General features: G+C 42.4%; 54 protein-coding genes (1 of these 54 only partly in view). 12 read left to right on the forward strand and 42 right to left on the reverse strand.

All coding sequences use genetic code 11. The features are described 5' to 3' along the window. Positions 1–206: 206 nt before the first annotated feature. On the reverse strand, positions 207–1,445 hold the full coding sequence (locus IFO66_RS11015) for a glycosyltransferase family 2 protein (RefSeq protein ID WP_192025189.1): 1,239 nt from the start codon (positions 1,443–1,445) through the stop codon (positions 207–209). A 741-nt stretch (positions 1,446–2,186) separates the two neighbouring features. Here IFO66_RS11015 and IFO66_RS11020 point away from each other — a divergent pair. Next, positions 2,187–2,741 (forward strand): phosphatase PAP2 family protein, encoded by a 555-nt coding sequence (locus IFO66_RS11020; protein ID WP_192025190.1) that lies wholly within the window; start codon positions 2,187–2,189, stop codon positions 2,739–2,741. 107 nt (positions 2,742–2,848) lie between these two features. Next, entirely contained in the window at positions 2,849–4,042 is a 1,194-nt protein-coding gene (locus IFO66_RS11025) for an MGDG synthase family glycosyltransferase (RefSeq protein ID WP_192025273.1), read from the forward strand. Positions 4,043–4,286: 244 nt separating this feature from the next. Here IFO66_RS11025 and trmB read toward each other — a convergent pair whose 3' ends face one another. Together trmB and IFO66_RS11035 are read right to left on the reverse strand one after the other, a co-directional pair. Next, positions 4,287–5,042 (reverse strand): tRNA (guanosine(46)-N7)-methyltransferase TrmB, encoded by a 756-nt coding sequence (gene trmB / locus IFO66_RS11030; protein ID WP_192025191.1) that lies wholly within the window; start codon positions 5,040–5,042, stop codon positions 4,287–4,289. Between the two features lie 311 nt (positions 5,043–5,353). Then, a complete protein-coding gene (locus IFO66_RS11035; RefSeq protein ID WP_186785881.1) occupies positions 5,354–5,530 on the reverse strand; it encodes a hypothetical protein in 177 nt (58 codons plus the stop codon). A 232-nt stretch (positions 5,531–5,762) separates the two neighbouring features. Between IFO66_RS11035 and mnmL the strand changes: the two genes are divergently transcribed. The 5 genes from mnmL to IFO66_RS11060 all read left to right on the forward strand — a co-directional run bounded on the left by mnmL (position 5,763) and on the right by IFO66_RS11060 (position 9,915). Next, entirely contained in the window at positions 5,763–6,743 is a 981-nt protein-coding gene (mnmL, locus tag IFO66_RS11040; RefSeq protein ID WP_192025192.1) for a tRNA modification radical SAM protein MnmL/YtqA, read from the forward strand. A gap of 1 nt (position 6,744) precedes the next feature. Next, the gene (gene mnmM / locus IFO66_RS11045) at positions 6,745–7,335 is read left to right on the forward strand and encodes a tRNA 5-(aminomethyl)-2-thiouridylate-methyltransferase MnmM (RefSeq protein WP_192025193.1); all 591 of its coding nucleotides are present in this window, start codon (positions 6,745–6,747) and stop codon (positions 7,333–7,335) included. 168 nt (positions 7,336–7,503) lie between these two features. Further along, the gene (locus IFO66_RS11050; protein ID WP_192025194.1) at positions 7,504–7,896 is read left to right on the forward strand and encodes a VOC family protein; all 393 of its coding nucleotides are present in this window, start codon (positions 7,504–7,506) and stop codon (positions 7,894–7,896) included. Positions 7,897–7,917: 21 nt separating this feature from the next. Continuing rightward, positions 7,918–8,886, forward strand: coding sequence for a type I phosphomannose isomerase catalytic subunit (locus IFO66_RS11055; protein WP_192025195.1), 969 nt, complete (start codon positions 7,918–7,920; stop codon positions 8,884–8,886). A 471-nt stretch (positions 8,887–9,357) separates the two neighbouring features. Beyond that, a complete protein-coding gene (locus IFO66_RS11060) occupies positions 9,358–9,915 on the forward strand; it encodes a hypothetical protein (RefSeq protein WP_192025196.1) in 558 nt (185 codons plus the stop codon). Positions 9,916–10,131: 216 nt separating this feature from the next. On the opposite strand, the gene IFO66_RS11065 is transcribed toward IFO66_RS11060, so the two are convergent. After that, entirely contained in the window at positions 10,132–12,009 is a 1,878-nt protein-coding gene (locus IFO66_RS11065; protein ID WP_192025197.1) for a B12-binding domain-containing radical SAM protein, read from the reverse strand. A gap of 248 nt (positions 12,010–12,257) precedes the next feature. After that, a complete protein-coding gene (recQ, locus tag IFO66_RS11070) occupies positions 12,258–14,108 on the reverse strand; it encodes a DNA helicase RecQ (protein WP_192025198.1) in 1,851 nt (616 codons plus the stop codon). 252 nt (positions 14,109–14,360) lie between these two features. Between recQ and IFO66_RS11075 the strand changes: the two genes are divergently transcribed. Continuing rightward, complete coding sequence (locus IFO66_RS11075; protein ID WP_192025199.1) at positions 14,361–15,428, forward strand: RluA family pseudouridine synthase; 1,068 nt, start codon at positions 14,361–14,363, stop codon at positions 15,426–15,428. 125 nt (positions 15,429–15,553) lie between these two features. Here IFO66_RS11075 and IFO66_RS11080 read toward each other — a convergent pair whose 3' ends face one another. Further along, a complete protein-coding gene (locus IFO66_RS11080) occupies positions 15,554–15,898 on the reverse strand; it encodes a GIY-YIG nuclease family protein (protein ID WP_192025200.1) in 345 nt (114 codons plus the stop codon). 52 nt (positions 15,899–15,950) lie between these two features. Further along, a complete protein-coding gene (locus tag IFO66_RS11085; protein ID WP_192025201.1) occupies positions 15,951–16,703 on the reverse strand; it encodes a DUF2087 domain-containing protein in 753 nt (250 codons plus the stop codon). Positions 16,704–16,901: 198 nt separating this feature from the next. Between IFO66_RS11085 and IFO66_RS11090 the strand changes: the two genes are divergently transcribed. The 3 genes from IFO66_RS11090 (at position 16,902) to IFO66_RS11100 (ending at position 19,694) form a co-directional block, all read left to right on the forward strand. Further along, the gene (locus tag IFO66_RS11090; RefSeq protein ID WP_192025202.1) at positions 16,902–17,159 is read left to right on the forward strand and encodes a YciI family protein; all 258 of its coding nucleotides are present in this window, start codon (positions 16,902–16,904) and stop codon (positions 17,157–17,159) included. Positions 17,160–17,375: 216 nt separating this feature from the next. Beyond that, positions 17,376–17,705, forward strand: a complete 330-nt coding sequence (locus IFO66_RS11095) for a YnfA family protein (protein ID WP_192025203.1) — start codon at positions 17,376–17,378, stop codon at positions 17,703–17,705. Positions 17,706–18,056: 351 nt separating this feature from the next. Continuing rightward, positions 18,057–19,694, forward strand: a complete 1,638-nt coding sequence (locus IFO66_RS11100) for an N-acetylmuramoyl-L-alanine amidase family protein (protein ID WP_192025204.1) — start codon at positions 18,057–18,059, stop codon at positions 19,692–19,694. A 140-nt stretch (positions 19,695–19,834) separates the two neighbouring features. On the opposite strand, the gene IFO66_RS11105 is transcribed toward IFO66_RS11100, so the two are convergent. The 5 genes from IFO66_RS11105 to IFO66_RS11125 all read right to left on the reverse strand — a co-directional run bounded on the left by IFO66_RS11105 (position 19,835) and on the right by IFO66_RS11125 (position 24,463). Beyond that, entirely contained in the window at positions 19,835–20,167 is a 333-nt protein-coding gene (locus IFO66_RS11105) for a hypothetical protein (protein ID WP_192025205.1), read from the reverse strand. A gap of 143 nt (positions 20,168–20,310) precedes the next feature. Further along, positions 20,311–21,183 carry a sugar phosphate isomerase/epimerase family protein gene (locus IFO66_RS11110; protein WP_192025206.1) on the reverse strand — a complete coding sequence of 291 codons (873 nt, stop codon included), beginning with the start codon at positions 21,181–21,183 and terminating at the stop codon, positions 20,311–20,313. Positions 21,184–21,240: 57 nt separating this feature from the next. After that, a complete protein-coding gene (locus IFO66_RS11115) occupies positions 21,241–22,320 on the reverse strand; it encodes a Gfo/Idh/MocA family protein (protein ID WP_192025207.1) in 1,080 nt (359 codons plus the stop codon). Positions 22,321–22,402: 82 nt separating this feature from the next. Further along, positions 22,403–23,275, reverse strand: a complete 873-nt coding sequence (locus IFO66_RS11120; protein WP_192025208.1) for a sugar phosphate isomerase/epimerase family protein — start codon at positions 23,273–23,275, stop codon at positions 22,403–22,405. Between the two features lie 207 nt (positions 23,276–23,482). Further along, complete coding sequence (locus IFO66_RS11125; RefSeq protein ID WP_192025209.1) at positions 23,483–24,463, reverse strand: helix-turn-helix domain-containing protein; 981 nt, start codon at positions 24,461–24,463, stop codon at positions 23,483–23,485. A gap of 88 nt (positions 24,464–24,551) precedes the next feature. On the opposite strand from IFO66_RS11125, the gene IFO66_RS11130 reads away from it, so the two are divergent. Then, entirely contained in the window at positions 24,552–25,232 is a 681-nt protein-coding gene (locus IFO66_RS11130) for an MOSC domain-containing protein (RefSeq protein WP_192025210.1), read from the forward strand. Positions 25,233–25,410: 178 nt separating this feature from the next. Here the strand turns inward: IFO66_RS11130 and IFO66_RS11135 are convergent, their stop codons facing one another. The 30 genes from IFO66_RS11135 to IFO66_RS11280 form a co-directional block, all read right to left on the reverse strand. Continuing rightward, positions 25,411–26,085 (reverse strand): ABC transporter permease, encoded by a 675-nt coding sequence (locus IFO66_RS11135; RefSeq protein ID WP_192025211.1) that lies wholly within the window; start codon positions 26,083–26,085, stop codon positions 25,411–25,413. A 15-nt stretch (positions 26,086–26,100) separates the two neighbouring features. Next, complete coding sequence (locus IFO66_RS11140; protein WP_192025212.1) at positions 26,101–27,030, reverse strand: glycine betaine ABC transporter substrate-binding protein; 930 nt, start codon at positions 27,028–27,030, stop codon at positions 26,101–26,103. A 46-nt stretch (positions 27,031–27,076) separates the two neighbouring features. Then, positions 27,077–27,736 carry an ABC transporter permease gene (locus IFO66_RS11145; protein ID WP_192025213.1) on the reverse strand — a complete coding sequence of 220 codons (660 nt, stop codon included), beginning with the start codon at positions 27,734–27,736 and terminating at the stop codon, positions 27,077–27,079. A 2-nt stretch (positions 27,737–27,738) separates the two neighbouring features. Beyond that, on the reverse strand, positions 27,739–28,935 hold the full coding sequence (locus IFO66_RS11150) for an ABC transporter ATP-binding protein (protein WP_192025214.1): 1,197 nt from the start codon (positions 28,933–28,935) through the stop codon (positions 27,739–27,741). Between the two features lie 233 nt (positions 28,936–29,168). Then, a complete protein-coding gene (locus IFO66_RS11155; RefSeq protein ID WP_192025215.1) occupies positions 29,169–31,121 on the reverse strand; it encodes an ATP-dependent DNA helicase in 1,953 nt (650 codons plus the stop codon). A 197-nt stretch (positions 31,122–31,318) separates the two neighbouring features. Continuing rightward, positions 31,319–31,594, reverse strand: coding sequence for a thioredoxin family protein (locus IFO66_RS24335; protein WP_192025216.1), 276 nt, complete (start codon positions 31,592–31,594; stop codon positions 31,319–31,321). Positions 31,595–31,687: 93 nt separating this feature from the next. Beyond that, entirely contained in the window at positions 31,688–32,653 is a 966-nt protein-coding gene (locus tag IFO66_RS11165; protein WP_337912903.1) for a sigma-70 family RNA polymerase sigma factor, read from the reverse strand. 173 nt (positions 32,654–32,826) lie between these two features. After that, positions 32,827–33,072, reverse strand: coding sequence for a hypothetical protein (locus IFO66_RS11170; RefSeq protein WP_192025218.1), 246 nt, complete (start codon positions 33,070–33,072; stop codon positions 32,827–32,829). Then, positions 33,069–33,365 carry a hypothetical protein gene (locus IFO66_RS11175; protein WP_192025219.1) on the reverse strand — a complete coding sequence of 99 codons (297 nt, stop codon included), beginning with the start codon at positions 33,363–33,365 and terminating at the stop codon, positions 33,069–33,071. Before IFO66_RS11175 ends, IFO66_RS11170 begins: the two co-directional genes overlap by 4 nt. A 53-nt stretch (positions 33,366–33,418) precedes the next feature. Then, entirely contained in the window at positions 33,419–33,922 is a 504-nt protein-coding gene (locus IFO66_RS11180) for a hypothetical protein (protein ID WP_192025220.1), read from the reverse strand. Positions 33,923–34,002: 80 nt separating this feature from the next. Continuing rightward, the gene (locus tag IFO66_RS11185) at positions 34,003–34,236 is read right to left on the reverse strand and encodes a hypothetical protein (RefSeq protein WP_192025221.1); all 234 of its coding nucleotides are present in this window, start codon (positions 34,234–34,236) and stop codon (positions 34,003–34,005) included. A gap of 46 nt (positions 34,237–34,282) precedes the next feature. Next, positions 34,283–34,462 (reverse strand): hypothetical protein, encoded by a 180-nt coding sequence (locus tag IFO66_RS11190; RefSeq protein ID WP_192025222.1) that lies wholly within the window; start codon positions 34,460–34,462, stop codon positions 34,283–34,285. Positions 34,463–34,477: 15 nt separating this feature from the next. Further along, positions 34,478–34,825 (reverse strand): hypothetical protein, encoded by a 348-nt coding sequence (locus IFO66_RS11195; protein WP_192025223.1) that lies wholly within the window; start codon positions 34,823–34,825, stop codon positions 34,478–34,480. Between the two features lie 16 nt (positions 34,826–34,841). After that, positions 34,842–35,057: a hypothetical protein gene (locus IFO66_RS11200; RefSeq protein WP_192025224.1), complete on the reverse strand. Its 216-nt coding sequence runs from the start codon at positions 35,055–35,057 to the stop codon at positions 34,842–34,844. 9 nt (positions 35,058–35,066) lie between these two features. Further along, entirely contained in the window at positions 35,067–36,188 is a 1,122-nt protein-coding gene (locus IFO66_RS11205; protein ID WP_192025225.1) for a hypothetical protein, read from the reverse strand. A gap of 153 nt (positions 36,189–36,341) precedes the next feature. After that, positions 36,342–36,716 (reverse strand): hypothetical protein, encoded by a 375-nt coding sequence (locus IFO66_RS11210; RefSeq protein ID WP_192025226.1) that lies wholly within the window; start codon positions 36,714–36,716, stop codon positions 36,342–36,344. Between the two features lie 554 nt (positions 36,717–37,270). Continuing rightward, on the reverse strand, positions 37,271–37,792 hold the full coding sequence (locus tag IFO66_RS11215; RefSeq protein WP_192025227.1) for a sigma-70 family RNA polymerase sigma factor: 522 nt from the start codon (positions 37,790–37,792) through the stop codon (positions 37,271–37,273). Between the two features lie 1,185 nt (positions 37,793–38,977). Continuing rightward, positions 38,978–39,283 carry a hypothetical protein gene (locus IFO66_RS11220; RefSeq protein ID WP_192025274.1) on the reverse strand — a complete coding sequence of 102 codons (306 nt, stop codon included), beginning with the start codon at positions 39,281–39,283 and terminating at the stop codon, positions 38,978–38,980. A gap of 159 nt (positions 39,284–39,442) precedes the next feature. After that, positions 39,443–44,968 carry a DNRLRE domain-containing protein gene (locus IFO66_RS11225; protein ID WP_192025228.1) on the reverse strand — a complete coding sequence of 1,842 codons (5,526 nt, stop codon included), beginning with the start codon at positions 44,966–44,968 and terminating at the stop codon, positions 39,443–39,445. A gap of 41 nt (positions 44,969–45,009) precedes the next feature. Then, positions 45,010–46,098 (reverse strand): discoidin/SUN/FTP domain-containing protein, encoded by a 1,089-nt coding sequence (locus IFO66_RS11230; protein WP_192025229.1) that lies wholly within the window; start codon positions 46,096–46,098, stop codon positions 45,010–45,012. A gap of 17 nt (positions 46,099–46,115) precedes the next feature. After that, the gene (locus IFO66_RS11235) at positions 46,116–46,910 is read right to left on the reverse strand and encodes a hypothetical protein (protein ID WP_192025230.1); all 795 of its coding nucleotides are present in this window, start codon (positions 46,908–46,910) and stop codon (positions 46,116–46,118) included. A gap of 18 nt (positions 46,911–46,928) precedes the next feature. Beyond that, complete coding sequence (locus IFO66_RS11240) at positions 46,929–47,732, reverse strand: hypothetical protein (protein ID WP_192025231.1); 804 nt, start codon at positions 47,730–47,732, stop codon at positions 46,929–46,931. 15 nt (positions 47,733–47,747) lie between these two features. Further along, positions 47,748–48,344: a hypothetical protein gene (locus IFO66_RS11245; RefSeq protein WP_192025232.1), complete on the reverse strand. Its 597-nt coding sequence runs from the start codon at positions 48,342–48,344 to the stop codon at positions 47,748–47,750. A 61-nt stretch (positions 48,345–48,405) separates the two neighbouring features. Then, the gene (locus IFO66_RS11250; RefSeq protein WP_192025233.1) at positions 48,406–48,858 is read right to left on the reverse strand and encodes a hypothetical protein; all 453 of its coding nucleotides are present in this window, start codon (positions 48,856–48,858) and stop codon (positions 48,406–48,408) included. Between the two features lie 104 nt (positions 48,859–48,962). Next, on the reverse strand, positions 48,963–50,069 hold the full coding sequence (locus tag IFO66_RS11255; protein ID WP_192025234.1) for a hypothetical protein: 1,107 nt from the start codon (positions 50,067–50,069) through the stop codon (positions 48,963–48,965). 79 nt (positions 50,070–50,148) lie between these two features. After that, positions 50,149–50,982, reverse strand: a complete 834-nt coding sequence (locus IFO66_RS11260) for a hypothetical protein (RefSeq protein WP_192025235.1) — start codon at positions 50,980–50,982, stop codon at positions 50,149–50,151. Between the two features lie 15 nt (positions 50,983–50,997). Beyond that, positions 50,998–52,125: a cell adhesion protein gene (locus tag IFO66_RS11265; protein ID WP_225445678.1), complete on the reverse strand. Its 1,128-nt coding sequence runs from the start codon at positions 52,123–52,125 to the stop codon at positions 50,998–51,000. Beyond that, complete coding sequence (locus tag IFO66_RS11270) at positions 52,092–54,857, reverse strand: hypothetical protein (RefSeq protein ID WP_192025236.1); 2,766 nt, start codon at positions 54,855–54,857, stop codon at positions 52,092–52,094. The genes IFO66_RS11265 and IFO66_RS11270 overlap by 34 nt, the downstream gene beginning before the upstream one ends. 32 nt (positions 54,858–54,889) lie before the next feature. Beyond that, positions 54,890–56,725 (reverse strand): hypothetical protein, encoded by a 1,836-nt coding sequence (locus tag IFO66_RS11275; RefSeq protein WP_192025237.1) that lies wholly within the window; start codon positions 56,723–56,725, stop codon positions 54,890–54,892. Positions 56,726–56,777: 52 nt separating this feature from the next. Beyond that, positions 56,778–57,671 carry the 3' portion of a hypothetical protein gene (locus IFO66_RS11280; RefSeq protein WP_192025238.1) on the reverse strand. Its footprint extends 537 nt past the window's final position, so 894 of the gene's 1,431 nt are visible here — the last part of the coding sequence; the start codon falls outside the window, past its right edge; its stop codon occupies positions 56,778–56,780.

Genomic DNA, 57,671 nt, shown 5'->3' on the forward strand with positions numbered 1-57,671 from the left:
AAGTTTCATAGACCAGCCAACTCTGAGTCGGTCAGGTGAGAAGCGGGCGCTCCTGCTTTCGTATTAGTCGTACTCAAGTAATATATCATATGCGATGTACAGAGTCAAGTGTACCAGAACGTAAATTTTTACATTAGCTGTTTAGCTGAGCTATGAAAAAGATGGGGAGCCTATAGACTCCCCATCGAACATGTAACATCTGTATATTAGGCTTGCTTGCCCTGCACATCTTCCAATCTTACAACACGTGTATGCTCTGTATGGCTCCATACTTTGTTGTTCTGCGTGAAGAACGCGTAGAACGTAATTGGCCACCAAGAAAGCAAGAAGATTGGGAATGTAAGCAAGGATGCATAGATACGCGGCGATCTAACACCTTCAAGTACTAGTGCAAGAATAAACGCTGCACATGTCATCACGATTGAGCCAACAAACAGCCATGGCGGCAATATTTCAGTTAGCGTCGGGAAGTTCGGGCCATTGAAGAACGCTGCATCTACCCAAATATAAGCAGTAAGCAAGAACGTAATCAATACCGTGTATACCGTCATGCTGTACAATGCTGTATCAAACTTCGCCAAGTTGCGCTCCTTAATACTTTGCCACATCAATGGGAAGAAATAACGACGTGCTACTGTAAAGTGACCTTGCATCCAACGCAAGCGCTGGCGTGCAGAAGCTTTGAACGTAAGCGGCTTCTCGTCAAATACGCGAGCCTTATAGTTAAATACGGGATTAACACCGTTCTTAACACAACGAACCGTAAACTCCAAGTCTTCGACCAAGCTTGTAGCTCCCCAGCCCATTTCTTGAAGCAATTTGCTCTCAAAGCACATACCCGTTCCACCCAAGAAGTTAGCCATCTTGAGGTTCGTACGGGACAACTGCCACAAGCGGTTGCAGTACCAGTAAGTTACACCGTAAGCGGCTGTGATCCAAGAATCATGTGGATTCTTCGTATCAATGTAACCTTGAATAACGCGTGCTCCAGAGCACAGGTCGTTGTTCATTTCAGTTAGGAAATCAGTGCTGACCAAGTTATCCGCATCAATCATGACAACGGCATCGAACTGGCGCTCCATTTCCCACAAATTCTTCAACATCCACTCAATCGCAAAGCCTTTACCGCGCTGCTGAGGATTGTGACGCTCGCAAGCTGTCCAGCCGTGCGCACGAACGATCTCTGCTGTATTGTCTGTACAATTGTCACAGATAACAAAAACATCATACATATCTTTCGGATAATCCAGCGTCTTCAAGTTCTCCATCAACGCATCGATAACCGTTGCTTCGTTATGTGCAGCTACGAGCACAGCGAATGTCTTCTTCGGCTCGTGTTGTATATGTTTCTTCTTACGATAAATTCCAAACAAAGAAAGTGTAAATTGATAAACCCCGATAGCTGCCAGCAAAAACTGCATAACAACTAACCAATTATCCACCATGCTAGGTGTCCCCCTTTAATCAAATACCCCTAATACATATCCTAATCTCTCTCTACAGGCTTACATACTACGTTTGCTCACTAACGAGCTGCATTCCATATTTCTCTCTTCGAATGTCATACGAATGTCATCCAAACGTAATAAAACGGTCGATCATGATTGTCTAATGTTTGCACCCTTTTGTCAAAACCTTTTATTGGCTTTCATTTGCTTCTGACTGCGCTATAAGCGGTTGGCGTGCAATTTATATGCAGCTGACGTCTATTCATGCTACTTTATACTCATTTTCAACCAAATCCAACGTTTTTGCAGCTAAAGTCCCTCTTTCTCTTGGTGTTATATCCTCTTTAAGGACTACAAAGATGCATGGACAAGCAAACGACAGAGTGAATGAAGCATAACGAAATGACAGACTCATTCGTTATGACGGGTTTGAACGATAAAAAGTTGCACAAACAAAAACTTTTTATATGTTGTTAAACCACACACAGCAAAATGAATCAAACATGAAAGCTCAACAATTCATGTGTTACTCATTGTAGCAAATCAACCAACCAAATTCTACTTCAGTATACCCAAACGATGGTTACTTGAATCTAAAGGATGTACAATGTTATACACGCTAATTTTACATCTTCATCATGAAAAATTCACAAAATGATTATCTTCTGTTAATGTTACCTTGTTAAGATGTGTTCAAACTTCAGTCCAACCATAACTTGCTACTACGGAGGGGATATTATGACCCGTCTGCTCTCATGGTTATTGCAATGCGAACGACAGCTGTTTTTCTGGATTAATCATCGGATGCATCATCGCATCACGAGCTTTGTCCTATATTCATTTACCCACTTAGGTGGAGCAACATTTACAATAGCATGTTCATCGCTTATTGCGCTGTTTAGCCCTGCACCTTGGAGTATGGCAGGCTGGCAAGCTCTACTTGCACTAGGCATTAGCCATATACCTGTTGTACTTATTAAAAAGGTATACCCGCGGCTTCGTCCGCATGTAGCTATGCCTGACATACGTACATTTCGGAAGCCGCTCGTCGATCATTCATTTCCTTCTGGACATTCAACAGCGGCATTTTCGATCATTGTACCCTTTATTGCGTTGATGCCGCAGCTAGCCTGGATTCTTGTTCCTGCAGCCAGCATTGTGGCATTGTCTCGCATGTATCTTGGTTTGCATTATCCTTCGGACTGCTTGGCAGGTGCTATACTCGGCGCAGGAACAGCAGCGCTAACCGTATCACTATGGCCGAGCAACTTAATGGATTACTCATTCGTTTAATGTGGTAAGAGAAGTTGAAGGGATAACCTACTTGCAATCCGTCAGATTCAAAGTGTTTAAAATTCAATCGAGGAAAGGTGACAGGTATGGAACAACAAGCCTTGTCCATGTTCAACGATACAGAAGCACAATGGTTCGGCAGCATAACGGGTGAAAAGAAACGCATTTTGCTTTTATCCGAACGCTTCGGGGCAGGTCATACACAAGCTGCACATGCATTATCCGTTAGCTTGCGTAGAACTTCTCCTCATGTCCAAACACGTGTTATGGAGCTTGGAAAGTTCTTGAACCCAATAATGGCACCGCTCATCATCGAAGCTTATCGCCATACCGTAACAATACAGCCAAAGCTTGTCGGCTACATGTACAAAAAACAATATCGTCGTTCTTTAAATCGTCTTACGACACTTGCCCTGCATCGTCTATTTTACACGCATGCCATGTCGGTATTTCGACAGTTAAAGCCAGATATGATCGTATGTACGCATCCGATCCCGAACGCCGTCGTCTCTCGACTTCGCCGTCAAGGTCTGAACGTACCCTTATATACATTAATTACCGATTATGATGCACATGCTGCATGGGTGTCACCTATGGTCGATCGCTATTTGGTATCTACAGATGAAGTGAAAAAGAAACTAGTAGAGCACGGTGTCCATCCTGGGCGCATTGAAATTACTGGGATACCGGTTCATCCAAAGTTCTGTGAGCAGCATGACCGCAACATGAAAGCAGACATTCGCAAACAGTTAGGACTTAAAGAAATGCCAACGGTTATGGTCATGGGTGGCGGTTGGGGACTTATGGACCCCAATGATACGAACGAGTTGCTGACACGTTGGACCAATCATATTCAATTCGTATTTTGTGTTGGCAACAATGACAAGCTGCGTGAGAAGCTACTTAAAAACCCACGCTTCCAGCATGAGAATGTGCATATGATTGGCTATACGAATGAAGTGGATAAGCTGATGGATGTATCAGACCTGCTCGTAACGAAGCCCGGCGGCATGACATGCACAGAAGCACTAGCTAAGGGCATTCCTATGCTGTTCTACAGTCCACTGCCTGGACAAGAGGAAGAGAACTGCCAATATTTCACAGCCAAAGGGTATGGTGAACCGATTGATTGCCCGAAAGCGGTGGCCAAATGGATGAGCAAGCTAGCCTATGAGTACGAAGAAGTATCTGCGAGAAGGATGGCCTATGTACAAAATGCATCACGCTATCACCCGCAAGCATGTGCGGAGTCATTACTGCATGATTTATTAGGCGAAAAGCAAATGCTTAGTCGTTTGTAAAATAGTCTGTCCGTTATCGACAACATTCGGCAATTGCAAATAAAAGAACGGATCGTAGTACATTGGGTAGATAAGAAAGTCGTATTAGCAAAGCAAGTAATGAACTATATCGAAATTCATGTTTATATAACAAAAAAATCCCCTTCGTATCCGAATCGAATTACGGATCTGAAGGGGATTTTTTTGTTATAAGCTAGTTGGCAAATGTAACTCAAATCGCCAAATTTAATAGAGCCTAGTCCGTCTAGTTCTCTTCTTGGTCGTCTTTTTCTTCCGCAACAGCACGACGCTTCTCCTGCTGTTTCTCTTCTCGATATTTCCGAATCGCCTCTTCACCTACAACAACTTCGATACGATGAATGTTCATTCCTTTGCCCATGAACTTTTGCTCGTATTCTGTCATCACATGCTCTTCATTAATTCCATCGCGATGAAGGTTCAATGAAATACGACGCGTAATAAGCTCCATATCTGCAAAGCTGTTCAGGGAAGATTCGAATAAAGTCTCTGAATCTGTCTTGAAGTGAATCTCTCCCAGCTCGTTCATAATATGAATATATTTCTCAACGAAGCGGTAATGTGTCAAACGGCGACGAGCGTGACGCTTCTTCGGCCATGGATCACTGAAATTCAAGTACACGCGCTCCAACTCATTTTCCGCAAAAACATTTTCAATAAATTCAACGTTCGTGCGAACGAGCTTCAAGTTGGCTGGATGAGGCAGCTCTGTCTCAAGGCCTTCCACTGCTTTCATCGCCTTTTCGCTTGCACGTGCAAGCAGTTCGTCGTACATATCGATACCGATAAAGTTAATATGCGGGTACTTCAAGCTCATTTGTGTAACGAACTGGCCTTTCCCCATACCGAACTCTACCCAGATCGGGTTATCATTTCCAAATAAACTGCTCCATTTCCCTTTATGGGCTTCTGGCTCCAAAACAACAAGTGAAGTCATATGCTCCAGTTGTGAGAGAGCACCTTTTTTACCACGCAAACGCATAAATATAGGCCTCCATATCATGTTGGTCGTATTTGTAATCCATTCAATCAAAATAAACGGAACAACCGCAGCAGCAACGTTCTGCACGAATTGAGCAGAGTACGCATGTTGTGAAGTGGTCCCAGTAAATGAATTCGTAGTGTACAGTAATCCTCACATTATACAGAACGATGACGTGATAACAAGACAACTGTTCCGATTGTTAATTGTGCCAAAAAGACCATCCCCCTGTAAAGCACGAAAAAAAGGAATGCCGCGAAAGGCATCCCTTCTCCATAACTATCTTCCTTAAGTATCATCATAATCGTGCATTAATTGCTGACAATCTCGTATTGACGCTCTACAGCTTGACGTACCTTTTGCTGAGCAGCTGCCTTTACTTCAGACCCGTATGGGAATTGCTGCCCCATTAATGCCATCGCTTCCTTAATCGTCAACTCTACTGCAATCTTCTTTTCCCCTTGCGGAATCGTAAATAGATCGCCCATCGTTGTTCACCTCACCTTATTTCGATGTCTTTACATTTGTAAGCATCGTCTGGATCAGTCCGACTTATTCTATACTATTCTATCAGTAAGCGCTTTCTTCCTCCTTGAAAATGTAACATTTTGTGTAAGTTTTATTGAAGCTCAACTTCGCATTTGTACCCTATTTCTGTTACAATAAGTAGTGCATCTTCATGATGCTTATGGACGATTGGAAAGGGTTTAACATATACCTATGACACATACAGAACAACTTATTACTGAAGTCGAGTTCAGCGATGAACAACCCATGCTATGGGCAGACAAACGGTTTCATACATGGAATTATGAGATGCGCGAACAGTTCGGAGAAAAAGTATTCAAAGTGATGCTCGATGCTGGCTTTACTTGTCCGAATCGGGACGGAAATATTGCAATTGGCGGCTGCACCTTTTGCAGCGCACGCGGTTCCGGCGACTTCGCTGGACGCCGTCGTGACGATCTCGTCTCTCAGTTCAATACGATTCGCGATCGCCAACATACGAAGTGGCCTAATGCCAAATATATTGGCTACTTCCAAGCTTATACGAACACCTATGCACCAGTAGAAACGCTGCGAGAGTATTTCGAGGTCATCCTTGAACAGCCGGGAGTCGTAGGGTTATCGATTGCCACACGACCAGACTGCCTACCTGACGATGTTGTCGAATATTTGGCAGAGTTGAATCAGCGAACGTATTTGTGGATTGAGATGGGATTGCAAACCGTGCATGAATCCACATCCAACTTAATTAACCGTGCACATGATACTGCCTGCTATATAGAAGCAGTGGAGAAGCTGCGCAAGCATGGCATTCGTGTGTGTACCCATATTATTTATGGCTTGCCGCAAGAGACACATGAAATGATGATGGAGACGCTGCGCCAAGTATCTCGTATGGATGTGCAAGGCATCAAGCTGCACCTGCTTCACCTCATGCGCAAGACACCGATGGTTAAGCAATACGAGGCTGGCTTGCTGCGCTTCTTGGAGCAGGATGAGTACATTAAGTTGATCGTAGACTCCTTGGAGCAATTGCCACCGGATATGATCGTTCATCGCGTTACTGGCGATGCGCCGCGCGATCTTCTTATTGGCCCGATGTGGAGCCAGAAGAAGTGGGAAGTGTTAAACGGCATCGACAGAGAGCTAAGATTACGCCATACATGGCAGGGCAAGTATTGGAGGGCGAAGTAAGATGGGATTCCTTTCTGTGCTGAGCTTTGCCCAGCAAATGGTGAAAGAACGCGTCCAACTAGGCGATCGCGTAGTAGACGCAACGATGGGTACGGGCGTGGACACGTTGTTCCTCGCCCAGCTTGTTGGAGAACGCGGACACGTAGCCGCGTTCGACATTCAGGCGCAAGCGCTGGAACTGACGCGTAAGCGCCTCGACAGCGGCCTAGGCCTGGACGCAGCAGCGCATGTGGACTTGCGGCTTGCAAGCCACGCCGACCTTGTCGGTGCGCTGCCCCCGGAGTGGCACGGGCAGACGGCTGCCGTCATGTTCAATCTTGGCTTCCTGCCAGCGGCAGAAGCCGACAAGGCTGTCATGACGGAGCCGTCTACGACGCTGGCTGCGCTAGAGGGGGCCTTGGCTCTGCTGCGCCCTGGCGGCGTGCTTAGCGTCGTGCTGTACCCGGGCCACGACGGGGGCGACCGCGAAGCGGACGCCGTCCAGGCTTGGGCCGCTGGCCTGCCCCAGGTGGTTGGGCAGGCGTTGATCTACCGCATACTGCAGCGCCCGCATGCACCTTACGCGATCGCCATCGAGAAGCGGCGGAGCTAGGTTAGCTGCATCAGCGAGCATCTGTTCTTTACAAAAATACGGAAAATCCACAACTCACCCGAATCAGTTGTATCCTTCCTATAGTCTACCTACTAGGCAGTGGAAGCTACATATAGATCAAGTCCAGATCGAACAAGACAAGACTACAGCTAAAAGGAGACGAAGAAGATGGCCGTACGCAAACTCGAACATACGGGGATTATGGTGCGCGATTTAGAGCAATCCATTGCCTTTTATACCGATATTATCGGCATGACGTTGAAAAGTAAGCTTCTTCATACGAATGGCATTATTGAATTAGCTTTTTTGGGCTTTCCGGATCAAGACAGCATTGAGCTTGAACTCATCCAAGGCTACAATGATAACTTGCCTGCTGAAGGAAAAGTGCATCATCTTGCCTTTACCGTCGATGACATCGAGTCTGAATTTGAACGCATTCAACAGCTTCAAGTTGAACTTATCGATCAGGGAATCGTGACATTGCCCAACGGCAGCCGCTATTTCTTCTTCAAAGGACCTGACGGCGAACATCTTGAGCTGTTCCAAACAACTAGAACTTAACTAACATGGGAGTGAAGAGACATGACAATACCATATCCACTAAAATTCCAACCCGAGTTCAAAGAACGTGTCTGGGGCGGACGTGCCTTGGAGCAATTCGGGCTTGAACTACCAGTAGGTCATATAGGCGAAGGCTGGATGATCGGTGACCATCCGAATGGCATTACACAAGTTGTGAATGGTGAGCTTGCTGGAAAAGGATTGGATGAAGTTCGTGAACAATTTGGACGCGAATGGTTCGGCACGAAAGGCTTCTCTGAAAAAAACGGACGCTTCCCGCTGCTTATTAAGCTGCTTGATTGCAACGATGACTTGTCCATTCAAGTTCATCCTACAGATGAATACGAAGGCTTACCTACAGGCGAGCTTGGAAAAACAGAAATGTGGTATGTACTCGATGCCAAACCAGGTGCTAAGATCATTTACGGCCTAAAAGAAAACGTCGATCGTGCTGCTCTAGCACAAGCTATTGAAGAAGGACGTATTATGGAGGCACTTCAAAAAGTTCCTGTTCAAGCGGGAGACTCCTTCTACATTCCTGCTGGTACCGTGCATGCTCTATGTGCTGGGGTTGTGGTAGCTGAAGTGCAGCAAAATTCCGATACCACTTACCGTCTGTATGATTACAACCGCCCTGGCCTTGATGGCCAGCCACGTGAGCTGCATATCGAGGATTCCTTGAATGTAATTGCTTACGAAGGCGCAGGAGCAACTCGCATGAAGACAGACGATGCGAAGCCTAATGAGTGGCTGCAGCTTGCACAATCACCGTACTTTATTGTGGAAAAAGGTATCGTAAGCACACCTTGGGCGTTGTCAACGACTGCTGAGAGCTTTGTTATTCTCGTTATTTGCGATGGTACAGGTACGCTTAGCTGGGAACAAGGCTCTATCGATTTCCGTTCTGGCGAATGTTTCTTAATACCAGCCAACTTGGGCAGCTATACACTTGAGGGCAACTGCACAGTCCTTCGTTCTGTTGCACCTTAATAGTTCTGAATGATCGTTGGAAAGTATTTTTAAGATAAATGAACACATCCGTTTGTGCACTCATTTTGATCTAAACCACATAGCTGCAACTTGTTAGTTAAGGTTAAGGGATCCGTTTCATTTAAGCGGATCTCTTTTCTTTATATTGATTTTTAAGCATTGATATTATATTCATACGATGTTTATTACGATACCTTTCGTAAGCTTCGATACGTCCCTCACGGAACTCAGCGCTTATCAATTCTTATTCATAGACAGTAAAAATCACAAATTGTTCATGGACTCGGATAATTTTGTGACTAATTTCACATGAATGAATGTTCAAACTATTTACGATGTAAGTAAGACCATTACATACCACTATTTACATCAGTACATGCAATTGCACAGAGTGAAAAAAGCTTATTGAACTGCATCACAATGTTAAGGTTGTAGTTCAACGATTTCAACTATAAAGAAAGGATGATCGTAATGAAACGAACAGCACTCGTCTTTATAGCCATTTTACTAACGATGGGCGTAGCATGGACGGCATATGGAGAAGAAGCACTGCCTCCGCCGAAACGATTGACAACAAAACATATGATGGCTGATCTCAAACATGCGTACACGATGCTGCTTCAACACCATCCGCATTTCAAAGAGATGGATATTCATATGAAATCGGACTGGATTGATAGATACAATAATTATTTACAACTAATTAAACAAGCCGAGGACGAAGAACAATTCAAACAAGTTATGCAAATCATGCTAAATGACTTCCGAGATGAGGATACGCGTTTATTAGCCAAGGATGAGTATGATGACTATTATGATCACTGTCAGAGTGTACAACAATCCGCTTTTAAGGATGAGCTAGAAAAAATGTCAGCAAAACGTCGATATGCCCACCAGTCAACGGACGAATCGAACCATCAGTATATGCATCGTAAACATCACCAAGAAAGCGATATGCACAGTGAAGAGATCGACCTGCAAATGTTCACACTGCCGAACAGCGGTTACGTTCTACGCCTCCCTAATTAAATGCAAGATCATTACAACTCTCTCAAACGTCACTTTGTAAAACTTGAGCTTTACGACGAACCTTACTATCAAAAACAGGACCTCAACTTCCACTAAAGTGGAGTGCGAGATCCTGTTTTTATTGTCATGCTGGGCGTCTACTATCGCGTGAACACGATTGAAACATCACAATTCTGACCATTTAGCGATTTCACGTATTTGTTTATCAGCCTACAGCTACGCTAGCAACACCTTATCGGACACGACGAAGACAAGTGGACGGCCATTTTCCTGCTGTTGGTATACAACAATTACAATGGATGACTCTATATCCGCTGAAGGTGCAGCGGTTAGTGTCTGAACCGACGTCGTCACTTCCATAGATTCATTCTGTACATCTTGATTAGAAGGGTCGTTGGAATTTCCATCATCCACCGAACCTTGCCCCGCTGTCTGACCTACAACCATCCAATAGGCAACATCGAACGGCATTCGCTCTACAACCGCATGCTTGTGCAGCTCACGCTCATTCAACCCAAGTGCCGCAAAGTCACTGCCCAATCGCTCAGGATGTTCCGCTGCTGCACGAAGAATACGCCCTACCCCATCTTTATCAAGTACGTCCTGCCACCATATTTTACGAGGCTTGTACTTGTGGTTCATAAAGTAGTCCAACTTCATTAGCCCTTGAGCGACCTCTGGATGCTTCAGTTCGCGCTCTCCCAAGAAGCTGCTAAGGCGGACGAATAGATCTTCCAACTGATGGCCAATCTTCTGCCATCCCTGGCCCTCCCAGTAGTCACCAAACGCTTGGAAGAAATCAAATGGGGAACCAAACTCACGCTCCATCAAATGCTCCATCGTCGTATCCAGACGATGCGAGTTCCAATATTTTTCCAACACATCTTCTAGACGCTTAAGACGGACAACATCATCAAATGGCAATATATCATTGCTGAGCATCTCGTACGGAGCATGATCCATATAGACATATCCGTACTTTGCAGCATCAATACGCAACCCCGTTCCACGCAGCAGCTTCAAGAAACCAAGCTGGATTTCTTCCGGACGCAGCGCAAACACATCATTAAACGTTGTACGGAATATCGCATAATCTTCCAATGGCAGGCCAGCAATTAAATCAAGATGCTGATCAATCTTCCCACTGTCTTTAACCTTAGTTACTGTACGCGTCAATTTCTTAAAGTTCTGGCGACGCTTCACAAGTTCGTTCGTTGGGTCATTCGTCGACTGCACACCAATTTCAAAGCGGAATATACCTGGAGGTGCGTGCTCAGCTAAGAAATCAAGCACTTCTGGACGCATAATATCTGCCGTAATTTCGAATTGGAACACGCAGCCGTTATGATTATCAATGAGGAACTGGAAAATTTCCATCGCGTAATCTCGCTTAATGTTGAAAGTCCGATCGACAAATTTAATCAATTTCGCACCATTGTTAATGAGATATAACAAATCTGACTTCGTACGCTCCATATCGAAATAACGAACGCCAACCTCAATACTAGAAAGACAAAATTGACAGCTGAACGGGCAGCCCCGGCTCGTTTCGAAATACACAACACGACGTCCCAAATCAGGCAAATCCTCCGCAAACCGATACGGAGTCGGAATTTGATTCAGGTCCAGCTTCGGACGCGGTGGATTAATGACAACCTCATTCGTTTTATTACGATATCCAAGCCCAAACACAAAGTGATATTTTTGATCCGTACTTATTTCTCGCAGCAAGTGAAGCAGTGTCTCCTCCCCTTCACCTACGATAATGAAATCAACATCAGGAAGACGCTCCATCCAATACGTCGTATCATAAGATACTTCAGGACCACCTAGCACTACTTTGACTTCCGGTAATACTTTTCTCAGCATGCTAATGACTTTTATCGTCTCTTCGATACTCCAAATATAACAAGAGAATCCAATCACATCAGGTTTGCGCTGATATAGATCAGATACGATGTTCATCACAGGGTCTTTAATCGTAAATTCTGCCAGCTCTATCGGAAATTCCGGTTCACAATGCGCTTTCAGGCATCGGATGGCGAGTGATGTGTGAATATATTTTGCATTTAACGTTGCTAGTACGACTTTCATAGTAGCTCCTTTCAACGGCTAACCAGCCAATCCTCTCATTATAACGATTTTTCGCCCATTATTCGAGATTCTATACGACATCTATTAAAATAAAAGGAAGGACCAACCTTGGTAAAGGAGCAGTCCTCTCCAATGTGTAGTCCCTCTAACATGTATCCTGTTAAAATGTACGAAAGTCATTTTAAGTTCTTTACAAAAAAAGAGACTTTTGTAACATTCTCTTTCTGTGCTGCTCACTTCGACAGCTCTTAATACCCTTCATCCTCATGCCAACCAGACGGCTCATCCTGTGCTGCCTCCTGCTGCTCCAAATTGCGGAACAATTCAAGGAATGGCTGTCCAAACTTCTGTACCTTCGCCTCACCAACACCTTTTACTTTCAGGAATGCATCCACTGTTGTTGGTCGCTTCTCCGTCATTTCGCGCAGCGTGCTGTCGTTGAATACGATATATGGTGGTACATTCGCTTTGTTAGCTATATCACGACGCAATAAACGAAGCTGCTCGAACAACGTCTCATCAACTGCCGCTTCCACCTTCGGCTTCAGCTCGTTCGCAACTTTCTGGAATACTTGCTGCTTGCCCTTCAACACATCTGCCGCTGTAGGCAGCAAACGAACAACAGGATATTGACCTTCACTCAGACTTAAGTATCCGTCAGCAATAAGCACGTAGATAAGATCGGAGATTGCCTTCTCTGTCAGATGACGCATCATGCCATGGGTTGGCAATATATCAAAACCATTTTGCACAACCTTTTTGTTTCGAGAACCTTTCAATACCGAGGCAACCATCGAAACACCCCAACGCTCTCTCATCCGATAAATGCAGGAAAAGATTTTTTGCGCATCCAACGTAATGTCGACTTGCTCACGCTCATCCTTACAATTGCCGCACATCCCACAAGGTTGTTGGTCGATCTCGCCAAAATAACGCTGCATATACGTAACAAGACACTCCGGCGTATAGCAGAAGTCAATCATGGACTGTAGTTTCTTATATTCATGGGCTTTGCGCTCTGGCAATGCTTCACTCTGCTCAATAAAGAACTTTTGCGTCAAAATATCCTGCGGGTGGAACAGCAGCACACATTCACTCGCTTCTCCATCTCGTCCCGCACGGCCTGCCTCCTGCACATACGCTTCCATATGCTTCGGCATGTTGTAATGCAGTACATATCTGACGTTAGACTTATCAATCCCCATACCAAATGCATTCGTCGCTACAATAACCCGAATGTCATCATATAGAAATGCTTCCTGCATGTGCGCGCGCTCATCATCCGACAATCCTGCATGATAGCGCCCTGCTGGAATGCCTGCCTTCACCAGCATGCTATGCAAATCTTCGACATCTTTACGAGTAGAAGCATAAATAATACCAACCATATTCGTACGCTGGCGCACATAGTTCAACGCGAAGTCTTTGCGAGTTTCACCGCGCAGCACCGTAAACGCAAGATTATCGCGCTTGAATCCAGTCACAATCAATTCGGGATCTTGCAGTTCCAACAGACGGATCATGTCCTCTGTTACCTCTGGCGTTGCGGTTGCCGTAAATGCTGCAAGCAGCGGGCGCTCACCATAGTTATGCGCAGCCAATTCACGTACAAATGGTGCAATCGCTCGGTAGCTCGTCCGGAAGTCATGCCCCCACTGCGACACACAGTGCGCTTCATCCACAGCAATAAAGGCAATGCGCAACTGCTTGGCGCGCTCACGGAACCATTCACTTTCCAATCGTTCGGGTGCAACATATAGCAACTTCAACTGTCCGCGCTCTGCTTCGTATAAAATTCGTCCTGCTTCAGAAGCATCCTGCGTACTATTTATATAGCCTGCTCTTACCCCTAAACTGTGAAGCGCATCAACTTGGTCTTTCATTAAAGAAATGAGCGGTGAAATGACTAATGTCAAACCATGCTGAAGCAGCGCTGGCACTTGATAACAGATCGATTTCCCTCCGCCAGTTGGCATAATGCCGACGGTATCTTTTCTTTGCAGCAAATGGTTAATAATTCGAGATTGTCCTTCCCGAAAATCATCATAGCCATAAACTTTTTGAAGCGTCGAACGCGCTTCACTCATCGTCAATGTCATGCGATCAGATGCTCCTAACTTTGATTAATAAATGACTCAGCTGCAAGGTCTATTCAAAATTACCTTGTGATTCCATCCGTCCATATGCGGAAACGCCTTATCATTAATTATAACATGACTATTCCCCTTCGTGCTTTCGATAGCGTGAGATAGCTCTTTTTGATATGATGGGAGTATTCAATCCGTAATGATGAACGGAATTCATGATCGGCTTGCACTTACGCTGCATGAAGAAACAGAAAGAGGTCAACGATGAAGAAACGAAACAGCTACGCATCACCTACTGGAAAGCCAACTCAACAAAGAAGCGGTGGCTCCAATAGAAACCATAGTAAAAATAGAAATCAAGGTCTGGAACATGCTACATCAAGACCACCCAAACCATCTAAGCATACAACTGCGAAAACATCACAACATACACCAGTAAAAGCACCTGCAAAGCCGCAAGCTAAATCTTATACGGTGGAACAATCGTCTGAACTGCTAAGCTTCTTGATTGCACATATAAACATGGGTCGCAATGCAGTAAAATCCGTACTAGCACGTGGACAAGTATCCGTAAATAGCAAAGCGACAACCATATATAACTTCCAACTAGAACCAGGCGATATTGTCACAGTGAGCAAAGAGAAAACGAGCGATGCACCTGCCTTCGTGGGATTGAGAATTATCCATGAAGATGATCATGTAATTGTAATCAACAAAGATGCTGGTTTGCTTTCCGTTGCTTCGCCACAAGAAAAAGAACTGACAGCTTACCGACAGCTTACAACACATGTGCGCCAAGCGCATCCAGCCAATCGCATTTTCGTCGTTCATCGTCTTGATCGCGATACATCTGGTGTTATGATGTTTGCGAAGAGTGAGCATGTCCAGCAGACGCTGCAAAATGCATGGAAGGAAAAAGTACAGGAACGCTTATATATCGCCCTTGTTGAAGGGACTGTTACTAAACCAGAAGGTACGATTTCCTCATGGTTAAAGGAGAGCAAGACGCTGAAGATGTACTCCAGCCCATATCCAAATGACGGTCAGCATGCGGTTACTCATTACAAAGTACTGCAGTCCAACCGCCAGTATTCCTTGCTGGAAGTACAGCTTGAAACAGGTCGCAAAAACCAAATTCGCGCGCATATGGAAGACATCGGACATCCAATTGTTGGCGATAAAAAATACGGTGCAAAAGTAAGAACGATAGGCCGCCTCGGCTTGCACGCTCGCGTTCTTTCCTTTACGCATCCGACAACAGGCAAAGTGCTTCGCTTCGAAACAGACATTCCGAAGAAATTCACGAATCTATTCACAACTGTGAATTCTTAGTCTCAGCTTCCTCTATATAAGCAAGCGAAAAGGGACGGTCATAATGACTCGTCCCTTTTCAGTCTATTGAATTGGCATATCTAAGCACCTGTTGTAGGTATTAATCTCGCAACACCACGTATAGCTTACTTGTTATACCCTGCCTCACCATATGGCTGCAGCTCATTCAGCCACTTCTCTTCCAGCTTTTTCAATTCTTCTTTCTCATCAAAATAACCATGTTCTTTCTTTTTCAAAATTTCCAATGTTTCAATTTCAAACGCCGCTTCTCCATACGTCTTCCATTCTGCTTGCAGCGCCTTATTCATATGTCCGCCCATATTAAGCTGAAATTTCTTGCCTTCAATCGTTCGCAAATTCGACGTGCTCACCACAAGCCGTTTATTATTCGTCGTATTGCGGATCTGATACACGCCCGCTTCCGTCTTTATTTCTTTGTATGCTGCTTTTAATTCTTCTCTGCGATTCACTTCTATCGCACTCCTTTCTACTCATAAAACCTCTAATTCATATGACTAGCTCTTACTTGAGCCAATATTCACTACCGTCTTCTTTACGATCAAGAAAGCCATATTCGATCAAATATCTGCGCAAAGTTACGTAATCATCGTAAACCGCTTTTAAAATCTGATTAACTTCTTTTTCACTATAAATCGTACCCATCTGGAAGCGCGTAGCAATCTCTCGCAACACGACTAACTTACTCTTCTCTTTCATCGAGAATGTCTTTAACTTGCCATCCGTCCCGTCCGGGAAATATTTGGCCAGAAGCTTATCATTCTCTTCTTGCGTCACGTTATATCGCTCATCTACCATCGTAGCCGTCTTATGATACTCTACAAAAGCAGGTGCGTGTTCATCCTTCTCCTTCAACAGCTCCATTAACGTTAAGAACACCTTTGCTTGACGTTCTTTCTCCTTCAATACAAAGCGGTGATTCCGAATCGTGGAGGCACTTCCGATGCCCATCTGCTGCTGAATTTCACGATCGCTTTTCCCCTCATAAAAACATTGCAGCAAGCCGTTCTGGTGTTCCGTCAAACCTGTCATCTTCTTATCCATCTGAATGAGATAATGGAACACGGATTGGTGCTCACGCTCAATATGGAGGCGCGTATATCGCTCAGCTTCATACAACGTATCGCCTTGCTTATAGATAATGCCTTTCTCCACCTTCTGACCGCACAACAAACAAACATATTGCTGTTCTTGCTCATGATATCCTTGCTTCAATTCATCTATAGAAGCATTCCAGAACATTTCTGATATATCCATACCTAAACACATCCTATTTTCGTTTGTCTTTATAATAGACATTATTACTCATCGTTTATATATTGTCAAATAAAAAGCAAACAATTGATTCATTTGTCTATGAATTTTCCTCTGAGATATCCTATTTACACTTTTCGGGCTATACTGAAGATAGCTCTGTATTTCCATTTTCCATATCATAAAAGGAGAGATCATCGTATGGCTTACTTTGCAGCTATTTTGAACATGAAAGATGTTTCTAAAAATGCTACTTATCGCCCTGACCATCTAACTTACCTTGAAAATCTGCACGCGCAGGGAAAAATCTTTGCTAGAGGGCCCTTCGCGGACGGCACAGGTGGTATGGTTGTTTATATCGCAGACTCCTTTGAAGAAGCGAAGCAGTTGGCAGAGCAAGATCCATACATTATTGAAGGTGTACGTCACTTGGAGTTAAGAGAATGGGGTCTTATGTAAGCGTCTGAATTTCGTTTCTCAACAGCTGCCTTTCAAGCTAAGTTTGTGCTTGGAGGCAGCTAATTATATATATCAGAATGATTGGGAGTGACATATTCATCTTGTTCCTTATCATCCTCATCCTATCTCTCCAAAGATTGTTTTTCCTATCCATGACATTTGTCGTTTATAATAAATAGATTGCACAATAAGATCGGTTATATAGGGAGGCTTCACATGTTTACCGCAGTATTGTTGTTTATTGTCGCTGGACTTGCCGAGATTGGCGGAGGATATCTTATTTGGCTGTGGTTAAGAGAGTCCAAGCCGCTTTCCTATGGCATTTGGGGAGGAATTATTCTTATCGCTTACGGAATTATCCCCACGCTACAATCATTCCCTTCTTTCGGAAAAGTGTATGCAGCTTACGGAGGCGCATTTGTTATGCTTGCTATCCTTTGGGGCTGGCTTGTAGATAAGCAAGCGCCTGATCGATACGATATCATCGGCGGATTAATATGCCTTATCGGCGCTGCTGTTATATTGTGGGCTCCACGCTCTGCATAAAGGTACTAAGGGGGAAGGATAACACCTTCCTTCTTCTCCATTGATTTTCCTTTTTCGCTACGATTATCCTTCATAGAATCTTGTACTTCCATCAATAATGTCCCCTCTATTTCGACACACACCTCATAATTAAGGCTCTTATTTTATAGTAGAAAGCCACTCTTCTTACATCTATATACAAATTAGTAGGAATAAAGTAACAAAAAAATTATAATCTCCCTTGTTGATTTGTGTTACATTTATTTGAGATCAACCCGCAACATTCGCCTATTATTTCGCGTCTATTGAGTATGGTAATTTTAAGTATTACATGTTTGAATTGGATGATTTACTAACGAGGGATGGAGGATTATGTCGACTACCATGAAAAAATACGGTCTCTTGCTAATGTTACTGACGTTATTGTTTACGCTTCCTACTATTGCTGCTGCTGAGCAAAGTGAAAAATCTACTAATCTCACACAATCTACTACAAAGAGCAAAAAATCTGCTAATGGAACTAAGGATACGAATACTACTGAATCTACACAACTTATTCAACCTACTCCTAGCACGAAGGATGCAAAGAGTACAAGCATTATAATAGACGACAAGAAACTTACGCTCCCTTCAAATGCTGAAGTAAAAAATATGAATCAATCTGTCATGATTCCGCTTCGAGTTGTCATTGAGCATCTTGGTTTCGCTGTCGATTGGCAGAAAGAGTCCAAACAGCTTCATATTTCTGATGGCACCAACAAAATAGAGTTAACGGTAGGAAGTAATACCTCTATCGTAAATGGAACTGAAACGACATTAAGCAGTCCACCTGTCGTTGAAGGTGGTACAGCGCTTGTACCTCTTCGATTTGTTGGAGAGCAATTCGGGTTAAAAGTTCGTTGGGATAATGCCAACAAGTCAGTCTTAATTCAAACACCTCCTCCTCCTAAAGAAGAGGTGAACCCAGATCCAAGCCAAAATGAAACGATACCTCCTGGAAATAAAGGCTCTAATAAGGGTTCTCATTCAGGTACAGCACAAATAAACAGTATCGACTATATGGATAATAAATTGATGGTCGAAGTGCAAGGAACGGTGCAGCCTAAAATATTTACAATGACTGAGCCCAATCGAATTGTTATGGATATTCCCGCAACAGCCTTCACCACCGATTTTATTAATGGACAACTTACGAATGGCAAAGCAGGATTTCATGGAAAACTCGACAATATTATAGATAACCCTCACATCGAGCAAGTCCGCTACTCTTTATTTGACGAAAAGTCTAGTACGATTCGTATCGTACTAGACACGAGAGCAGACATCGGCTACACCATTACCGACGGTGGCAGTGAATCAGGGTTACTTACGATGGAACTGCATACCGGAGATCAAGTAGTGCCCCCGGCAGTTACGGATCCTCCGACAACGACACCACCGATAACTACGCCGCCAACTACGATTGACGGCAAAAAAATTGTTGTAATCGATCCCGGTCATGGTGCGAGAGATTCAGGTGCTGTCGGCGTTTCAGGTAAATACGAGAAAGATTTTGTGCTCGCATTAGCACTAAAAGTGGAGCAATTACTGCTCCAAGAAGAGAATATCCAGGTTATGATGACACGAACAGATGATACATTCATAGAGGTCCCAGATCGGATAGAGGTGGCCAACCGTGTAAATGCAGCAGCATTCGTATCCATTCATGCGAATTCAGCAGCACCAAATCGTAAAGCTGGTGGAACTGAAACGTATTATTATCCGACGTCGCATGAAACATTTGCTGATATTATGCACAAGCACATATTAGGCGCAACGAAATTTACAGATCGCAAAGTAAAAAGGCACCCGTATACAGTACTAGCTAAAGCCAAAGTACCTGCCGTTCTATTAGAAATAGGGTTCCTATCGAATCCTCAAGAAGAACAACAAATGCTATCTGAACAATTTCAAAATCGTGTAGCTGTAAGTATTGTAAATGGAATTAAAGAATCCTTAGGCGTAAAATAAAAAACAGGCTTTATCATAACTCACCTCCATTCCCCACAACATTTGTGGCTTAATGGAGGTGAGTTTTCTCTTGCTTTATATGTAAAAAAAGTGCTTGCAGGACAAGCACTAGGCAGTACCCTGCAAGCACAAACTAGTTATTAATATTCGCCACCGTATACTTTATGGTGACAGTCGCTGCGGTGTTTTTTGTGTTTTTTCTTGTGTCCACCACCGTAGCTTTTTCCACCACCATAGCTTCCGCCGCCGTAGCTGCTTCCGCCGTGAGAGCGAGTACCCAAGTTTACTTTGAATTTCTTTACTTTCTTCACAGTGAAGACTTTCTTTTCGATAACTTTAATGATTTTTTTAGCGCTCTTCTTCACGCTAGTATCGATAAGTTTTTTACGGCCGTTACCGTTGCCATTGCCATGACCGTTGCCATGTTTACGTTTTTTGGATTTTTTATGGTGGTTCTCAAATTCTCTACCCATACGTAATCCCATCCTTCATATTAAATATTTTGTCTTGCACCACATTATATGAACAGCAAACAGCAGACTCCACGGCGTGAGCCTGCTGCTATGAAAGATGGTGAGAACATATATTTATATGAAAAATAGTATATTAGAGGGCTTTATTTGTAACGTTTAATAAACTGTACCGCTTTACGAATATCTTCTGCTGGGTCGGTTCCAACTTCACGTTCAATCGTCAGATAACCATTAAAGCCAATGTCTACTAGCGCTTGGAAATAGTTATCAAAGTCGACGTTCCCTTCCCCTAATGGAAGCTCCTTGAACGGACCATCCGTGGCCATTTCAGCCAGCTTCTCATGACTCATCGGCTCAAAACCCAACATGCCATACACTTCCCGCGGATCAACTTCACGCACGCGAGTGCCGTCCTTCACATGAGTGTGCACAATGTAATCTTTTAACGTATAAACACCTTGCACAGGATCATCACCTGTTACCATGACCATATTCGCTGGATCAAAGTTAACAGCCATCCCCCTGCCAGTTAATGAATCAAGGAACTGTTTTAAATGGGACGATGTTTCTGGTCCTGTCTCAATGGCAAAATGTCCACCTACACTGTTCGCATACTGACTGAGCTCCTCACAAGCATGCTGCATCGTCGCATAGATAGAATGGTCTTCATTAGGGACAATGCCAATGTGAGTCGTTACAATATTTGAACCCAAATCAAGAGCCAAATCTAGAATACGCTTTGACTTTTCAATCTTCCACGGATTTGCCTCTGGATCTTGGAATCCATGCCCTGCCAAGTCTCCTACTAACGCAGATACTTCTAATCCTAAATCTTTAATATAGGATTTCAATTCCTTGCGAGCAGTTGAAGATAGATTAGCAGGGTCCATGTCCCCTTCTACCGCATAAATCTGTACACCATTCGCGCCTACCTCTTGTGCCTTACGCAGCGCTTCTTTTAAGGGCAATTTGAAGCTATCTGTCATTACCCCAATCGGTTGATGAATCTTTACCATATTTACTCGCTCCCTTCCAATCACCTATAATTTCACAATTTCATTGTTATAAGTTGACTAGTTCAATACCTTCTCTACCTCATAGATAACTTCTTTTCCTGTGCGGCTTGATTCATAAATACCGGACAATATTTTCAGCATTTCAACGCCATCTTCTACGGGGCAAATGGTCTCTTCTCTACCTAAGCAAGTCTCCACGAAGTGAGCAACTTCAGAAGCAAACCCTTTCTCAAAATCAAAGGAAAGATCGTCAATTTGTGGTGTAATATTTAACATCGTATTATGCTTCTCACTAACAATCGCAAGCTCAGGCTCTACCTCAGCCCCACCCTTATCTCCATACAGCTTCACCGCAAGCTCTTCTTGTTTCGCATGAAGCGTAAAGCTAACATCTACAGCTAAGGAAGCTCCATTTTCAAAACGAATCAGTGCATTGGCCATATCTTCAATCGTATTATGACTCGCATCATAATCAGCAGCTTGATAGAAACTAAAGTTCTCAATATGACCGCGATTGCCTAGTTTATTGTACGTATTTCCAGTAACACTTTTCACCTTTGGCTTGCCCATCAAGTACCAGCAAAGATCAATGACATGGACGCCAAGATCAATCAATGGACCGCCGCCTGAACGCTGTATGTCGCTGAACCAGCCACCTGGATTGCCTAAACGACGAAGACAAGAAGCCTTTGCATAATAAATCTCGCCCAGCTCACCTGCATCGATAAACTTCTTCAGCACTTTCGTATTTGTACCGAAACGGCGCACATAACCGATTTGCAGTATTTTCCCGCTCTCTTGAACAGCTTCTTGAATCGCCAAAGCTTCTTCCACTGTACGGCATAACGGCTTCTCCACTAGCACATGCTTGCCTGCCTTCAAAGCAGCAATGCTATTTTCTGCATGTGTATTATTCCATGTACAAACGCTGACGGCATCAATATCTTCGTCACGTAGAAATTCCGCTACATTGGTATATACTTTGCTAGCACCGAATTCGGTTGCCTTTGCACGTGCCCGCTCCTCATTGAGATCACAGACAGCTACAATTTCTACATCCGGGTGCTGGGCATAGCCTTTAAAGTGAAACTCCGAAATAGATCCTGCTCCAATGACACCTACACGTAATTTGCTCATCGATTTACTTCCTCCCTATTGGTCGCTCACTCGTATTACGATTTCAAACACATACTCACTTATTTCTTCTATGATCAAAGCATTACGCCTCATTCCATAATCGACGCAAATTGTCCAACGCAATTCGAGTCCCTTTCAAGCAATCTTCCATCCCTTCAAATTCTATGGATACATAACCGTCATAACCAGATTGCTTCACAATGGAAACGAGCTTCGGCATTGGTAAGTCACCTTGACCTACGATTGCTCCTCTTATATATTGGCCGTGCAGCGATTGGAACCAGCCCTCACCAGGATTGCAATCAGCAGGTCGTAAGTAGAAATCTTTGAAATGGACCATGCTTGCTAACGTTACGTTAGCGCGAACAGCTGGCTCAGTCGGCTCATCCACACAGACGAAGTTACCAACATCTAATGTCGTACGGAAGTTGTCACGATTCACATCGAGCACGATGCGGCGTACTCGCTCACTATACTGCGCATAGAAACCGTGGTTCTCAATACTCGTCGTAATGCCATACTGGGATGCATATTCCGCAAGCTCGCGGCAAGCCGCGACAATTCTAGCGTAATCCTGTTCAAAGTAAGCCGTTCCTGTCTCTGCCAAAGGACGGGAAGCAATATCATGGCGCATGCGCTTGACTCCGAGTCGATGAGCAATATCGATATGCCCTTTAATATGATTCACTTCAGCAGCATAGGCTTCCTCTGACAAACCTGCCACATTTCCACCTACACAGTAATTGGACAGTTCCAATCCAATCTCATCTGCATACTGTCTAATCTGATCCGCTAGTTCCGGCTTGCCGTGCAAGTCGAATCCAATATCTAAAAGCTGAACGATCTCAGCATGTTCGCCTCCATTGTCCTTAATCCATTTCAACACAGCGAATATGTCCATTTCCTGTCGTCCCATTGCTTGGTATAAACAATACGTACTAACACCCAGCTTCATCTCGTTCCACTCCCAGCATGCCTAGCAACAAGGCGCCTCCAATGGAAGCGGTTGCAGGTTGTAATGTATGTCACACTTTCATTATATGAAATCTGCCTACAAAGCCATTGAACTATGTTCCACAGTTGTTGTACTTTCTTACAAACATTCTTGATATGGAGTAAAAAAAGAAACAGTCCATCAAAACTGTCTCCTCTTCGTTCTATATTATGACTTAGTCTGAGTTGTAGAATGAGCATGAACAGACAGCGCATTCCGCTTGAATTGGGATGGCGATACTCCTGTATGCCGTTTGAATATGCGTGAAAAATAAGCAATATCATTAAAACCGACACCGTACCCGATCTCGGTAATCGTGCTGTCCGTATTGAGTAGCATCTCTGCTGCTTTGCGGATACGCAGATCAATTAAGTAATCATTAAATGTCTTACCTGTATAGCGTTTGAATAACGCACAAAAATAAGATTTCGATAAATTAAATTGACGGCATAACCCTTCCAGACGGAGCTCTTCTGGGTAATGTTCATGAATATAGTTTAACGCTCCCATCATAAGACCTCGGAATTTCTCCATACGATCTTCTTCCTCAGACCCTCCACCTCGCTGCTTAGCCATTTGACGAATAATGATGGACAGCAGCTTCAACAAGTTAGCCTTCAAAACAAGCTCATAATAATGCTCACCCTGTTGGAACTCGGCAAGCATCTCGCTCAGCAGCCTAGTTACTTCCGCATCCGCTTCTCCTAATAATGTTACTTTCGGTATCAATTCATCTTCACTGACCATAAATTGTTCAAGATAAGAATAGTCGAAACGATCCGTGCCTTCATTTGGACGTTGAAAATGTTCATTAATAAAATGAGGAAGAAACTCACAGCCGATAATTTCCATATCTTGATCAGGAATAAGATCAACACGATGAACGGCATAGGGAGGAATAACAAATAAGTTCCCCTTCATCATTTGATACGTCTTACGATCAATCGTATGCTGGAAGGACCCTTTTACGACATACCAGATCTGGAAATAATCATGGGCATGGTCGCGACTGCTGCCACCAGCTCGTGTCCAACGATATACTTTGAACGGAAGCAATGTTCCGATTTCTAGTTCACCACGATACAACGTCACGTCCGATGATAACGACGGTTGAGCGCTCTCCTGTGCAGCCTGCATCGGATTTTCCATCTCGTACCTCCAAGTCCTTGTATTGCCTTGTGATGCTGTCGCCACTATTATATCATGAAGATAAAGCGAACAGCAGGAGGAACAAGCTATGCATGTGGAACTTGTAGGACTCCAAGTCGGATTACCTAGTGAATCACTCACGCATAACGGCAAGCCTGTATTATCCGGTATGATAAAACATCCTGTAGATCATACGGTAGCACTGCGTACGTTAGGCTTCGCAGGAGATGGTCAAGCGGATTTGCGATATCATGGCGGTCCTGAAAAAGCAGTATGTGTCTATCCTATTGAGCATTACACCTACTGGAAGCAAGAATGGGGCTTCGATCTGCCCTTATCCGCATTTGGAGAGAATGTTACGACTCGCGGACTCATTGAAGATGATGTACATATTGGAGATATTTATCGCATCGGTACAGCTCGCGTCCAAGTGACCCAGCCGCGCCAGCCTTGCTTCAAGTTAGCAGCTAGATACAACATGCCGAAGATTCCAATTTGGATGCAAGAGACCGGCTATACCGGCTACTATTGGCGCGTATTAGAAGAAGGCATCGTTTCGCCAGTGGATCAGATTGAGTTGATTCATAGGGATGAACAGCGCCTAAGCATTCGCTTTGCCAACGAAGTGATGCATCAGAAGCTGCACGGGGAAGAAGGCATTCGTGCGCTGTTAAGCAACAAAGGACTGTCTACGAATTGGAGAGCAACCTTTACGAAACGCCTAGAAGGCATCGAAACAGATACGTCCAAGCGAATTGAAGGAAGTTAATGGGTCACACTGCTCTTATTTATAGGTTGTTATTGATTACACATACGCTCAGGGACAGTAGTAGATAGATTGGTACAAATCAAATATTAAAGGGATAGCTATAACAGAGAAATCCATTTCTACTGCGGCTATCCCTTATTACGTTTAAATGACTAAGGATATCGAGCACTAGTAGCTACTAGCTTACACTTGGGTTCGATTTACGATCCGCAAAGTTCAATTTGCGTTGGAGATATCCTAATAGAAGATCGGCCACGATAGCAATCGCTGCTGCTGGAATCGCTCCTGCATAAATACGTAGCGGATTCTGATTGTTAATGCCCGCATAAATTTCGCGCCCCAAGCCTTCTCCTCCAACGAGCGGTGCTATAGTCACGACACCGATCGCGATGACAGCTGCAATCCTTAGACCAGAAATGATATACGGCAGTGATAATGGAAAGCGCACCTTTACGAGCAGTTGAAGCGGGCTCATTCCGATCCCTTTGCCTGCCTCCATATAACTTGGGTCTACTTGCTTCAGTCCAATATACGTATTGCGTACGATTGGGTTCAAGGAGTAGAATAATAAACCAACAATAACCGTCTTGGAGCCTAATCCGAGTACGAGCATCAATAACACAAGCAAAGCCAAGCTCGGAATAACTTGCAGTATACTCGTTATGCCTAATATGACTTTGGCTAACTTTCTATGACGCGTGCAAAGCACGCCCAATGGAATACCTAGCACAATTGCTAGGCCAACTCCACTAACGACCATATAGAGGTGTGAGAGAAAATGCTCCCATAGCAAGTCAGAATTTCGACTCATATACGAGAACAAGTCTGCTAATGACCATTGATAGCTGTCCATCACAGCGCCTCCCTTCTACTTTTCATTCTTTTTCACCACTAATCCTTGCTGTTCCAAATATTCGATAGCGACTTCGCGCTCACTTCTCTTCTCAATATCTACTTTATAATTCAAATCAATCATCGTCTGTTCATCTATCGTACCGATAAGCGGTTGAATCGCCTGTACGACCTCTGGATGTTTCTGTGCTAGTTCTTTTAACAGTACCGGTGAAGCATCGTAAGGCGGGAAAAATTGCTTGTCATCCTCTAACGTCTTCAAATCATACGCCTTAATCCGAGAGTCTGTAGAGTAGGCAAGTACGATATCCACCTGATTATTGCCTACTGCTTCATAGACAAGACTTTGCTCCATCGGAAATGCTTGCCCAAACTCCACGTTGTACGCCTTACGGAATGCTGGATAACCATCATTCGTCCGCTCCATCCATGTCGTGTCTACACCTAGACGCAAGTCGCCTGCATCTTTAACTACATCGGATATACGCTCATACCCTCGCTCTTCCGCTAGCTTACTTTGCACAGTAAACGCATATGTATTTTCAAATCCTAATGAATCCATCCATGTAAAGCCTAAATACTTGTCAAATCCGGATTGCGCCTGTTTCAATACTTCTTGGCGGTCCTTCGTTTCTTCTATTGGAAAATGATTATTAAACAGCTCTCCACTATATAGCGTCGCCATATGTACTTCATTTTTCTTCATCGCATTAATAATAACGGCACTTGCAGCTAGATCAGGAATCACCTTCGCCTGCAAATCGGTCTGCTCTTCAATGAGTGCCTTATACATTTCAGCCATGATCTTTGATTCGGTAAACGTCTGTGTTCCGATAACAATCTGATCCTCCTTGCCGCAACCAGTCAGCAGCAAGGTTGTTGCGATAAGCACACCGCAAAGAAGGAGCGCTGTTACCTTTTTAGCCGAAGCTTTTAATTGTATCATTCTCGTCCCTCTTTCTGGATTATGTTCGTTGAGCATCAACGAGTCTCTATGCGGTAGTCGAACTCGTACGTCCATAACGCTTCGTTAGCATGCGCTCTATCCATCCGAACAGCGTGTCCGTGATCAATACGAGTAAAATAGCACCAACAGCTCCGACTACAACAAGCTCCAGCTTATTAACGCCAAGTCCACCAACGATTAGTCTTCCTAGACCACCTGCACCAATTAAGGTCGCTAGTGTCGCCCAGCTAATAATGTATACCGTCGTAATGCGAATACCCGACATAATGTAAGGCAAGGCTAGCGGCAGACGAATACGTAAAATCGACTGCATCGTGCTATATCCCATGCCTCGTGCTGCCTCCAGTACACTGTTATCCACCGAACGAAAGCCATCATACGTATTTCGCATAATCGGCATAATTGAATACAAGAACAAAGCAACGATAGCAGGCTTCATCCCTATCCCTAAGAAAGGAATAAATATCGCTAATAACGCGAGACTTGGTATCGTCTGCAATAAGTTCGCCATAAAGAAAACGGTATTCGTCAGCCAGTTCCAACGGCTATAAACGAGCGCAATTCCTAATGGTATCGCTATCAAGCAGCCGAGCAACACAGAAACACCAGTAAGTACGATGTGCTCTTGCAGCGCTGTTCCAATATCGGAACTCCGTTCTTGTAGGAAGGCTATCCATCCGTCCATCGTTACGCCTCCTCTCCTAAGCTCCAAGCAAACCGTTCTATCATAGCTGGATACACTTCATTTAAGTGTTTAACAATACTTCCCCTCGTTATGAGTCCGACCAGTCGCCCACTGTCATCAACTACAGCTAGATTCGTCAAGCGGTGATTCGTCATTTGCTCAACCGCAATCGGAAGCGGGGTACCAGGCCCAACTTGGTAGCCAATTGGTTTCATCACATCTTTCACCGTCAATGATTCGTCACCATAACGATTCAACACGCGATAGATCGAAACGATGCCTAACAAGGTGCGGTTCTTATCTACGACGAACAAGGAATCTACCTTGCGCGCTTCCATGATCTTGATCGCTTCAGCCAAGCCGCGATTCGGTGATGTCGTAGCAGGTTGGGTAACCATCACTTCATCCACTGTCGTCATGGAAAGAGAAGCATCATCAAGCTCCATTTCATTTTCATCTTTGTCATTCGTATGTATTCGCTTCTGGCCAATAAAGCTGCGTACAAAATCATTAGCTGGGCGTCGTAAAATGGCTTCGGGAGAACCAGATTGTACAATCTGCCCGTCTTTCATTAAGACAATCGTATCTGCAATTTTAATCGCTTCATCCATATCATGCGTAACGAACACGATCGTTTTATGTACATCCTCCTGCAGTCTAACCAGCTCTTCTTGCAGCTGCTCTCTCGTAATCGGGTCCAATGCACTGAAAGGCTCATCCATCAAAATAATGTCAGGATCAGCAGCCAATGCCCGCGCCACACCAACACGCTGCTGCTGGCCACCACTAAGTTCAGACGGATAGCGATTGCGATACGTATCAGGGTCCAAATTAACGAGCTGCAGCAATTCCGTTACTCTTTTATCAATTTTCGCTTTGTCCCAATTTTTCATCTGCGGAACGATCGCAATATTTTTTGCAATGGTCATATGGGGGAATAACCCGACATTTTGAATGACATAGCCTATATTTCTTCGAAGTTCTACCGGGTGGTACTCGGATATATCTTTTCCATCAATGAAGATGCGACCGCTGGTAGGGGAAATTAAACGATTGATATGTTTCATCGTCGTCGACTTGCCGCAGCCGCTCGGCCCGATAAACGCAGTGAGTTCGCCTTTTTTAATCGTTAAATTAATATCAGTAAGGGCTTGGAAGCCATCATCGTACTTCTTATTCACTTGTTGAAATTCAATCATACTTGCGTTCACCTCATATAGATTAGACTTACTACCTACGAACATATGTCCACTATGATATATAAACGTCTATGCAGTTTTCTGAAACATCCATACAAGTATTGGAGATTGAAGCGACTGATATACAATACCCTTCAGAGTAAATAAAAAGACCCACAAGCTATTACTGCTTGTAGGTCTGAATTACGAATATTGGTGACTAGATTTTGCACCTAGATATTAATTGCTCACTATCAAGCTTCAAGCTGTTTGACAGTCACACCAGACGGTACGATCTGTATTACCTTCTCTTTGATCGCTGCATCTTGCAGCTTCTCATCAAAGATCGTAATCGTACCTTCGTCATCCTGCTTACGTATGAGTCGCCCAATTCCTTGCTTCAAGCGAAGCAGCATATACGGCATATCCACCTCTTCGAATGGGTTCGCTGCGTCTTTGCGTCGCGCTGCAAACACCGGATCATTGGATGGGAATGGCAGAGACCACATAATCACCTGAGACAGAGATGGTCCCGGAATATCAAGCCCTTCCCACAGCGTCACTGCACAAAGGCAGCTTGTTTCATTTTGCTGGAACTCCGCAATCAAACTGCTTATTTCCCCAGTTCCCTCAAATAAAAATCGATAGTTCTCAAATTGTGAAATCTGACTTGCCCCTTGCTTAAATTGCGCCAATTCTTCCTTGGAACGGAAGAGAAGCAGCGCTCTGCCTTCTGTTTGCTGAAGCAAGCTTAGTGTCGCTGCCAGCTTCTTCTCCAGATGCTGCTCAGAGCTGAACGGAGCATACTGAATCTTCATCTGATTCTCATAGTCGTATGGCGACGCTACCGAGAATGACAAAGCCTGCTCAACACCGAGACTGTCTGACATATAATCAAAGTTACCTTGCACAGACAACGTAGCTGACGAGAATACGATTGGCATTTTGCTAGAGAACAACTGCTTCGTCAATATTTCCTTAACCCATTTCGGCATAATGACAAGCGTAAGCGCACCCTTATCTTCAGTAACCCAAGAAATGAGCTGATTGGACTTTTTGAACAATCCAAGTGCAAGCTGAATCATCTCCAGATGCTCTTCAACAATTTTCAACTGATACTCGTCTAACGTGTATAAACCACTCTCAAATACGAGCTCTTCCTCAATGGAAGCGATCATATCGCAGAAACGATTTACTTCGCGCAGCAATTCATCGTTCCATGCAATCTCCCTGCGGTCTGATCCAGGTACTGGCGAACTATGCACGTCTAGCAATGCGAATAAGTGCTCACTCTGCACAATGGAATCCTCTACGGCTACCGCAAGAGATTCACGCACTTCTCCTTCAAGCAAACGTGTAATAATACTTTCAAATACAGCGTGATTCAGTTTGTACGTCAACGCCTTCTGCGCCGCTGTCTCTAGCAGATGCCCTTCATCGAACACAACGGAACTGTGCTCAGGCAATAACGGAAGCTGGCCTTCACGCTTGCGAGCCTCATACGTCCAAATATGCTCCATATAGAAATCATGCGAGCAAATAATGATATCCGTAGACTTCCGATAATGCTCACGGGATAACGTCTGTCCACAGCGATGGCGTTGAGAGCACACAAGACAGTCTTGGAACACATCCCAACCAATCTTCTCCCACTGCTCATCATGAAGATCCGGATAATCTTTACGATCACCGTATGAATGAAACGCCTGCATCGTCTCCGGCGAATGAACGAACTTAGGCAAACTGCGATACATATCATCGTACAGCATCGCATCTTCATCCATCGACGCTCTAGCATCATCGAGCTTATTTAAGCAAATATATTGATCAGGTGACTTGCCTAATCTAGCATCAATGGTAAAGTCCAGATAGGTTGCAAGCTTCGCAATATCGCCTTCTGGCTTAACAAGTTGCTCGATCAGCGATTCGTCTGCACAAGCGATAATCGCTGGCTTTCTTGTATAACGTGCATAGTTGATTGCGTACAGCAAGTAGACGAGCGTTTTCCCCGTTCCCACTCCCGCTTCTGCAAAGATCGTCTGCTTATCCCGATAAGCACGCTCCAATTGGTAAGCCATATAGATCTGTTCGTCCCGCACTTCAAATCCGAACTCAGGAAGCTTGTCATAAAATACATCTGATACCCAGTCACTCACCTGCTGAACAAATGACTCCTTGGGATCAAAGGAAAAAGGATAGTTGCTCAAAATCTCGTGCCCCCACATCAATATATATAATTCAAACAAAAAAGGTCATACATCAATAACACTCACGTACTCATGAAAAAAGGTTGCGCCTGTTTACGCAACCACTTCATGGTATATTTTATCCATGTAACAAAAATAAAATATATCATTTTTATATAGGAGACGTCAAAAGTAATGGGAGCACAGCCAAGATCCGTTTACAAATACTTTCCCACATACGTTTCAAGTTTATCAAACCAGTTATCCAATTCTCTTCTCCCAACCGCGCTACTAAATCGTCCTAACTCATCATTTTTATAGGAGACAACAATAGTAGGTAGATACTTAATCTTCACATGAGTCTGAGGATCATGCATAATCTTTTTTACTTGTAAATGTGGCCTTTCCTGAGCTATTTCATCTATTGTTTTGCTTAATAATCGGCAATAACTACAATTCCGACTGTAAAACAATTGAATCGTTAGTGGCTTCACAAAGTCAACTTCCCCCAAATACGTGTAAGTAGGTGTATCTATTATTTACAGCCGTATGAATAGATTGATTCGTTGCAAAATTTATGTTAAACTTTATGCAGTTAAATCTTTCAATGCTTTTTGTCTTATATAATAGATTACTCTACTAGTGTAATTAGATAAGTCATATCCACACATGTCGAGAAGATCGGTTACATCTTCAACACAGAGTGGCTCACCTTTTTCAACCATTTCTTCTGCAATTAGTTTTATTTCATTATCATACTTAGAAATTACTTTATGTTCTTCTTTTTTTGTTTTTCTACTTTCATTCTTTTTCTCTATTTTACTTCTTATACGTGTTAATGTACGATTAATAGTCATCGGATAGACCCCAAGTCTTCCAGCTATTTGTGTGTTGTTTTCATCAGTCATCATTAAACGCATTACTTCTTTTTCAAAATCCGTAAATATCGGATCTTCCAGCAGTTGCTGAACATATATCCTATTCGTAACTTTCTCTTCCATGTGCTTACTGCCTTCATCCACCATATCAAATTCCTCATCGGTTTCACAACTTTGCAAATCAACCGTAAATCTCATAATTTCATGGAATCTCTCATTGGGCACGTTTAACATCTCAGCCATTACTTCTTTAGAGGGCCGATATCCCAAGCTATCTTCAATCTCCCCCATTTTTTTTATCAGTTCAACTGCTCCTCTACTCAATCTTACCGTATGAGAATCATTGTATAACAGCTGGTTAATTTCCCAAACTATAGGGCGTGCTACAAAGGTAGTAAACTTAATACCTCGCCTAGGATCATATGATTTTAATGCATACATAATGCCGATATAGGCATGCTGTAACAATTCCTCTTCTCTTACATTAAACTTATATTTAATTTCTTCGATACTTCCTTTAAAGCGAGCAATAATTGAAAATATAAACTCTCTATTCTGTTTTAGAAATTCTCCAAGTAAATCGGAATCAGATTTACAAGCCTCTATGAGTTCCACATTATGCATATCTGGTACTTTATCTTTTCTGAGCTGCCTATATTTTATACTGCCCAACACCAATTCACCTCTCGCATCATTTATACTGTTCTCCTTCTGTCACCAAATCTATTTCATACCGTTCAATTATCTTTTTTATAAATCGCTCACACCTTCTATAGTGGATATTCATCGTGTAATAGTTGCGATAACAACAAAAAAAGACCCTAAAAGGGTCGATTGAAACAAATCTATTAAGGATGAATATCAATACACTGGATACAAAGATCAACTTTTCTACGTATTTCTGTTATGTTTTCATTCAACTTAATATCTGCATTATACAGATCCTTATAACTTTCAATTAGACGCATATGCTCTTCAGCAAGTAAGCACTTTCCTTCACCGTTCAATACGTTAGAAATATCTAAACCCATGGATACAACCGCTTGCTTCGTTTCTTGAACGGTAGCATAGAGATCACGGAATTTAAGCTTCATAAATATTTCCTCGTCCTTTCAATTTTGCTTGCTTTATTGCTATAAATAGTACTAAAGCAATCTTGAAGACACTTCTTATGACCTATTAGAAGATTATGCACACTTAAATGAGAGGTAACATCCGCTTCCATAATACGATGCAGTACCCCTTCTAATTGGACCTTGTTGCTCCTTAAAATATTTACGGACACCGGTGAAGCATGGCGCATTGCGTGTTCAATGTTTTGTATAGCTTCTTCGATTCGTTCTACTTCCTCCACAAGAACACCTAACGTATAGGCATAAGCAGCCACGACACTCTCTCCTTTCTACAATGGTATTGTTTCCCAACTACTTTGTATCATAATTACATTCCATTAGTGAGCACTAGGTTCTCGATATGTTCAAAATAATCATCCGTGAAAAGAGTCACTATTTTATCCCCTTCGTGCATTCGGATAATCGTATTATTTCGATAAGAAAATCGACAAGTCTCTCCTTCAGCTAACTGGAAATGTTTCACTGCATCAATAAGCCCTTGCATCATTTGTTCATTGTACGATTCGTTTTTATAATGATGGAATTCATCTGGGAATATCGGTGGACTGTTCTTAGGAACCGCTTCCTCTATAGAAAGTGAATCTAGTGTCATTTGCATATCATTAAGCAAGATACACTGCTCTGTAATAATCTGCTGTGCTTCTTCGAGTTGTGCCGCCAATTGCTCATATTCTGTTAACAGTTCTCCATAATGATTAGCTTTCGCTAACACATCGATAATATCGATTTTCCCCTCTTCACTTGCATTTTTTCTCGTGAATTTATTCACATCGATAAATATGTTACTTTTCCATTCTTGAGTTCCTTTCATGAATGAAGCCCTCTCTTTTGCCTATTTCGATTATTTGAGATGGTGCGCTACCATTTTCTTGCATCAGTCTCTTAGTTATTTCATACAGCACTCATAACATAGTCACCTTTTTCGTTACGATTGCAAGAATACGAGAAACCTTCAGCCTGCAAACCGAAATCATGAGGAACAACTAACTTTCCACCGTTTTTCACCGTCAGGAAAGACAATATTTGAAATATAGCTTCATTCTGGCTTCTCAAGAAAATCACTTCCTGCTGTAAACCCTCATAAGTATCCAGTGATTGCTCTAATTCGAATCTATCAGCTTTCAAATGTACGGCCTCCTCATATTTAATAGCAAATCATCGAATGCCGAATTTACTCTCCACTAGCAGGATAGTACCGTTCAAGTACCTCTAACCAGTCAGCTCGATTCAGCTCTCGAATATGCTCCAACTGCTGTACCGTCGGTTTGCTGTCCATCATAAATTCAACATTTGGACGGGCCTGTGTCAAAAAACATGCTGTAACTATCCATTTCTTCATGAGGGCTGACATCACATGTACACTCCTTTACTCATTTGTTTCAACAGGTGGTAGTTCTACTTCGCTGAACTCATACTCTTTGAAGTCTTTAATATGGAGTTCAATACCTTCCATCCATTCTGCTTCTTCATTTAACAATTGCTCTAACTGCTGTAGCTTTATAAGATTAGAACGATTAATCGGAGGTATGATAGCCTCTTCTCCTTCATCAAATCGAATCCACCATCTCCGAATTGTCTCCAGAGTGAACGTCTGATTGATAAAGTTGCCGCAGGATTTACACCAAAGAACTAAAGCCTGATCGCACTCCATATTTTCTGGAACAAAAGCTGAGTCACTTCCGCAATGAGGACATTTATTCATATAACCTTTCATCCTTCTGCCCCCTTATTCACATCGTTTCCCCTTTGAAATAATTAAAGTAGTCATAACTCTCACTTACTCGTTCATATAGAACGCCATTATCTCCTGGATAAGGAGATGTATGAATAAACTTCAATTCATGAATATCTTTTGGGATTCCGTTAGGAAATGCAGCACAAGTCATCTTTCCACGCTCTGCTCGATTTAAATGCTTACAAAACACACAAGGTACCGTAATATCCATAAGAACCTCCTACCACCCTGAACATTTATAGCCTCCATATTGCTCGTACCATTCCCAGATCTTCGTGTCGACAGGCACTCCGGTGATCTTGGCCGTGAATACCTCAGGCGTTAACTCGATAGGAAAAAATTTAGTTGCGTAATGACATAAATGAGTCGATATATAGTTCTCATCAGCTCGTGGTAATATCGTACGCGGACCATAAGCATCAGGATCCAAATTGGAATAATGAGCGAACGTCTGCTCACCAACATTATGATAATGCAGCCAATGACCTATCTCATGAATAATCGTGCGTAGCTTATCGGGTGAAGATTTCTGCCCTGAGTCATATTCTGCTCTCGCGATTTGATCTGCACGTTTGAAGTCATAGTTTTTATTCATTGCAACCGTACCGCTCACAGGATCAAACGAACCATTTGCTCCTCTCATCCTTTCAAGTCGTATGTTGAGCTTGCGCTTCTGAATCATATCAGCAAACCCAGGACAATTATTTAGAAGATGAGCTAACGCTTCTGTTATATAGTTTGCTGCATCCAAATTGTTTGCATAATCTGCGGATACACCTAAATCTTTTGTCCATTTGTTTGCTTCTGTTACAGAAAGGAAGGGACTCCATGTAACTGGCAGCGTGATACCTCCACCCGCTGGAGGTTGCGGTGGCTCTTTTCCTTCTGGCGGTATTGGAGGAGGATCAGGGTATTTTCCTACATCTACCCCACCTTCAAGTTCAAGATTTATATTCGGATCCGTAAGAAAGTGATACATCACTTCAACTGATTTTCCATCTCCAAGTGACGTATGATATTCAAAGATAAATTCCTTTCCTCGTTCCACAGCATGCGCAACTTGAAAATATAATCCCTCACTATATTGCTTGCAGTACACATTTTTAGCGATCAAGTTACCGTCTACCGACAACGTCCAATAATCTTCAGGAGTAGCCACTGTAGAATGGATAGAAATCGCATAAAACTCTACATCATGCGACAGATAAAAAATATCTTTAATGACCCTCTTTACTGTTGCTGTATTTGGAATACCAATAAATCTACCTTTAAAAAGGGGCATCGTCTTTGTTGGATAATAAGGCGGATCTAATCTGCCTCCGACTATATAGCGACTAAGCATTAGTCCCCCTCCTTAATCGATTACACATGACTACCCACTCCTATCACAAATTGCTATCATACTCGAATACTCGTTTTTAGTTTTTGTACAACCTCTATGGTGAAGACATCACCTAGAATAGTTGCATCATAAAATATTTAAATATCGATACCACTAGGGCCGTGCCTCTTCTATCATACTGACTTGTCCAAATAACAAATCTGCAGCGGTTCCAGACACTTGTGTAATGACCGAGCTAGAATTTGCTGTTACGTGCTCAAGTATTAATACCGTAAGAAATGGAGAATCTTTATGAATACCACCAAGCCTTGACTGAACTGGAGCCCCAGCATCTCGTAGCTTCTTGTTAATCTGGCTAACCAGATCTGTTGTAAACAACTCATGACTAGTCACATATTCTTTTGCATCCAATACAATTTCATAATCTACTCCGTCCGTAGTTATGCGAAATATATCACTTATTCCTTTTTCAACAAGCTTTACTTGTGGCAAGTGTACACTTCCCCACAATCGCGTTCCATGTTTCATAATGATGCCCCTTCCAACCGGTTTGGCCCATTATAAGGATGAAAGCCTTGTTTCTATCTTAAAAAGAAAAAAACCGTAGTAAACGGCTTCTCCCTCATCGACTTTTCAAATGTACTAAACGCATATTCGATAGATGCATAGATAAGAACATAGATTTGGAACAGCCCTATTCCGAATTGCATCTAAACAGAGTTACATCTACTGAGGAAGTTTTATGACTATTACTTGCCTCTCTATTTAACGATTGATATACTTATATACAAAGACTCAATCTCCTAACCCTCTACCTATTTCAGTTAAATAATAGGGGGTATTAGAATAGCGACTAATATGTTTCATCCGCTTAAAGATGGGTAATACAAAGTACCTATGTTTTATTATGGGGTTGTTTTACTAATATTCTCGTCTCTTCTTTAATAAAGTCGTTCTAAGTAATCATTAAGTTGCAATAAATTGACTTTGGTGGTGACGTATGATATCATTTCTCGAAATCACCAATCACACTTCAAATTTATTATTATTTTTAAACAAGATCAGCTAGGAATATAGTATTACTATTGGCAGATTTGCTTTAGCTTTTTCATCGCACGAGAGGCATGCGATTTATTAATCTCTAGCAGATTGGATATTTCTGTAGGCTTCATTCCCATACCCTCTTCTGTGAACAACATGAAGTCTATTATTTTAGTTTCTTGAGCAGTAAATAGAGAAATATTATTTAAATAGTCATTGCGAAGTTCGACCATAGAGTAGCCAAACTCTGTTGTACCATATGTAAATGTAGTAACTGTTGAATCCAAATCATTCATTTCACCATCACTATAGTGTACGAGTAGCGTATTTTGAGTAATTTTTCTTCTGTTTTTACGATAATAATCAAAAACGGTACGTTGGATAACAGTACGCATGAAACTATATGCATTTGTTTTAATAGATCCCTTATCAATTTCGGTAAGAACACGAACAATAGCTTCTGACTTAACATCTTCCCGATCTCGGCTATTAACTCCTTTTAGCACAACATTAAAAATTTGGTTCAATGAAGAGATATCAAACGTAGATATATTAGTTTGCATGTAGCTATAACCTCCGATGTATAATAAATATTTACATGTAACAATGGAATAAAATGATTAAGTATCTATTGCATTAGCTCATTTGGTGCCCTGTTTTATTGTTTGCTGGTATTCCATCCAATTTCGTTATACCTACAAACTGTAATTCCGCTGCCTACTTTCCTTACTTCCCATATGCATTACAGTGGTGAAGTAAGCAAGAAACTCACACCCCATACATTTTTGCTTAAAACATTCATGAAAGCGCTTTACTAATCTCCATTCCCTAGGTCGATAAGCAACATTTTTTATCTAATATAAATTCACATACTTTCTGTTTCATTAGCCCTTCGTGTTAGCGATAAATACGATATTTATCAATTTCGCAATCTAAGTTGCAGAATGATGCTGACCCATTTAAATGCGGTGGACAAAAGCCCCCCATACTACAAGTAATGTTCATATACTCATACTTTAACTACCTAGTTTATTTGGATTGCACAGCCCAAACGCTCTAATTCGAATATGTACGAATTAACATTCATGATCCTTTTATCGTACAAAGCTCACTATTTCTTCGATTTTCGCCACTTGTATATACTTCCCTTTTCCTTATATACGAACAGCCTGAGGCAACGAGTTAAGGGAAACTTTACCTTGTTAATCTCTATGGTTGTCCTATCGAATTTAAAAGTTGCGTTACTTTTGAAATAAATTTAGTGAAAAGAAAAATGATTCACCGCTACTGTTCATTCTATGATCGCTTGATGCTTGTACCTAAATTCACAAACATGCTTATATTTTTGTAATTTTGAGGATTTCAATACATTGTTACAATCTGAATCCTCTCAAAATAAAAACGTAAACAAAAAAAGAATATATATTCATATAAAAAAAACATATAACTTCCGTAATGATGATCAAAACAACTCGTTTTACTAAACAAACAATGTCATCATTATCGTGTCGTTATATGTTTCTAAATTATTTCGTTATATCAGCATGTAACATTTACTTTTTTGCATAAATTACTTCATTGCAATCTTGTAAAATATGAGTAACATGCTCCACTATATCTTTTACCTCTTTATTACATTTTGTGCATTTCAACTTGTATCACCCTACTTTTTTTCTACTTAATCCGGTCATCACTCTCAATGAATTCTAGATACTTTCCACTGCTAATCATCGATGGATTTTGAAATTTCAAACAAGCAACTCTCCTCCCCAACGACTTACTAATTCTTCTACTCTCGCATTAAGTAACCGATTTTCTGTAATAAGATCTAAGTTTTCTTCACGAAGTGTTTGAATTTCTTCACTTAATCTTTTTATCTCTTCCTTGTTCTTAGCAAGTTCCTCCCGCAGTTCTGCCCGAAACGCTTGCTCATCCTTAGATAGAAGCTCCCTATCCGTCATTTTGTTATTTCCTCGACCACTTGCATATCCGATAGCGCCTGTAATAATAGAAACAATTCCCCCAATGATTGCTGTTATTACACCAACATCCATAATGTTCACCTTCTCTTTCTCTTTATCTCTTGCTCGTCACGAGCTGTCCTATAAAGAAAAGAAAACGAATTTTTCCTTCCCTATAGACAGCCTCCTTCTTGCATAATATAAGTGAGAACAAATAAAAAATAACCTCTACCGGGACGGTAGAGGTTTCTATTACATGATGAATGCATAACTACCATCATCATATAGACCTACTATAATTGTAGTAAATAAATCTTCTGCATATTTCTCACTAACTTTAATACTTGTTCGTAAATCTTTAACCTCTCGATGCGGCACAATAATTGAAGAACTAATGTATCCCGACTTTATCGTTATACTTCCTTCTAATATTGAAGCGACCCAGATATTCAGTTGCGAGTTCATCTCGCTGTTATCCATTCGCCTTACAGTAACCGAGCTAGATAGATTTTTATGGGCAAAGCCTGCTACTTCAATAAATCCACGAAGGTCATTATTGAGATATACAAATAAATGTCCCAGCATATCAGGTCTAGACACGTACAATTGCGATGAAAGAGAATTTCTTTCTGAACGACGTATCATAATTGTTCCAGGTAATTCTATCTTATCCTTTTGCCTTGTAATGATAGTACCATTTATCCAATCGCGGGTTACAATAACACTCGAGTCGAGCACACTATCTCGCTTTAATTGAACAGTAACACTTGCAGGCAGAGTCGAATCATCTCTTTTTCTAACCGTAATCTTAGATGGCAAACTAGCTCTACTAACAGACAGTGATGACAAAATCATATCTGGATTGTGGACCTTTAATGAGGCCATTAACTCCGAATCATCCCGTGTGCTGCGGATGTGTATAGTGGCTCTAATGTCTTTGTCCTTATTTTGACGTGAGGTTATACTAGACTTCATTTCCCCATGTCCAACACTGCTAATGATTAAACTATGATACTCAAGGACAAGCTCTGGCGCATATGGCATGCCACGTTCCCTTGAGCCAAAACGAGCAATCACATCACTCGTCAGTTGTTCCATATGCAAGAGAATGCCTAGGTTATCGCTTGTGTTGTTATACCACCCTAGTACAGCAGACAACAGATCGACTTCCACATATGACTTGGAAGTATCGGCTGTAATCTCTGCAAGCTTATTGCCAGCAGGAGGAGTGCTCGCCCACGTCACACCATCCTCTGCCCAATCTTTTAGTAGCTCCTGTACTTGTATTGCCGAAGTTCCCAATGTAGATTGATCAACAAATAGTTTAAGCGTAGCTTTCGTTATTTTCTGATCTGCAGGAACGGTGCTCATATCAAACTGAATAAGCGACTTAAATACTTCCCCATCTGCTGCTTTACCAACTAGCATTTCTTGCTCTTGGCCATAGTTCAATCGAGGTACTCTATCACGTACAAACGCATCCTTTACCGATGACAGAATCTGCACTACTTTAGGTGGAGGTGTCACTTCAACCGTCGCTCTCATCCTACCATGTGAAGAAACAGCTATTTTCCCCTGCATATCTTCCGTATTTTTCACTTGGATATGAGAGACAAAATCTTCATTATATACGGGTGAAATCCCAACAACCGCTTTCATGATAGCATGTGGAGCTATAAAGATTGAAGATGTTACACTATCGTGATAAGGAACTTCGATATACGATCTATTCTGGTTACCTTTATTCATCCAGCAGGAAACAGAACCTCGTACAATTTCACCATCGTACTTGTTTCGAGTTTTGTCATAAGCAATTCTACCATTGCTATCTTTCATGTCATAAAACAGCACTAGCCCTGGTTCATCAGGATAGTTCGAGTACATACTAGCTTGCAGTTCTGATTCTGATAAAGTCTTGTTCCAGACTTTCACACCCCAGATATCGCCTCTGAAAGACTGTTGATGCGAGGGACCAGGAGGAGTACCGTCTCCAACTGCTAATCCTTGGTTTTGATCAACACTTGTGAAACCAGACTCCATTACCTTCTTACCATCTACATAGAGCTTAGCACCTTTTGATACGCCTGATTCAAATACAAAAGCTACATGGTGTTCCTGTCCATCGTTAAGACGCACACCGGAGTGTCTAGCATTACCTGCTCTCCAGTCGAATATTACCAACTCGTTACTGTACAAAAACATACCATAAGCTGATTGTTTAACAACAATACCTCGATAACCAGTTCCTGCATCTGTCGTTCTAATTCTAGCCTCAATCGTGCCTTTTATAATTTTAAGTTCATTATAGTTGTTACTAAGATAGATTCCACTATCTGTTCCTTCTAGTGTGACTTTACAAGTTTCTTCTCCATCGGAATGATGACTGAACAAGTTAATTTGGGACGTGAGGTCGTTTCTATACGGGACTTGGATGTAAGACTTCCTCTGGTTATACAGACCACCCCTAAACCCGTAAATTTCAATTTCACCGATTCCAATCCAACCACCATGGGTACTGCTAATATTCAGCCTGAACCAACGGAAACTAGCAGCAGGAGATTTAATGTCATATTTTCTTTTCTCATGCTTTTGTCCCCATACCGGTGCATTATCTTGTGCATCCAACACTGTCCAAGTGATACCATCATCGCTACCTTCAAATGTCCATGACTTCGGCATATCTGTGTGCGGATTCACATCCGAAGCACCAAGTAAATACCCAGTTGCATTAGCAGGCATGGCGATATCAATCGCAATCCAGCCTTTTCCTCCCGTTGAACCAGGGGTCCAATATCCTGAATCCTTATTGTTAAAGGCCAACCACGGACTATAAGAATTGGAATAAACGGCTGAAGCACGAACCGTATAACCGTGAGACATCTCATTGTCCATCGGGAGGGTAATATCTCCAGTTAACTGGATGGCATCTGTCCCCTGATCTTTATATACATGGAGTTTTCCCGTCAGATCAGAGCGATAAGGCACTTGAATCATCACCGACAGCTCAGAATTCTCTCTCTCAACAGCTTCTATCACAAAAACAGGCCTAAACCCTGTATTTACGAGCGACACATCAACTGTAGAAATATTACTAATTGAGGCGATATTACTAGAATAGCCTCTGACAGTACGTGTAGTAGAACTAGTATTATTAGTACTACTTGTTTGAGACCATACACCTCGCGTATTCCACGTATATTCATCTGCTTTTTTAATTCCCGTGGAATATGATTTATGGACAATATATTTGTCCCATTCGCTATCTGGAGGGTTAAATCCCGTTAGTATTCGAGCTAAAATTCCACTCAACGCAGGTGCTTCATAAAGCTGTAATTCTCCCACTTTACACAAAATAGAAGCGTGCCCATTGTTCTCTGTGATTACTAATCGATAGTGTCGAAATGCTCGCTCATTGTGAAAGGAATAAAAGGACTTGATGTCTAATCCCGTTTGGGATGTACGCCGGTCTAACACTTCCCAGTTATGACCATCATTACTACCTTCAAAAGTCCAATCTCTTGGATTGGATGCTAGTTCAGAACTTCCAACTAATGAAATGCGATTAATAATTTTAGGTACGGGATAGCTAACTTTAATCCATGCAGGTGATGGTTTTGGCGCTTGCCACTTGTGTGCATTATCTGCAGTCTGCCAATCAAATGCTCTCCATGGCTCATTGTTAACCGCAGTATGACTTGCAGATAAGGTACAACTTCCATCTACTGCCTGATCTGAGGACATTTTGGGTGTCGAGGCAACTAGCATCTCTTCCAGCATAATGCCACTCATGAGTCCTGTATCATTTAGAATTTCCCACGTGACACCCGCCTGGATATTGCGATCAGCCACCATAATCATTCTGCCATTAATATCTTGATCCACTGCAATGAAATAAAAGTCTCCATCCGCTTCAGCGGTAGGGAGAGACGACAGTAGCTCACCCGTATGTTCTCCTAAATTACTGAATACGCCTGGTAGGTTAGGAAAGGCTTTATAATTACATCGAATTCGTTTACCCACTTGCAGCTCATCAATAAAAGCTACTTCATCTGGGTGAATAATTGTCCCATCTTCATCTATATCTACCGCATCCAAGTTAATATGTATTGGAGCACTGGTTGGATTGGATGACCGCATCATAACTTCATGAGGTTGGTCTCTATTCAAATTCTCTATCTGGAAGAGGACAACGCTACCAGATCCGTTAGGTTTACTATAATCCAGTCTATACTCTATTCCATCTAGCATGAGAATATTATCAGTAGGTCTTCCACTACCGGTATAACCTAGAATTCGAATCTTACTACCTGTAAATTTAAAAGTAAGGGTAGCTGTACCATCTAACGTGTAAAACGTATCCCGATTGGAATGGGCAGCATGGTTCTCAAATACCCAATTGCCCATCATTTTAAATGAAGCTAAACTGCTTTCAATTCGTTTCCAACCTTCTTCAGGCATAGGAAGTCTGCTTCCTGTCTGCAGAAGTATTCGACCTTCTTCATCTATTTCTAGAGCATTGAATTGAGAATACCAATCTGATCCAGTATGCGTTTTAATAAGTACTTCATGTTTACCATAAGACAGCCCTGTTTTTTCAAAAAATAAGCCGCTACCAGCCCGTCTTAATGTAGGGTATTGTATACCATCAATAAAAACGACGTCTCCGTTGCCGCCCCAATTGTAATTATATACTAGACGAAGTTTGGTTCCTTCAAATGTAAATCGTATCTCACCAGCATTATAGTGCATATCGAGGTGCTGATTTTTATATAAATAGGTAATGTGGGAATGCGTATCTTCAATACGCTGCCAGGTAGGATCAGGTTCAGGATAAGGATCCCCTACATTGGTAATAAATCCACCCTTTACGCTCATATCAATCGCATCAAATATGAAAGGTGCGCCATCTTCCTGCCAACATTCTACATTATGAACCTTTTCTATAAGATTGGTAACTTCAAAGGCTACGTAGAAAGAAGTCTTGAATGCTGTTCTAGATGAACAATTGTAGGGTACCCCATCTATCGAGATCACGATTTTATCTGATGTCGTGCTGTCCGCTAAGGTGATTAGCCTCAGCTTGCTTCCGTAGAAAGAAAATGATACCTTACTCGCTATTTGTTGAGTTCTATATGCGCCATTTTTCCAATAATCCGAACCGCTAGGTGCATCCCATGATCCTGTATATTTAAATTGAGAATGCGAGCTGTCAATTCTTTTCCAGCCTAAAATTGGAAGAGGAATAGAAGTTCCTGTTCGGTTTAAATCTGTTTCATCAATTTGTGCATAAATTTCGATCTCAGAAAGTCCTACTCCCCATGAACCTTTGCGGAACAACTCAAATCGTATAAAATTCGCTTTTTGTTTGATGCTATGTTTTCTTGTGAGTCCATACGACGTGTTCGCATACGTATTTACAACTTTCCGAATTATTAACTCCCAGTTTATCCCATCATTAGATATGAAAATCTGATAGTCGGATATTGACTCATCCCGTATCCTCGGACAGACCACAATATGGTCTATCGTTAACAACTTATCCGATATTGTCCGCAGATCAATATCAAGCGTGGCGTTATTACCTGTTGTCAGCCAATAGCTCAATCCATCATTTTGATAAGTCGAATATTTCCCATTGAACAAATTCTCCATGTAGTACCAATTGGAATAAGGATGTGGCGGACTTGTACATGTAACTACTACTCCATTAGGCGCCTTGTATACATACTCTCCATGCTTGCCTCCTGTACCTCCGCTAAGATCTAACTTTTGTAACATGTGGATATCGTCCTCTCATTGTATTGAGACGCATCATTCAATTACCTGTAATCTAATACAGGTCTAAATCCTATATTCGATGGGCTTGAATATGATGCAACTGTACTAAATAAGCCCGTAATCATACCGTGATTGCCTCGCTGGATTCTACCCGAAACATTTGCATCAAATCCTGCCCTTGCTGGGAAACCTTTTCCTACTGTATCTTTCACCCATGTTGTTGTTCCTTCATTCCAATGCCATATCTCATTGCTGTTCGTTCCATTAAACGCATTATTGGCTACGTACTTATCCCATTCATTGTCTTTAGGAAATGCACCTAGTCCTACATCTCTTAAACTAGGATTTCCTTCACTATCCTTGTAATATATACCGCCTGACGGAAATCGAATTACCGCATCTTTCATACCTTGGTTGTACAGCTGCCACTGATTAATGCCTGAATAAGCTTGACCATTGTTCGAAGTGAACTTGATACGTATTTTAGTGCACTCTATCGGTCTATCCATGATATATAGCCTAGTCTCAGATCCAGCCCACCCAACTTCATTCGTACGACTGTCTACAACGACCCAATCCACACCATCCCAAGCTTCAACATTCCAGTCCTTAATCATTGATGTGACGTTGGTTGCCGCTGCTTTTAATTTATAGTGAGTAGGACGCTCCGCCGTAACAAATTCATATTCTAACCATCCACTCACCGTCCTGCTATCCGTTACCCACCCCTCTTTGGCTTCATTAAATGCTTCCCAGGCTGGATAAGGAGAAGAATGAATGGAACTAGCACTGGCCTTGCCATAAGGTGCTGTATTACTCGTCATTTCAGGAACTAAGCCCAAATTAAAGGGTCTCCCTTCTACATACCGACTAGCATGATAGGTCAGCCAGCTCTGTCCAAACTGAACGGTTCTATCCGCAATGAATAGTCCTTCGTCTACTTTTATAAAATAGAAAAAGCCAGATGGATTCGCACTACCTGCGGTCGGAAGCTCTGTTCCTACTATTTCGCCCAAATTAGAAAATAATCCGACCGAACCATTTCTTTTGTATGTACATGGAATGTAATCTCCTATTTGCATCCGATCAACACGATTGCTTTCTCTACCACCGGTTAGTGGAACTGGCATATGATCGCCCCCTATCTTTACAAAGGTGCCGCTTTGGCATAAATATAAAAATTGCCGCCGCTCATCGTATCTTCCTGTGAGACGGCTCTAACATAAAAGGAATGGTGACCTCCATCCTTCATCGTGCCATTAAAGTGCAGTTCATTCTCTGGTATGAACGGAGTACTATATTGACTAATTTCCAGCTTCACTTTAGGTGAAAACTCTGGTGGTTTGAGGTATACCATCGGCTTAACTACATCAAAGCTGCTGTAATTGTATACATTCACCTTTTGGGGCAGTGATGTTTGACCAGCTACTAACGTACCGAAATCCAAGTTTTTGAAAATATTTCCCTGTGCGTCGTGATAAGGATAACCTCCTTCATCCGTAAAAATAAGAGATGGATTCGTGAGAGGAAACATCTCTAATGTGAAATTATCAAGGTAAATACCATCCACATTATTTCCAGGCTTATAATACTCTTGGTAATTAAACTCAAACTTCAACATATGTTCACCAGCTGGCAAAACCTGCTCATACTTCGTCCAAGCACGCCCATTCGTACCAACTATTTTTCGCTGATTATTTACATGGCAATAGTGGTATTCATAGTTATGTGAGGAATGGACCATATATATGAACGACATCTTCGTCTCATAAGGCACGTTAAACTTTATTGTGAACGCAGGTCTTCTTGGTACTTTCGATGTAGTAATAGACTTCATTCCAGTATTTGAAAATGCAGCACTTTTTTCAAAATCACCTGCTACCTCAATCGCCATCGATTCCCCTTCAAATCCTTCTACCAAGGTAAACATTTTCGTTGTCACATCAACACCTCTTTCTCCTTACAACGGTGCTGCTTTGGCATAAATATAGAAATCGCCGCCGCTCATCGTATCTTCCTGCGATACCGCTCTTACATAGAAGGAATGGTTGTCTCCATCCTTCATCGTTCCATTAAAGTACAGTTCATTCTCTGGTATAAATGGAGTACTGTATTGGCTAATTTCCAGCTTGACCTTAGGTGGAAACTCTGGTGGTTTGAGGTATACCATCGGCTTGACCACATCGAAGCTGCTGTAGTTGTATACATTCACCTTCATAGGCAGCGATGTTTGCCCTGCTACCAATGTACCGAAGTCTAAGTTTTTAAATATATTTCCGTGTGTATCGTGATAAGGATAACCTCCCTCATTCGTAAAAATAAGTGATGGATTCGTTAATGGAAACATCTCTAATGTGAAATCATCAAAATAGAATCCGTACGTATTATGAATTGAGGTATCATTTCGATATTCATACTGACAAGTAATCGTATGTTCTCCAGGTGATAGAATCTGTTCATATTTCCTCCAAGCTACACTTCCATCACCATACAATTTCCGGATATTATCTACGAATAAATAGTAATATTCATATCTATGAGGGGCACGAATCATATACATAAAAGACATTTTGGTCTCCAATGGAACATAAAATTTCAATGTGAAGGACGGCCTGCTATAGTTAATTTTCTTAGGCTTTTCAGTAGTCAATACCTTCCTCCCTGAATACGGGAACAGTGTACTTATTTCGTACTCCCCTGTCACCTCAATTGCCATCGAGTCTCCTTCGAATCCCTCTACTAGAGTAAACATTCGTGCAGCCATAATCGAACCCCCTCATCATCTAAGCTCCCAAGTGATCATTCCACCAATGCCTTCTTGTAATGGTGCATCGATTATATCAACGCGATTTCCATTTCTCTTAATTTCTACACGACCATCTAAATCCTTATTGGCAACTAGCTTTATCTCCATGCAAGCAACTTGAGAGTGCGGAATTTGACACACCGCTTGAAAGTTAAACTCAACGTCCTCCAGCTTTAGTTTCACTTTAAAGCCAAAGTTGAATTGAGTAATAGCACTGCTGCCAGAGCCAAGAATTCTAGGATTAAACGTAAATTCCGCATCCTTATACGTAATCAGGTCGTCGTACATAAATGGCTGACCTGTAAGCTGATATGACTTCTCTTCTGTTACATAATCGATTTGCAGCATATGTCCTAGAATCTTGAATATGCCCCCAAATACTTCAAAATACATTCGAGCATCATTACCAATCAGACCGAATCGAATCAGTTTATGCTTCTCAATATCTTGGAACCGATTCTCTTCGGTTGTCGTATAATCAAATTCACTCAGCACTGTGCCATCTGCATATTCTGCTACCCATACAAATGGCTGACTGACAGGTGAGCGAGCTTCATAGTTTCCAAACATGTTAGTTGCCTCCACTTTAATCGTGATAAAAAACAACCCCACTTTTCAGCGGGGATGTCTTCTACGTATATTGATAAGCGACACGAGTCAAGAACGTGAAGTTCCCTGCCGTTGCAGTTGCAGGCACATTAGCATGAAGCTCCACTTTACAATAGTTGCTTGCAGCAGCGACAGATCCGTCGTTTTTCGTACCTTTTATACGACCAGTCCCCGCCCCTTCAGCATGAATGGATTTGGTCACCGCTCCACCAATTGGCGTAAACGTACCTTCATTGGATAACCTAGCTTCGATCCACCTATTTGTAACCACTTCTCCTGTATTACTGCCTAAAATATCTTTCGTCGTTATCGTACAATTCGTCATGTCTGATACGTCACTAGATTGTTGTCGGTTATTCCAGATCATGAATGTCGTACCAACGGATACCGTTCCTGCATCTACGACCCCAATTGGCCATTCTGTTTGCTGTTTCGTATTATTCCCGTCATACCATTGAACAAATGGAGCTGACATGTATACTCCTCCTTTACCTCTCGCTATGACCTCAATATAAGACAGCAATACGCATCTTTAACAAATAGAAAGAAGAGACCTCGCAAGGCCTCTTCTTTTGGAAATTACATCACTTTTTTGTATTGTACGAATAGTACATCAGGAACGCCGTTCGTTACATTCAGTGTCTCAGGAGCGAAATTAAATCCTGTTATTTCTCCGCTGGCATTTTTGATGTAATCAAAGTTTACCGTCGGTGTTTGAAGTTGACCGTTAATTGCTAGTCTGACCGTTTTATCCTTAGCCCGGCCCTTAGCTAGCAAGTATTGAGTTTCCCCACCTACTGCTTCATATACTTCCTCTTCATCCTCGGTTTCCAACTTCGTAATGCGATCAGCTAATCCTGTAGATGTATCGCCAGCAGACTTTTGGCGTAGTGCAAGTTCTGTCAGTACTGCTTGCACCGTTAGTCCAGCATAGTTCGGATCTGTAACCACACCTACAAGACCTGCCCCCGCTGCTGCTGCCAAGTCTGCCTTCGCGGCTTGATCAGACGCTAAGCGATCCTGCACCTCTTTATTGATCTGGTCTTGGATAGCTAATGGAAGATTAGCATTTCCATCATTGTCTAGTGTACCGGATGCACCATATACATCTTTCATCAGCTGAATCAGATTCATGTATGCCTTCGCATCCGTTGCACCTTCCACGAATCCTGCCCCACCTTTAATAATGGAATCTACAGGAAAAACGGACAAGTTTGTACGTACGACAAAACGATAATCAATGTTACCCACTCCTGCTGGGAAAGTATAAGGTTGTTCAACCCCACTCACCAAGCTATAAAATTTGAGCGTGTATACACCAGCTGCTTCTTCCAAGCGTCCGTATACTACATCAGCATCTACATCACCGATTGGCGTATCTGTGCCAGCAGCTCGGATTTGTACTTTTTCGGTTAGTACCACTCCTTCCACATTAATGCCTGTGGAAACGGCTCGGCTGCCAACATCTGCGGAGACATCAAGCTGAGCAACACCCGCCACTGTTTTGTTATTTGCTTGAACGAACACATCAACCTTCGTATCTTCAAGTACTTCACGATGATTGTGAAAATTGATGTTCAAGTACGTCTCGCTAATTTTGTGAGCCTCATCAAAATGATGGTTTCGCATAATTTTTTGATTTAGCTGCTCACCACGAAATCTAGCTATTCCTCTTGTTCCTGCCATATTTATCACCTCATATAATGTAACTGCATAATCAATATAAGAAGCAATAATGTTAGTATATCTCGCAGCATGTAAGATGCTAGATTCGAATCATCAACTCAACGGTAACACCTCGAATACCGGCACCCAATTCCGTTACATTTAATCGGAAATGATCATGTTTCGTTACCTTTGGATCAGCTAACGTGTAAGGTGCACTGCTTGAATTCGTAGACTTCTCATTTGGATCAAGAGTTACACCTTGACTTACAATGCTGTTCCATAGCGGAGTAGCATCATAGTCTGCCTGAGTACATCTTTCAATTTGCAGTACGGTCTTGCTCGTTCCAGCCTGTGAACAAGACACATATACTTCGGTAATCTCCCCATCGAACGGGAAGCGAATCTCTGTTCTTTCAGGACCTATTGACAATCTATTCATGACAAAGACAATCGTCTTTGTCTCTGCCTTCTGCTCCATGAGATCAAGTCGATTATCAAGACGGCTATGTGGGATATCAGAGTCCTTATACTTTCTAGCTCCTATAATCTCTTCTTCCAGTGCCTTAAAACGAAGCTCATCGAAGCTGCCACCGCCTGTGTGACGATATTCCTGCTTCCAAGTCCGAATATAAATTTCATCGCCCACAACAAGAGGTACCGGCTGATCGGCTAACGGGTGTCCGGCAGGATACTTACCCAAGTCCAATCGAATCGTCTGCGTATCTACCTCTTCGTAACCCCCACCAACTGAAAGCAACTGGCCATTAAAATAAACATCCAACATTCTAATTCCTAGCACATAAGGATGAGCTGATGTAATAAACAAACCATTGTTGGTATCTAAAAAAGTCTGATCTATAATAATCTCTTGCTCCAACCAGTAGTTAGATACATTGCCAAATCGACGCAGCAACATCTTCGTACCTGCCATTGATGCATCACCTCCTTACATATGATCGATATCCAACATAAAGTGCAGCGGCTTAATGCCAAAATGCGAGGATTTTCGTTCTACCTTCATCCAGAACTTCTTTTTCCCAAGCGGATCAAGCGATCCCATAGTTAGCTTTTGTGTATAGTTCCCATTAGGTTTATCCGTCCCATCATCATGGCATATATCTGCCCACTCATATCCAAATTCGTCACGATACTTTAATATACCCATCGAAATATCACGGGCCGCTTTATTGGCAGATGGATTATGCAGTTCCATTTGAACTTGAATCACATTATCATACATCGTCCCAAGATTCGTCTGACCAGTAAGATTCAACTCTGTACCACTCCAAAGGACACGAAGATCAGTACCATAAAGATAGACGTCTCCACCATACATAGTTGACACATCCAGTGTTGATAACAACGCACCATGATTGTCGTACACCTTCAATTGACCATGGTAAGCTAATGTAGGAAGATCAAACTCAACGCCTGTCCATCCTGGTAGAACAGTAGCTGAGGCTATCATATGTCCATTCGCATCGCAAAGGTAGGCAGTATAATCTGCTGGTAGGTTGCCTAATGTAACCTGGCTGCTGCGGCACAACACAACGCGATCCAGTTTCAAATCGACGAATCCGTTTACTTGAGGATTTTTGAGAATGGCTCCTAGTTTGGCTGCTGCAAGTGGGGCTGTATCAAACAACTCCCACCCGTACCCACGATCTGCGTAAAAGGTCCACTGGTTATCTTTTTTCTGAACACGCCACTTGCTGTATTCAACTGTTGTCGTGTCTTTACTCTCTAGAAATTCCAAACGATGATACCCGTCCTGCCATACGACGATACCCCCCTCATCCCCTAGCTCAGTAGGAATATAGTCCGCTGACACCTCACATACAAGGTTTGCTTCTCCTGCCGGAATATCGAATAAAACCATTGTTTCTATACTCGTATGGGCCATATGTAATTGATGAATACTTGTATCTAGCTTACAAGCATTAGCAGGAGAGATTTGATAGCGAGGGTCTATCCCCACGCTATCAAACGTATCATCAAACAATAACCCGCTCCATTTCTTATATATCCCCAAAATTCCACCTACCTTGTCTTCTTCCAGTTCCAAATACTCCAAGATGCAACCTTACCTAGAATGAGCCAAATTTTCTTTTTCCGAGACTTATTATGCGTTATATTTGACCCTTTACTAGGCTTCTCTATAACCGTCTCTATTACTTTGTGTCGGCGCCCTTCTTCAGGAGTTTCTATCTGCATATCAATGCGCTTCTTAAGCTTGCTACCCTGTTCATTTGCAACAATGTCTGTATCTATTCGCTTCTTCAGCCTTAAAGATTGTTCTTTACTATGAATTTGTACAGGTATCACTTTCTTTTTCCGAGTACTATCGGATATGTCACCGATATCAGCAGCATCTGTACGCAAGAATGAATCTGCTTCTATATCCTCCTCTACTAGAGTTTCCAAAGAAAGTCCTTCGGAATGTCCTAGCATCTGCTCTTCATTATGAACCAGCATGTTGCTATCCCCGATAGTAGCAGTCGATTGATCATCATGGACAGCTTGCAGAACACTATCTCCACTCATACCCTCATATTCACTAAGAGTAGCATCGAGCACATTCTCGGCATTATTTTGACCACTAATAAACTCCAGCACCGCTTCCCTACTGGATGTATTCTCACCTTGATCATATTGACTTGTATGATAAACGGTATCTATTCTATGATTCGCAGCATACTCATCCCCTTCAAGGATAGAGTCTCTCGTCATATGATCGGTATTTCCGAGAATAGGTAAATCGATGATTGAATCTATAGCTTGATTTTTGCTGCCATGCTCAGGCCGTGCATCCACTGCATTGTAGACATGAATTCCACCCCGTGCTCGTTCATCCTCATGCAGGATACCGTACTCTTTTAACCCTAAGTATTTTGCTAGCACAGGCTCCTGCTGCTTAGCATCAAAATCACGAATATGTGTAGACCATTCAATGGGTTGTTCAACGGCACTGTACTCTTGAATATAGTTAGCTGTCTCTGTTTTTTTCAGAGCATCTGATTCAGGAATTATGGTAGGATGCGAAAGTTCAGTTACAGCAAGTACGGCATCGTTTCTATTATCAGAGTAGCCCGTCTCACTATGCTCCATGGACAATTCGTAGTCTGCATCTAAAACCGTTTGAACGATAGACTGTTCTGCTCCATCAAAGGCTACATTTCGCTCCGCTTCTTCCCACTCCTGATAGATACCATCTCCAGAAGCAGTCGCTGTACCATGTTCAGACTCATCCAAAATGCCACTATTGAACTGCTCTACCTTTCCGAATTCGGTCACAGCCCCGTACATTCCCTCCGCCATTACACCACCAACAGCTTGTTCATCCCGTTGCATAGTTCCTTCTGCATTTGTTCCACTTGCAGCACGTTCATACTGTTGCAGAACAATCCCATCAGCCGCTGTGCCTGTAGACAAAGATTGCTTAAGCTGCTGAATGACCGCATCTTTTATCGAGTCCGTATCAGCTTGTAGAATTCCGTGCGTTATCGTATCCGCCCATATATTGTCTATGCCAGCTTGAATAATTTCGCTAGCACAATGACCATACATAATTTGTAGCAAGCGAACCATAGAGCCGATTTCAGGTGAATCAGAAATAAACTGCTTCTGTAATTCGGCTTCGATATGAGCATCTGTTTTTGCATCCAATTGAATATGATGCTCACTGATAGCAAGGTGGACAAGTTCTGTTCCTCCACCTTCAAACATAAGCTCCGAATGAATAACTTCCGTAGCTAATCCCTGTTTCGAGTCATCCGAGACGGTTGCTGAACTAAATTGTTCATTATCTATCATTACATCTGAGCTAGCGTGGGCCTCGGAGCTCCAATCCAAATGCATGAGCGAACCTTGTTTGATTTCACCTTGCAATTTAAATTCAGGCACAGCTGCCTCTTTCCAATGATTGCGCTCGAACTCAGCTGCACGACTGTGCTCTACGACAGCCATCTTTTCTCCGCTTACATGATAAACGTCTGTACTTTGCTCAATATGACCCTGCTGATCCTCTCTCCTAGTTGAGTCGGTAAAGTCATCAACAGGATGCATGAGCAGCGAGAAATGATCACGACGACCAGGTGTCATCGTTTCTATTTCTATATCTTTGACATCTGTCATTCTAGTAGATGCGGAAAAACGTATATGCTGTACATCGCGAGAATCCATTAGGCTTGCATCCGTTTGATGAATCACATCTACTTCCTTCTCCATGAAGCCGGTAGCAAGATGATCCTCTGCTGCCTTCCATGGCTGAAGCAAGAGTGTGCTCTTTGTTATTCTTTGGTCATCTACATCATATACGGGAGAACGACTAATGGCGGAATGATCATATCCCATCAACCCTATTTTGTTTGCCATATTGGAACAGGTGAAGCCGGTATGATTGCCCCTATCAACTGTATAATAACTATCGGCCTGCGAAGGCTCTTCCAGCTCCTCTGCTCCCAATCTACTTTCCCCGCTTAAATGCTTCTGAATGTCTGAAAGATAGGATACAATGACCGCATGCACTACTTGCAGTTCCTCTCCTTCCACTTCCGTAACATTCATAGCTTGTTGCAATCTGTCACCAAAGAGACTGCTAGCAGAATAAGGAGATTTCGTAGCCGTCTTCATAACATCCAGCTTCAGCGTTCGGTAGGTACTAATAGCAGGGGCAGACAAGTGGTATTGAGTTTCTCGCACAGTATCCAATATTGTGTCTATACCAAATGCCAGTTCATAGCCCTTTTTAGAAAAAAGGGCGGTGAATCTGATAAGGTAAGATTTTTTACCATTCAGCATGTTCACCGCCAACCTCCCTCAATATATCAATATATTTATTATGGGTTCTTCGGGAGGGTTTCCTTCAGAACACCAAGGCCAATTGGTGCAAATGGACTGATAGTCGCCAAGGTAAGAGGGCTTACAGGCGTATCAGCTAATGTATAACGATAGATTTGCTTATAGTCATAAGTAATTAGAATTTCATCGTCAGACGCTGGCACTTTACCGCCCAAGAAGGTAATCGTCTTGGAATGGTAATCAAGTGTATAATCTGTGCCGAGCGTTTGCAGGACGCAGTTAACTTTAACCTCCAACTTAAATGGAGTCCCGTCCATTTTGAGTGATGGTTGATGCGATAGATGGAATGTTCGTTTCACACCATCACCTTTGCCTGGATCCTCATTTTCAGACGTTTCTACAACTTCCAACTCATCTAGTTGAGAAATATTTTTAGGATGAATGGCATAGCATTCATCAAGCTTACCAACAAAGCCGTCATTTGGATGCACTACGTACATTGGGCTAATATGATACTTACCAGAGTATACAGATGGGTTGAACCTAGATTCCCCTGCGTCAACCATTTTATCGTGTGTAATGAACGCTAGGTAATGGTTCTGGTAATAAGTTCCGCCAATGGACTGCTGCAGCTGTACCGAACGATTACCGTTAGAAGTGTTATTACCATAATCTACGAAAACAGAACCGAACTTCATGTCTTTCGTCCATTTGATCTCATCCTTCTCTCGGCAGCCAGACATAAGCACATGATTTTTACGTGGCGACTTGCCGATCGTCGTCATTCGTCCAATATACAATGGTGCATAATAAGTATTCTCTGGCCCTGCTGTAGGATCTGGACGCAGGAACATTACGATGCGATCTTTTGTAAAGTTGCCCCAGTAGTACATCGTCGAATCTCGCTGCCATCCTCGATCAAAGTTATCCAATGGCGTGAACGACAAGGCAGTTGGCAAAGATGGATAAATGTAATAAATGCAAGAATATACAGCATCCATCATAGACTTGCCATTATCAGCATCAAAGTTTTTGCATAGAATATCTCCGTAGTTAATCATCTTCGTTCCTGTGCCGGACAGTATTCTAACATACGAAGCATGCAGCTCCGCACCCGGATCCGGTGCCGGACGATTTTGCTCAAAAATAATTTCATTTTTTACATAGTCAACGGTATACGCATCAACTGGAACTTCTAGCTGGTTAATGAATACTCGAACAGAACCTTCTTTGATCGTCGTATCCGTCGGAATTTTAAAATTCTTCTTTTTTCCATCCCCATCCGGAAGAATAGATTCCGGATCTCCAAGGTACACGCCACCACCAATACCTTCAACAATTTTCTCCGAACGTACATCATCGAACGTAAAGAAGAATAAACGTTTAGGAATATTTGGCGCATTTACCGCTGGTGAATAAGATACCGTAAACGTATCTGTAGGTGCTGCAGGCTTCGTCAACGTAAATGTACCCGAATAGTAATCTATCGTGTACTCCGTCTTTTCCAAGAACATCCCGTTCTTGTAAATCATCTCAGAGTCTTTCTCAACTGGACGCACAATGATGCTATATTTATCAGCAGCCCCTGTTACTTTACTAGCTTCTCCTAGCACAGAGTTCTGAGAAATAAAGTCCATTTCTCCGGCTTTACGGGTATAGCCACCATATCCATAGACCATACCAAAGTTACGAATTTGTCCATCCGAACCTTGCGAACGGAAAAGGCGAACATCTGCAAATTTTGTTTTCGTATTTCTCGGGTCACCTGTTACTGCCCGATATTTAATAAATGTATCCCAACCATTAGCGTTAAATCGTTCTTCTAGCTCACTAGGAAATAACTGTATCGTCGAATCACCATCAAACCATGCCACGGTTAATCACCTCTCGAATTTTATTTACTCTCCTGCTGCATTCCATTATGGATTATGGGGTGACAGGAGGTGGAACAATTACCTTTCCATCCTCATCTACGGTATTTAAGTACAATCCAATACCTGCAGGGCGGAACTGTGTACCTGGTTTCTTCGTTAATGGGGAAATACCCTCAACCAAGAAGTAGCGGTATACATCATATTCATTCGGACAATTTGCCTTTTTAACGCGAAGTTTATTCGCATTAAAGGAGAAGGCAGCAAGGGAAATGGTTTCCTTAAGTGTACCTCGCACACCTTCTTCTGGATGAATGACGTACACTTTGGAAGTATGTACTTTGCCACTATAGCGAGATGGATTGAAATTATATTTATACAATGGGTTCTCCGCATTGTTCCAAGCACGCGGATAATCGCGTTTGCCATCAACGGAAGATCGTGCAGGCGGCATCAAGTTCGGTGGTGAGTTCCATGACAAGTAATGTGCTTGATAACGAGCACCCAACTTCCCACGATGCACACAGACATTATCTAATCCGTTAGCAGGGAATTTCGGATAGCTTTTCAGAAGCGGCATAATATTTTTTTGTCGCTTCAATGTATCGTCGAAGTCATACTCCGCAACCTTATCGAGCGTTTCTTCCATAGGCACACTACCAGCAAATAAAGCGTATGCATTATCGCCTTGTTCAATCGGATCAAGTTTACCGAAGTAGAGCGGGATAATCGGAACCAGGTTACCTTCTGGAGCAGGTACATTGTCACACTGTACGATAAAGAACATATTCGTTCCTGTTAACGTACCTTTAATTGAAATTTCGGAATCTCTCCACCAATTCGTATATTGAACAGCTGAGTTATACGGAGGATGGTAATAAGATTCCATCAACTTTGAACGGAGTCCAGCCTGCATGACAGGAGACTGCATCCGCTCGCCTTCTGCCTT

The sequence above is a fragment of the Paenibacillus arenosi genome (assembly GCF_014841135.1).
GTDB lineage: Bacteria > Bacillota > Bacilli > Paenibacillales > Paenibacillaceae > Paenibacillus_B > Paenibacillus_B arenosi.

What these genes read in the sequence shown, in the direction of transcription:
- IFO66_RS11015 (WP_192025189.1), bottom strand. Translation starts at nt 1,445, where the DNA reads ATGGTGGATAATTGGTTAGTTGTTATGCAGTTTTTGCTGGCAGCTATC.
- IFO66_RS11020 (WP_192025190.1), top strand. Translation starts at nt 2,187, where the DNA reads ATGACCCGTCTGCTCTCATGGTTATTGCAATGCGAACGACAGCTGTTT.
- IFO66_RS11025 (WP_192025273.1), top strand. Translation starts at nt 2,849, where the DNA reads ATGTTCAACGATACAGAAGCACAATGGTTCGGCAGCATAACGGGTGAA.
- trmB (WP_192025191.1), bottom strand. Translation starts at nt 5,042, where the DNA reads ATGCGTTTGCGTGGTAAAAAAGGTGCTCTCTCACAACTGGAGCATATG.
- IFO66_RS11035 (WP_186785881.1), bottom strand. Translation starts at nt 5,530, where the DNA reads ATGGGCGATCTATTTACGATTCCGCAAGGGGAAAAGAAGATTGCAGTA.
- mnmL (WP_192025192.1), top strand. Translation starts at nt 5,763, where the DNA reads ATGACACATACAGAACAACTTATTACTGAAGTCGAGTTCAGCGATGAA.
- mnmM (WP_192025193.1), top strand. Translation starts at nt 6,745, where the DNA reads ATGGGATTCCTTTCTGTGCTGAGCTTTGCCCAGCAAATGGTGAAAGAA.
- IFO66_RS11050 (WP_192025194.1), top strand. Translation starts at nt 7,504, where the DNA reads ATGGCCGTACGCAAACTCGAACATACGGGGATTATGGTGCGCGATTTA.
- IFO66_RS11055 (WP_192025195.1), top strand. Translation starts at nt 7,918, where the DNA reads ATGACAATACCATATCCACTAAAATTCCAACCCGAGTTCAAAGAACGT.
- IFO66_RS11060 (WP_192025196.1), top strand. Translation starts at nt 9,358, where the DNA reads ATGAAACGAACAGCACTCGTCTTTATAGCCATTTTACTAACGATGGGC.
- IFO66_RS11065 (WP_192025197.1), bottom strand. Translation starts at nt 12,009, where the DNA reads ATGAAAGTCGTACTAGCAACGTTAAATGCAAAATATATTCACACATCA.
- recQ (WP_192025198.1), bottom strand. Translation starts at nt 14,108, where the DNA reads ATGACATTGACGATGAGTGAAGCGCGTTCGACGCTTCAAAAAGTTTAT.
- IFO66_RS11075 (WP_192025199.1), top strand. Translation starts at nt 14,361, where the DNA reads ATGAAGAAACGAAACAGCTACGCATCACCTACTGGAAAGCCAACTCAA.
- IFO66_RS11085 (WP_192025201.1), bottom strand. Translation starts at nt 16,703, where the DNA reads ATGGATATATCAGAAATGTTCTGGAATGCTTCTATAGATGAATTGAAG.
- IFO66_RS11090 (WP_192025202.1), top strand. Translation starts at nt 16,902, where the DNA reads ATGGCTTACTTTGCAGCTATTTTGAACATGAAAGATGTTTCTAAAAAT.
- IFO66_RS11095 (WP_192025203.1), top strand. Translation starts at nt 17,376, where the DNA reads ATGTTTACCGCAGTATTGTTGTTTATTGTCGCTGGACTTGCCGAGATT.
- IFO66_RS11100 (WP_192025204.1), top strand. Translation starts at nt 18,057, where the DNA reads ATGTCGACTACCATGAAAAAATACGGTCTCTTGCTAATGTTACTGACG.
- IFO66_RS11105 (WP_192025205.1), bottom strand. Translation starts at nt 20,167, where the DNA reads ATGGGTAGAGAATTTGAGAACCACCATAAAAAATCCAAAAAACGTAAA.
- IFO66_RS11110 (WP_192025206.1), bottom strand. Translation starts at nt 21,183, where the DNA reads ATGGTAAAGATTCATCAACCGATTGGGGTAATGACAGATAGCTTCAAA.
- IFO66_RS11115 (WP_192025207.1), bottom strand. Translation starts at nt 22,320, where the DNA reads ATGAGCAAATTACGTGTAGGTGTCATTGGAGCAGGATCTATTTCGGAG.
- IFO66_RS11120 (WP_192025208.1), bottom strand. Translation starts at nt 23,275, where the DNA reads ATGAAGCTGGGTGTTAGTACGTATTGTTTATACCAAGCAATGGGACGA.
- IFO66_RS11125 (WP_192025209.1), bottom strand. Translation starts at nt 24,463, where the DNA reads ATGGAAAATCCGATGCAGGCTGCACAGGAGAGCGCTCAACCGTCGTTA.
- IFO66_RS11130 (WP_192025210.1), top strand. Translation starts at nt 24,552, where the DNA reads ATGCATGTGGAACTTGTAGGACTCCAAGTCGGATTACCTAGTGAATCA.
- IFO66_RS11135 (WP_192025211.1), bottom strand. Translation starts at nt 26,085, where the DNA reads ATGGACAGCTATCAATGGTCATTAGCAGACTTGTTCTCGTATATGAGT.
- IFO66_RS11140 (WP_192025212.1), bottom strand. Translation starts at nt 27,030, where the DNA reads ATGATACAATTAAAAGCTTCGGCTAAAAAGGTAACAGCGCTCCTTCTT.
- IFO66_RS11145 (WP_192025213.1), bottom strand. Translation starts at nt 27,736, where the DNA reads ATGGACGGATGGATAGCCTTCCTACAAGAACGGAGTTCCGATATTGGA.
- IFO66_RS11150 (WP_192025214.1), bottom strand. Translation starts at nt 28,935, where the DNA reads ATGATTGAATTTCAACAAGTGAATAAGAAGTACGATGATGGCTTCCAA.
- IFO66_RS11170 (WP_192025218.1), bottom strand. Translation starts at nt 33,072, where the DNA reads ATGAAGCTTAAATTCCGTGATCTCTATGCTACCGTTCAAGAAACGAAG.
- IFO66_RS11180 (WP_192025220.1), bottom strand. Translation starts at nt 33,922, where the DNA reads ATGAAAGGAACTCAAGAATGGAAAAGTAACATATTTATCGATGTGAAT.
- IFO66_RS11190 (WP_192025222.1), bottom strand. Translation starts at nt 34,462, where the DNA reads ATGTCAGCCCTCATGAAGAAATGGATAGTTACAGCATGTTTTTTGACA.
- IFO66_RS11195 (WP_192025223.1), bottom strand. Translation starts at nt 34,825, where the DNA reads ATGAAAGGTTATATGAATAAATGTCCTCATTGCGGAAGTGACTCAGCT.
- IFO66_RS11200 (WP_192025224.1), bottom strand. Translation starts at nt 35,057, where the DNA reads ATGGATATTACGGTACCTTGTGTGTTTTGTAAGCATTTAAATCGAGCA.
- IFO66_RS11205 (WP_192025225.1), bottom strand. Translation starts at nt 36,188, where the DNA reads ATGCTTAGTCGCTATATAGTCGGAGGCAGATTAGATCCGCCTTATTAT.
- IFO66_RS11210 (WP_192025226.1), bottom strand. Translation starts at nt 36,716, where the DNA reads ATGAAACATGGAACGCGATTGTGGGGAAGTGTACACTTGCCACAAGTA.
- IFO66_RS11215 (WP_192025227.1), bottom strand. Translation starts at nt 37,792, where the DNA reads ATGCAAACTAATATATCTACGTTTGATATCTCTTCATTGAACCAAATT.
- IFO66_RS11220 (WP_192025274.1), bottom strand. Translation starts at nt 39,283, where the DNA reads ATGGATGTTGGTGTAATAACAGCAATCATTGGGGGAATTGTTTCTATT.
- IFO66_RS11225 (WP_192025228.1), bottom strand. Translation starts at nt 44,968, where the DNA reads ATGTTACAAAAGTTAGATCTTAGCGGAGGTACAGGAGGCAAGCATGGA.
- IFO66_RS11230 (WP_192025229.1), bottom strand. Translation starts at nt 46,098, where the DNA reads ATGCCAGTTCCACTAACCGGTGGTAGAGAAAGCAATCGTGTTGATCGG.
- IFO66_RS11240 (WP_192025231.1), bottom strand. Translation starts at nt 47,732, where the DNA reads ATGGCTGCACGAATGTTTACTCTAGTAGAGGGATTCGAAGGAGACTCG.
- IFO66_RS11245 (WP_192025232.1), bottom strand. Translation starts at nt 48,344, where the DNA reads ATGTTTGGAAACTATGAAGCTCGCTCACCTGTCAGTCAGCCATTTGTA.
- IFO66_RS11250 (WP_192025233.1), bottom strand. Translation starts at nt 48,858, where the DNA reads ATGTCAGCTCCATTTGTTCAATGGTATGACGGGAATAATACGAAACAG.
- IFO66_RS11255 (WP_192025234.1), bottom strand. Translation starts at nt 50,069, where the DNA reads ATGGCAGGAACAAGAGGAATAGCTAGATTTCGTGGTGAGCAGCTAAAT.
- IFO66_RS11260 (WP_192025235.1), bottom strand. Translation starts at nt 50,982, where the DNA reads ATGGCAGGTACGAAGATGTTGCTGCGTCGATTTGGCAATGTATCTAAC.